Consider the following 57,671-nt stretch of genomic DNA (forward strand, 5'->3'; position numbering starts at 1 on the left):
TTGTCGATAACTTCTTGCCCATAAAGTACTGTCTCTGGTGTAAGGTCCTTCGCACCTTTCATTGTTTCTGTCATTTTTCGTACAGGATCTGTTAAATCTACAAACTTACTTTGGATATATACCTTTGTATTAAACTCTAATGTGGTTAACCATGATTCAATTTTGATATCAATCGCTTCTTGTTCCGCATTGGAAAGAAGGTAATAGTTTACTGGGTGTGCCTCTGCAATTAGGACAAACGTATCATCATGATAACGAATCATATGATTTTCAACTTCCTTAATGTCTTCTACAAAAGCACTAAAGAAGTCCACATTATCCTCATCAATTTCCTCTGTAGCAGGCGTATTCTTTTTATTTTTCTTTCCATTTTTTTCAGCAGTACGTTTCTCTACCCCGCCCTGACTTTTCCCCTTTTTCTTAAAGCCAAACATTGGTTTTCCATTCATTTTCCGATAAAAGAAAAACCCTACAATGGCTACCACCGCAAAATATATCATTTCTAACATCTATAAATTCTCCTTTACCCATGTAATTGGCTCGTATCCTTTTCTCCACTTACCTTTTTCAGAACGGCTTCGCATTTTGATAAGTAAATATTTATCTAAATACATGTGTTGTTTTTCTTTATAAATAAAAGCAAACGTTATTACAACTACTACTGTTGGTATTGCTAAAATTAAGCAAATAAAAAATGCTACTGCCGCATTAAAAGGTGCAAATAGCCGCCATAAGAATGGCACATATAAATAAAGGGATGCTCCTCCACCCAATAGATAAATCAATTGGCGTTTGCTCAGCACACCTAATAGTGTTTTTTGTTCCGAAGTCATATCAACAGGAACGGTTACTTTTCTCATTTTATTTCCTCCCTTGTATAAGAGAAGCTCTCCCCAAATAGAGGAGAGCTTTTGCAAACTCTTATGTTAAATTTTTGTAACCCAAGAAGCGATGTCGTATGCTTTGATCATGACAAAGCCTCCAATTGCCGCACAAGCTAAACCAATCATAGCTTGTGTACGGTTTTCAGGGTTTTTACCTTGTGCACCAGATAATTTAATAGCTGCAAATACCACGCAAGCTGCTACCCAAATACCCCCAAAACCAATTAGTGTTGTTACAAGGGTATTCATGCTTTTTTGTACAGTGGTAGCATCTGTACCACTGGTGTGCCCAGTAATACCTTTCTCAAAACTAGTTTTTGCCAGTAGAAAATCTCCTACTGATGTTGTCATAAGTTTTGCAGACAACCAATTCAACATAATTCCTGCACCTCCGGGTGTTTTTTGCTCGCAAAACGCAAAAAGACCCCAATACACGCACACGTCCCCTAAGGACATGGCGCATATTGAGGTCTTCTCTTATATGCGAACTGATTATTTTTTTATTTTATTGTTAAATCTTATTACATTTATATTATAGCAATACGATTTTAAAAAAACAAGCCTTATTTACACCCAAAAAATAAAATTGGACTTTTCGTGTTCCGTTTTATTTCATTTCTTTTTATCCTCTTTGTTTGGATCGTACCATACCATTTGAATTTGAAAAATATCACTGTCCTTAAGACCCAAAACATTCATTTCCTCTTTCAATGAGCGCCATGGTTCTATTTTTATAGATTTTGTACTTTTGTCTCTAAGCGTATACACATGTACATAATATGCTTCTTTTTTCTTTTTCATAATACAAATAACTTCCCCTTATATTCTTTATATTTTTTTAATAACAGAATAATTGAGTATGTAAAAATTACACACTTCAAATAGCATTTCCTCTTGTTACTTTCATAACTATTCCCCCTTCCTTCACATCTATTCACTTACTTTCATTAAATCAAAAAAACAGGTAATCGTGTGTACCCACAATTACCTGTTTTTTTATCATTTATATCTACCTTTTATTTCTTATAATTTCATTAACCTCTTCAACACTTAATTCTGCAACTTTTGCAATTTGTTCTATAGGTAATCCTATTTTAAACATATTTTCAATCATCTCTATCTTAGTTGCAATTTTAGTTTCTTCTGTAGCTATTTCTGCAGCTTTTTTCGCAGCCCTTTCTTCTGCTGTCTCTATTTCTGATATTCTATCTTTTATTGCTTTTTCTCTAGCCTCATATAAGCGTAAAAAATCCTTATCGCTACTTAAACGCTCCCAATCCTCTATTGCTTTTTTCAAAACTGGATCTTTTTCCATTGCTATCGCCTCCAGGATTGTTGTTAATCTCTCATCCTCATGCGCAGGAAATAATAGTAACCAACGCGCTAAAGAATCTTCCCACGGATCCATTCGTTTTCCTTGCCATTCTTGAATCACTTTTGGAATTTCAAGAAAATGCAACTGCATATTTTCGGTAATGATACGTTTAGATTTTTTGTTCATCACAGTATTAATACTATGAAACTCCTGTTCTTCTGGAAATAGAATGAAATCCACTATATTAATACAAATGGTTGGTCTTAATTCTGTATATTTCATCCCTTGAGTCATTTGAGAATAATACATACCTGACCAATAGAACAAAGAACGTTCTATCATATCTTTTTTGTCTCGAACTTGAATCTCTATATTAATTTTTATACCACTATTTAGCGTAGCTCGCAAATCTAAAATAGACAATTTATCATCCTTCTGCTCTCTTGGAAGATGCGGATCATCTAAGTGCAAAGATGTAATTTCTTCATCAATAGATGATTGTAGTACCGCGTTAAGAAACCCAATTAATATATCTTCATTTCCTTCTACTCCAAACAAACGCTTAAAAGCATAATCAACTCGTAAATTTACTAGATTCTTTTTTACATATACACTCATGTTTTCCCTCTACCTTTCTCGTTTTAAAATTGTATATAAGAGCATAAAAAAAGATAGAATTACAATTCTATCTTTTTCTCCTCTATTTTCCTACCAAATATGGCTACTAGTTACTTACTATATAAGAAATATCCTCTTCACACATATTTGTCGCATTTGCAATTGTCGTGATAGAAACTCCCTCATTATAAAATCGTTGAATGAGTTCCATTCTTTCTTGTTCCCTAGCTTTTTTATCTACGTCCATTAATTGTTGCATAATATCCATATACTTAATACACACCTTTCTTTTATATAAAGTCCCCTAGTTAAACTGTTACGTGTATTGTTAAAAGAAAGTTTTACACTAATACTGCTACTTTGTTGTAAAATGTACAACTTTCTTTTAACGTGTACAACTTTCTTTTAAGTTCACAACGTTTTTTTATATTGTGCGAAAAACTGGTTTGAAAGAAGCTTGCATCGCATCATCCAGACCTTTCCCTTGTGCTGGGTTCCATGCTGCAATAATTACGTTATAGCCCTCTTTCTTTAACTCTGTCGCAAAAGCAATTAAGGCAGCTCTTACTTTTTCATTCTCTACTAAGTCAGCATCGAATGCTAAGTACACATTTTCTACGCCCATATCTTTTAATACTGGCATAACGATTCTCCATGCATTTACACCTGGAATCGCAAGAACTGTTGTCCCTACTTTAGCTATTTCTTCTTTATTTAGTCTTTGAGGAAGTAAATCTGCAATCAAATCCGCCTTCATCGGCCCTTCTGTAATCATTACTGATTTTGTTTTGTGAAGCGTACCAGACTTCCAATGTTTCAAATGTGAGCTTGGTACCGCTACATGTACAGGAAGTGGATTTTCACTACCTCCCGCACCGGTTCCTTCATTTTTATTTGCTGAAGAGATCCATAAGTATTTTTGACCTTTATGTATCTTTACAACAACTTTTTCCCCGCCGATTAATAATTCTTTATTTTTCCCTATTTCTAGTTTTCCTTCATAGATACAATCACCGTTTTTCGTTATTTTCACAACATTAGGATGTTGTAGTAGTTCGGCTTGTATACCTGTAGGTCCAGATTTCACATGAACAGAGTTCTTTACTTCATCTACACGTACTTGCCAACCAACAATTTGATTATATTGGTTTCGGAATGGAATCATAATTCCTGGAAAACCTGCCATTAAACGAAGAGAAAGTTGTCCTTTCTTCATTTCATAAAATGTGACGCATCCCAAAGGATATTTCCCTCTGGGGTAGCGCCTACCCATTTCGGGTGCGATAGGTAAATCTTTGATGTTATCTCCAATTTTTCCCCCGCCCCACACCGTGCGTGCGACTTTCACCGCACACGGCGTTCCATCGACTGTTTAATGTCTTTGTGTTTCCTCAATCTAAAGGTTTATTACTTTTGTTAATGTTTTGTTTGTCAATTGATTTCTAACATTTCATTTTTCGCTTGTTTTCTAAGTTTATTTAGCTTAATGAGTTGTCCTTCGTTTAGCTTCAACTTCTCCATTAGACCTCCGATCACATCAGGCGATGTTGCATGGATTAATGTGTGTACATCTCTACATATTAGGATTAGGTTCTTATAACTATCATCTTGCGTATATTTCCAAGGTGTTTTATGGTGACATTGCATGTCTGATAGTATTAGTTCCTCGGAAGTAATTGCACATTTGCCATGTTGGGCTACAAATAGAGAGATTCGGTTGTCATTATATTCAACAGTTGCTCGTTGACTAATGACAGGGTGTTCTCTTAACCATTGTATTTTCCATTCAGGCACTGCAGATTGATTTTTATGTATCAATTCTCTACCTTGTGGTGTATACTTATTGATTTTTGTATCCTTATTTTTGGGGCTTTTGTGCTTGATATACGCTAGTGGTAGAATAGGAATATCATTTAGATATCGAACCATTGCTGATTTCATGTATCTTTTAATTCCTTTATCTTTCCCTTTGTACTTCCCTTTCCTATTAACATGTAATCTGTTGTAAATCCTTATATTTAGGTGTTTATGGATGCTTGCTAAATCCCTATTAACCTCGGTCGCAATCTCATAGTAATTATGTGTGCCAATTACCATAGAGTTGTAGCGAACAATAGCTTTATTCTTTAGTCCCTCATTTTTACTTCTTTGAATTACAGCGATTTGATCTTCAAATTGTTTTTGGATTTTCTTTTTGGTTTTGTTTGATATGTGTGTTCTTGCAATTAACTTACTTCCCTTTTTTACCATTTTGATTTCAAAACCAAGAAATTCACTACTTTCCTTACGGAGATTTGTGATTTTTGACTTTTCCTTCGAAATTGGTAGTTTTAGGCGTTCTTGCAACCACATCTCACATGCTTTAAAGATTTTTTGTGCATTCGATTTCGTAGCGGTGAAGATTTTGAAGTCATCTGCATATCGAACAATATACATTTCTTTCAAAGCCGTTGTTTTGCGCATTTTACTGTAATGTGGGTACTTGTCAACATGTCCGCCCTTTTTAATGGTTAATGACAATTCCTTTAACAACCTGTCTTCCCATTGATTTGTTATCCACCAATCGAATTCATTTAGATTGATATTGGCTAATAATGGACTTAATATTCCACCTTGTGGTGTACCTTTGTTTGGATATTGCATTTCACCATTGGGCAGTACTATTGGGGCTTTTAACATTTTTCGGATGATTACAAGAAGTTGTTTATCTCGTATTCCCATAGTCCATAGTTGACGCATGAGTTTTTTGTGATTAACTTCATCGAAAAATCCTTGTATGTCTACATTAACTACATATTGCATATGACTTCGATTCACCCTCAAGGTTGCATCTGCCATAGCTGTTTCAGGGCTTCGATTTGGACGGAAACCGTGACTGTGTTTGTTGAATTTTGCCTCGCATATAGGTTCAAGTACTTGTTTTATACATTGTTGCGCAATTCTATCCCACATTGATGGAATTCCGAGTGGTCTCGTTTTCCCATTAGGCTTTGGTATCTCTACGCGTCGCACTTTTCGTGGGGTATAGTTAGAAAATCTTTTTTGAACAATTTTGATGAAATCTTCTTGACTGAGTTTCTCAACATCCTTGATAGTAACTCCATCAATCCCCTCTGTGATACTTCCTGAATTGCGTTTAATATTTCTAAACGCTAAAAGAATATTACTTTCAGAGGTTATGACTTTCATTAACTGCTTGAAGTTTCCTCCATTTAGACTTTTGGCATATAACTCGTCTTGTGATTCCTGCATACCGTAGTATTCAGAATGTCTAAGCGAGTTATCCTTTAGTCCCTCTTTTCTAGACCTTTTCATGTTTTATCACGCTCCAATCTTGGCTCGTGACCTTTTAAGTCATACGAGAATTCCATGAGCGATTGAGGTTATATGACTTTTAAAGAGTCGACTTGTGGCTATTGCTCCAGTTCCATTACAGAACCTTCTTTGCTCCTACCACTACTCTCACTAATGTTAAAAGAAGTTCCCTCGGTATACCGTTTCCTCCTTACTGTTTCATAGAGTTTGCGCTCTCCACATCATTAGCTTTCGACGTTCCCTTAACTTTATCAATTTTAGACTTAGATGCTTCCTTTAAGCCGATGCCCTATCCAATGCCTGTAACATTGCATGGTGGTTTTTCCAGGCTATAACGTATCCACCACTGGACATAGAAACTTTCGTTTCCCATACCATTTCTGGTATGCGAATATTCGACCCGTACATTCGGAAGTTCGTCAGAATACCATTTTATTCATTCTCACCATATCTAATTTTTTGTGACCCCCACCCTATCAACTACGGGACTCACCTCTGAGATCCTTTTCGGTTGCCTGTTAAAATAGGTACTTCGGTAATTTTTCAGATGACTTCACCGAGCTTCAGACCCCTTCTTATGTCGCAAAACTAGAAGGCGCATGTCGGAGTATTAGGGGAAGCGTTTCAAGACGTTACTCTATCATTCCACTTCTCAAGTTAAGAGTTCTACAATCTTAATTCGTTGTGGGTGTTATTTACATTTCAACGTTTCAAGATGGTGCGTAATCTTTTCAATTACGAACGTCTCGCACAGCCAGGTATTCCCTTCCAACAATCTTTTTTGTCAATTTGTTTAAATAACTTTTCCCAAATAGTTGTGTACGTATTATCATCTTCCAACACAATTTGTTGCTTTAAAAAAGAACGATATTGACGTATCTGTACTTCTTCTTCAGTCATTTTTCTATCTTGCAGTAAATGTATATGGTGCTTCTCCTCTAACGGCAAAAATCCGATTAAATTACGATTAAATGCATCTAATTCTTCTTTACTACGCTTACTATGCCCCTTTACCACATCCACATCTGGTAATTGGTATTGCTTCTTACCATTTAGATAATGGATATAACTTGGATTACTTGAATTTTTACCGTATACCCACTTACTTTCCACACGGGTACACGCTACTTTCTCCTGTGAAACATGCAGCATACAGTTTCCAATACCATTACAGATTGGGCATGGAACACGATAAAATTCCCACCAACTTCCTCTTGGATGTGCAGTTGTTAAACGAAATTGTCCTTTTTGTATGTTATAATTCATCATTTCCCACTCCTTGTATACTATTTATTATATATGGAACAGCTACTTCCATTAAACTCTTTATACTTCTATTTAGATGTTCTCTTTGTTCTCCTAACGGATATACAAAAGAATGTGTATCACAAACTAAATAATCGTTTCTATGTTCTTGATCTAGCAAAGCTGATTCTACATATGCTTCAAATGCTCTAGCAAACATCTCATGATTTGTAGACCAATACTTTTTACTCCTCTTCTTATCTAACTTAATGGCTGTATCAAAATATATAGACCCTTTCACTAGATAGGGTATTTCACTAAGTTTTTCGCCTGTTTTTTTATAATGATATGCAGCTAACATTTGTGCGGTTTTCTCAAATTCTTTTTCAATTTTACGCTCCATACGTGTCTTTGTTGCTCCTGATAAAGTATCAAGCTTCCTACACAAACTAGCATGATGTGATTCTAAAATATTTGAAATATTTCCTTTAAACACATCATAACTATCGATAACACCACCATAGAAATACCACTTTCTACTGTAGGCATTTTCCACGTTGATTACTCTGGCCACTTTTCCTTGTTTACAAGCATCTAACACAGCTTGCAACTTTTCCTTGATAATAGCAGGCAAGATATTCCCAATACTCTTCCCACTTGATAAGAAAGCAAGACTACCATTTTGAAAATCATGACTACAATCATATAAAAAATGATCCAATGCATGTCCCCATTCATGACACAATGCCCCGACTCCATTATCACGAGTTAAATTAATAACTTTGGTAGAAGGTTCATAATGTGCTAATGCATTGCCGCTTCCTCTCGCTCCAATAGCAAGTCCTAAGCGTCCACCTAACCCTATATACTCAGGTGGAATTCCCAATATACGAGCTAAATCATGCAATGCTTCAGAAACATGCCCAATATGCTCTTTTGCATATTGTTCGGTGCAATAATGACCAAATTGCATTCCCTTCAACCCAAACATAGCAACTACGTCTTCAGGTTTGGTAGCAATTTCTACTCCTGGCCCTTTTCTTTGCAGGGTATCTGGCAGTTTCCTACTCCAAGCAGCTGCGGATTTCTTACGAGTCGTAACCTTTTTCGTAAGTAAATCATTCCATGTCAGTTCATGTGATACACGAAGGTACGTAGAATTAATACTTTTTGAATTTGTGCAAAGTGATATGAATTTCTTTCCTAATATTAATAACTCCATACCATCTGCATCAACAAACTCATCAAAATATTCCTCTACCATTCTTTTAAATGTAAATGTTACATTCTTATTCTTTCTAAATGCAGACCAACCATTGCTCATTTCCATACCATAAGAGACAACAAGATCTACCCATTGTTCTGAGGTATGTACCGACTGTATATCATGCCATATTCTTCTGCATGCTTGAACATATAGTTTCCTTGCAGTCGGTGTATCTACAATTGGCTTCTTATTAATTCTGCCCACTAGCAGTTGCTTTAACTTTGCAACACGTGGCGGGACATCATTTTCTTTTTCATGTTCAAAAGAGAATGGAATTAATGAGTTTCGATCCAATGCATTTAGCGCCTCTACTGGAGATTCTTTTTCAATTTCAGCTAAAATTTCTAAAGAAAATGATACTAAAAATGATTCTTTTAAAGCTCGTATCTCTTTCTTTGCTCCCACTAATTTCTCACCTACATCATAACTGTATCGATTGCGAACTTGTTTATCTGTTCTTACATCCTGTACCATTATGTCTTCTCCTACCTCTAAACCAAAAAGTTCAAATAAATTCATACTGAAATCCTCCTGAATAAAATAAAAGACAGAAATTCATAGTCATTTTTCACTACGGATTTCTGTCATTCCCTCTGTCTGTAGACTTCCATGTAGTTATGTAAATCACTCATTACGATACACTCACACCTGTTAAAGAGAATAGATCCTCTTTTGTCGGATTTAGTGCTTGTAACCAGCTATCTACCTCCAGAAAGTTTACTTTTTTTAATTGTTCGCCTTTTTCCGCACGCTTAACCACCTCTAAACCTCCATGCTGATGCACAATCATTACAAGATTATCTTTCTTGAAAATACAATCTACATCTGCAGAGTTTATGTGGTGGTTACGTAGAATTGGTTTCCATTTCTTAAGTGAATAACCTTCTACATCTAAAAAACCACGGATAGCAGTAAAGCGAAAACTCGTCCCTCTAAAACATCTTTCCAATAAAAAAAGGAAATCCCGTACACATCCATTAAAATGAACATGATACAAATAGATTTCCCCTGCTTGTTTTGCTGATCGCTGTGACAAGTTTGATGGTTTAATGGAAAACTGATAACAATCTCGTTCCCAAAATGCTCCTTCTTTTGTAATTCTCATTCGTAATGCACGTAAACTTGGAATAAGTTCATCTGGATGCGCAGAACAAAATAAAGATACTTCATAACTGATATTCATAAATAAATCCCCCTAAATAATAATTTTTGCCCAGTGTAATAATGGGTTCTAACAATCAAACAGACTTGAAAACAACACAAAAAGGGCTTCTTCAAGTCGATTAAAAATGTGCATAGCAAAATAAGCTATATATACACTAATCGGCTCAAAGAAGCCCTTTCATAAATGAAACAAGACGCAACTTGCTTCTACAACTCAACCACAACACAAAAAAGGTGTGGGAATAAACGGAATCAATTAAACAATAAATATAGTTATATATTAATTAATTTATTAAGTATTAGCAAGTATCATTATATATATTTATATTATTTTGACATATAATATATATAAAGGAGGTAGAATATTATGACAATGCAATATGATTCAAGTAATCCTAAATTAATCCCTTCAGTTGTGACTTTTATTGATGTATTAGGATTTTCGCAGTTGGGTATGAAAGCTTTTGCCAACGGTACAGGTAATGAATTTTTAGAACAGATACATGCTTCATTAAAAAAAGCTAGAAGTAATATTACCGAACAATTTCCATTAGCAAAAGTTAAAGTTTTCACTGATAACGTAGTAATTGGATGGCCGATTCATGAAGAAGGAGATGGAGAGGGAGAATTAGGAATCACTTTCCTTAACCTAGCAGAATATCAATTTTTGTTAACGCTTGATGGCTTCTTCACTCGAGGTGGAGTAAGTGTTGGTTATCATTTTATGGATGAAGAAACTGTTTTAGGCCCAGAATTAATTATGACATATAAACTAGAATCTCAAGTAGCTGTTTATCCAAGAATTATCCTAAGTGAAACAAGTAAAGATAAAGTACGTGAATATATAAATTATTCTCCTCAGCCTGATAATGCTTTTAATTCTGTATTACTTGAGGATATGGATGGAGAATGGTTTTTAAATTACTTAAACGCATTATTTACTTGGTACGAGGACGACGTTTCTAACAATGATTACACACCATTCTTCCCTCACTTAGAGGCACACCGCAATAATATTGAAAGAGCATTAGATACCTATGCAAATAATCATAAATTACTTAAAAAATATGCATGGATAGCAAATTATCATAATTATTTTTGTGATGAATTTGTACCTGATGCACCTGATGATCTTAAAATCGATTCTCCAATAAAAATGTCACAACCAAGAAGAATAATTACATAAATCATAAAAGCATTCTTACTAAGTAAGAATGCTTTTATATATCCACCATACTATTTTTAACAATTTAGCATTTCAAATATTTTATAGTTATATTGCGCATATTCTTTTTCATTTTCTTGAAATTATGTATAATTAAAGTATCCTACACGAGATATTGAGTCATATCTCATCGTCATTTTAAAAGACCCCCATTTTATATGGAGGTCTTTTTTTAGGGGATAAATAACTACTAATTTTACACGGCAGGAAATTCCCCCTACACATTCTCTATTAATATCCACCCATCTTAATTACTAACATAGTCATAAACATACTAAACATGAGGCTTTTTAAGTACTTATTTTCATCTTTTGCTACAAAAAGAGCTAAACAGCAAAATAAAGCCCATCCTAACCAAAATAGCATTCCTAAAATCATTGGTAAATCAGTCAATTAAATCTACTCCTTCGAATGTTTTATCTATTACACTATTTAATATATTCATTTTGACTTCATATTTTAAGACCAAAATAAAAAAGACAGAAGTTTTAATCCGTACCCTTTGTAAAGGACATTTTAAAAAAAGTTAGGCGGCATCAAGAAGATGATTTCTGTATTCAACAGGGGTCATCTTCTTTAAATTCCACTGATAGCGGTGTTGATTATAGTATTTCATATAGTCTTTAATTTCTTGTTTTAACTGAGTGAAAGATGTACAAGTTTTTATGTGTGCTTCATCTTTAAAGTGCCCAAAAAAGGATTCTTGAGGGGCATTATCCCAACAGTTTCCTCGTCTTGACATGGATTGTCCTAGCTTTAATTTTTTGACCAACTTTTGATAGGTAGGGCTTGTGTAATGAGCTCCTTGATCTGAATGAATATATGCATCTGGTGTTAATTCCACTTTCTTATTCCTCTTTAGTTTACGAAGAGTTGTCGTTGCGATATCTAGAGTAAGCCGTTCTGAAACATGATAAGCCAAAACTTCATTCGTAGACCCGTCTAGAATGGTAGATAAGTATCCTTTCTGATTTTTGCCATAAAACAGGTATGTGATATCTGTAAGAAGTACCTTTCCAGGTATACCTTGCCTGAATTCTCGTTTTAATTGATTAGGTACTACAAAGTGTTCTTTCGTCGCTTTCAACATTCTTTTATAGGGATTCGCTTTCCGAATGGGACAGACAATTCCATATTTTTTCATGATTCTTCGGATGCGTTTTAAATTGTAAACAACTTGAAATTGACCCGCCAATGTCATTTTAATTTGACGAGCCCCTTTCTTTCGGTTTTTAAATTGAAATGCCTTTACTATGAGCTCTTTCGCCATTTCATCTTGATGCATTCTTTTCTCTCGCTGACTTTGAGCAGTAGCGGAAAAATAATGATAGTATCCAGAGCGCGAAACACCAGCGATCTCACACAAATATCTCACCATATTTTTCAGGTTATACCTTTCAATAATAGTACGAATTAAGATGTATTTCTGACTGGGTTGTAACCTTATTTCTTTCCCATCCTCCCTTCCATAAGCTTGATCTTTTTTAATAATTCATTTTCAGCTTTTAATAAGTTTCGTTCCGCTTCTAAACGTGCATATTTCTCTTCTAATGTAAGTTCTTTCTCTGACTTTCTTCCGGAGTTATCCTTACGTGTATCTCTTAAACCAAATACCCCCCTTTCCTTATAGGAAGTACGCCATCGATTTCCTGATGATACAACACGTTGTAGACCGATGACATCTATATCAAATCCACATTCTTCAAAAATAATACGAGGTGGTTTTCCTTTTTCATTTTCTTCAATAAAAATACGTTTGAATTCATCTGTATAAGTAATCCCTTTCTAACTGACTGATTTTACGTATCGATTCTTTGATAGTGCTTGAACTTCTTTTTCTGTGAACAGTTTTTTCGTCATTTTGAAATTTCTCCGATTCTCATTTTTCTCTCATTATACAAGAAAGACCCTATAGAATAGACTTTTTTTTAAGTGTCTATTCTATAGGGTACATTTTATTTTTCTGTCTTTTTTATTTATCTTAAAGTAATCCATTCATAACTTGCCCACTCTTTTGGTTTTTTATCGTACTTAATACGACCAGTCGTACAGAATGAAGCAATCATCCATTGTATAATGTTCATCTTGGCATAAGGATCAATACAATCCTCTATTTTTTTTAATTGATAGCCTGTACTATTTTTCTGCCAAATTGTATATAAACGAAAATGAGTTGTCGTAACAAGCCTAGCTTTTGTTGTAACTTGCCATTTTGCAATTTTCGTTAAATCCTCTTTTACTTTTCTCTCATACTCTTGTTTTATCACTTTATAAGTCTTGTCTTTATTAATTAATCCATTAGAGAATGTAAAAGGCATTTGATGCACCTCATAAACTGTTCCTTCTTCATCTCCTAAAATATTTGATTCTACTAGGAATATGTTTTTTAGTTTTAACTGTTCCGTTAATTCTTTTCCGCTCCGATAAAACGTTTTTTTATCTTCTGAAGCAAGACAACCTGTACAATTAATCCAATTAGTAACGGATACGCTAGTATAAACACCATATTAATAAACATATTGGTAATAAGTACCCCTACTAATGCGAATATCGTGAAGTAAATATAAGTTTCTCTTTGATGAATGATTCTACTATTCAAGCTAAAATACCTCCGTTTTGATAAATAGTGAAAGCAACATATACAATTGCTCCTAATAAAATAGAACAAGCCCCCGGAAAGCTCTGTATCAGCTGTATTTCTTTCTTTGGTAGCTTTGCCCCAAATATAGAAGCAGCATGCTCCAATTGGTCTTTAAACGCCCCCACAAACCCCAAAATTTTAATTAATCGATACACACTAGCAATCCAAAAGAATAGTAAATGGAAAGCTGTTAATGTAATAGCAGTAAGGATTGCTGATTCTTCCACTAAATTACTAACATATATAGCTACCACCACAAGCATTTTTGTATCACCGGGTGAAGAAAATTTAAATGTCTCTAACAACAAACCACACGCTAATGCCATAGCTAGTACAATCACAATCTCTTTCCCTGTTCTTATTCCAGCAAAATACGTGATTCCTATACCTACAATTAAGAATAGCAAATGCCATATATTTTTCGTTTTTCTATATTTCAAATCAGTAAATACATTCAGGGCCATATATCCTAGTAGTATTCCTATTACATATATACTCATAATTTTTTCTCCTTATTTTTTCCTATTTTAATGAATTATTACGGTCCACTCACTAGAGACCAGGTGACCGTAGAAGTATAAGTAGCTTGCCGATTCTTCCCTACATAAGTTGTCCCTGGATCTAACTGCAGTTGTAATCCATTTTGTCCAAAATCGACTTGATATTCTCCAATTGCTACATCTTTTGAAGCCCGTATAATAGTGTGTGCCGCCCCAGTATCAATAGGTGTACTTGGAATTTGTATGATAGGTTTCCCTGTCTCTGGACCTTTTACTTTAGTTATACTTACCTGATTTTTTAAGGATAAAGAACCCTTTGGCAATTGTTTTGCAATATTCGGCTCTGTAAATGGAGAAATTGTCATATTCAATCTCCATCCATCCGCTTGATTTCGACTATCATGTATCATGAGTTTCCCTAATGTACCAAATGAATTTTGCTTTTCTCCATTTAGTTGAATAGGAGTAAACTCTACACTTTTAGGAACAGTAAGCATGTCTACTCGTCCTTTTTGTGTTGTAGATATATGCTTCGTCGTACTTTTATTCCCAGCTTTATCTACTGTACGGATATGTACATATTGTGGTTTCGCATAATCAGTTGGAAGCTGAATGCTAGTCTGATTTGTAAACTGAACACCACCCACTTTATCAAGTGAAGTGTCGGATTTATCATTCACTACATATTCATATCCCTTTACACCACTTGTTACAGTTGCAGGAACTTCCTTAGAAAAATCCGAAACGCCATTCCTACCAACTCCACGAATTTTATAATGATAGGTACTCCCTTCATCTTTAGCAGGGGCAAACGTTACTTTAGTTTCTTTCAGTTCTCTATTTTCAAATTGGAAGCTTTCAGGTGTTGTTGGCACTGCCTGATCTTTTGCTTCTTTATCTACATAGTCAGAGAGTCTACCCTTATATATTTGCTGATTTCCCCTGTATACTTCCGCTTCCGATGCATATCCCACTTTTAACTCATCCACATAGGTAATCCCTTCTGAATAAGCAAGCATATAAAAAGTTACACCTCGTTGCTCGGTAATATAAAACGGATTATTTGCAACTTGAGTATTCATACTAAACGTAGACCATCCATTTATATCTTTATTAGAATCATTCTTTGTGATCGTACGATTATTTGGTAATTGGATAGGTGCTGCCCATTTTCTTGTTTTTAGGCGATCACCTTGTTTCATCGGGGTCACAATAGGACTATTTAATATTACCTTTCCCTTTCCAGAACCATCCTGATACGGTATTACCTTTTCAATCATAGGGGAATCTTGATACACATCTTTGTTTATATCCGAAGTTATATGTCTTCTATCCCTTGGTATGTTGGTACCCGGTTCCTTCTCTGGAAACAAAGAGATATTACTAATTTCTATTTCTTTTGAACCGCCTGGAACATCTTTCAAAACAGTAGCATTATAATAGTCAAATTCTCTCCCTGTTTCCCAGCCTCCATCACCATAGAAACTAATTCTTCCTAATCCTTGTGACTTTGCTTTAAACGTTGCTGAAATATAAGCATTATTAGGTACGTTTAATCGCTTAAAAACAGCAATGGAACTCTCTCTTACAGTATAAGGATATAAGACTCGATTCCCTCCCGATTTTGTATCAAATACTTTGTATCCGCTAGTATCTGTACCATTTGGATAAAAGACTTCAGATTGTAAACTTTGATTCCCGTTACCGTAAAACTCTCCCCAACCACTCATCAAATTAACGTCTTTTGGGTTATTAAAATCAATTTTCCATAAGACGTCCTGCTCTAAGATATCAATCGCCCATTCTAGCTTCACTTCATTTTCTTTTCCATTTGCAGTGAGTGTTGGAATACCATTTTGCTGTTTTCCTATTTGATCAGCTAATATAGAGTTATCTTTTGAATCAATAATTAAGCACGATACACCCAAAAGTATGATTGAAGTAAGAACCTTCCCCCATTTCACTGTTTCCTCCCCCATTTCATTTTTATGCTATCTATGCTGCCTTATTTTGCTCCTTCTGATTTTCATGTTTCTTTCTCCACCATACAAATACAAACATTGAAATAACTAATATGAAAACACCAGCGGCTATTATATATATTTGATTAGAATATCCAGGCAACACTTTTATTGCACCTGTTTGTTCCGCATAATCTGTCACATTAGAAGCAGTTATGCGTATCTGTTCTGTATATGTTTTTGGTATACCATTCTCTTTTATAGTGACTTTTAGTGTATACTTTCCATCTTTGTATTCTTTCGCTTTCCATGGGATTGCTAATCCTACCTTAGATTTTGGCGCTACATTGAATGCTGGAATATTACCATGAAACAGAACGTTATCCTGGGATAAAACTTCATAGTAAACTGCTACATCCCTTACAATATTTGCATTTGTATTTTGAATAAGTGCATGGACTTGTGGTTGTGTTGGATAAGATTCAACAGTTGTGCCATTTAGTTTAAGAGGTGTTTTATTAACTGAATTTTCAGTCTCTTCACTATTCAATTGTATTGCTACCGCATATTCAATGCTATTATGTACAGAAAAGTTCAATCCGTCCTTTTCAAGCTTCTGTCCTTGGGTATCGTGCGCTAACTCAAATAATAATCCACCCAAAAACACTCCATCTTGATTTGGTGTCGTTAAATGTACCTCTATAGTTTTCGTTTGATTCCCCTCTAAGTTAACAGCGTCAGGCGCTTGAACATACTGATCCATATAGAAATCTGTATCTGTTAATATACTTTGTGAGACTTCACGATTTGTTACATACATAATACCTCCGTTTGTAGAGGTGAGAGCGTTAGCGACTTTTACATTGACTTTGATTGGAGTATTAGCTTTATTGTGTACATCCATTTTTACTGTTTGATTCTGTTTCTTTTTCACCTGTAAATTAAAATAATTTTTTATATCACCTAGTTGATTATCCGGGACATGAATGCTTACATCAAATGGTAAACTATCTTGTTTTTCTTGTGCATAAACTACTTTAAAAGGTTTTAAGCTTATACTTAAAATGAATATAATCACAACCAAAATACTAATTAAAATTTTATATACATAGCTTTTCATTCTGCCCCTTCTTTCTATGTATAGAAGAGAATCATACATACGTGATTCCCTTCTATATGATAAATTTCTTTTAAGGTCCTGTTACAATAGAATATGTCAGTTTTGACTCATATGAGGTAGCACCAGCCTTATTCTCAACATACGTACTATGTGGATTTAACGTTAAAGCTAGAGATTTATCATTGAAACTAACATTATATTTCCCCATACCTTCATCTTTTTTCGCACTTAAAATCGTAACTTGATTATCAGTATCTATAATAAAGTTAGTCGTTTTAAACTCCGGATTTGGTGAACTTGTCCCTCCAACTTTCGTTATAGCAGCACCACCACTATTCAAAACTAAGGAACCCTTTGGAAGTGTCCGATTTGACTTTGCATCTCCACTCACTTTAAATTGATCTGCTTTTACATTGATTCTCCAACCATTCCCAGAACCAGTTGCATCTGTCACTGTTAGTACACCAGGATTTGCATGTGTCACTTGTGTTTCTCCACTTAGTGTTACCGCGTTAAAGTTACTAACTGGTGTAACAGCAATATTATGTTCCCCACCTGTTATACTTTGATTTAGTTTTGTATCAGCTGTTGTTGCTGCACTTGCAGGTGTACCCATTAGTGACATACTAAGGGCTAATGTTGCTAATGTGGGAATCATCACTTTACTAAATCTCATCATAGTACCTCCTTATGTTTTAAAAGGAGGGAGCTATATAAAACACGCCCCCTCTTATTTTCAAACAAAATTTATTTTTTGTTCCAAGAATCTACATCTGCATTGCTTGATGCTTTTGTGAATCGAGCTAGAATTGTATCATAACCACCTTGGATTGCTTTCCATACAAATGGCCCAATTACTAATACGATAATGACCGCCAAGGCAATTAACATACCGTTTTCTGATGATAACTGTGAATCCTCATTTTTTAACCAATTTTTCATTTTTGCTAACATTGCATTTCGTCTCCTTTATATATCAATTTTAAGAATTTACTAAAATAAGAACTTAACTATTAAAATCTTTTATTACTTATTCCAAGAATTCACGTCCGCATTGCTTGATGCTTTTGTGAATCTTGCCAGGATCGTATCATAACCACCTTGGATTGCTTTCCATACAAACGGTCCAATTACTAATACGATAATGACCGCCAAGGCAATTAACATACCGTTTTCTGATGATAACTGTGAATCCTCATTTTTTAACCAATTCTTCATTTTTCCTAACATGATTGAATCTCCCTTATCCATTTATTTGATCTATACGTAATAAGCATCATTCATCTAAAACTTCTATTACTTGTTCCATGTATTCACATCTGCATTGCTTGATGCTTTTGTGAATCGAGCTAGAATTGTATCATAGCCACCTTGGATTGCTTTCCATACAAATGGTCCAATTACTAGCACAATAATTACCGCCAAGGCGATTAACATACCATTTTCTGATGATAATTGTGAGTCTTCATTTTTTAACCAATTCTTCATTTTCGTTAACATATATTTTGCTCCTTTACCTATTCCATTTTGAATAATGTTTTTCTATATACTTGCAAATCCTTGCATTAAGGATTGAATAACAATAACCATTGGATAAATCACAATACATCCAATAACCGCTACGTTAAATTTATTCATTTCCATTGGCTTATTTTGAATGAGACGGTTATAGTTCTCATGTTTTAACTCACGCATCATTTTAATCTGTGCATCCATAATACGAAGACTCTGTACCTTGTCCGTTTTTTGTGCTTGTTGCAATGCAATGGTAAAGGTATTTACTTCTGGACTATTTAGGGCTGCTGCAAAGTTTCGAAATGGTTGATCCGAACCCGCATACATTTCTAATTCCGCTGTAAGTGTAGATACATACGGTCGAAGATGTCTCCCGGCATATATCTGCGCCTTTTTTACTGCTTCTAATGTTGTATGTGTTTTTAACAACTGCAGCATAGGAATTAAATACTCCGGTAATTCGAACTTCCTTGCTTCTATAGCCTGCTTGATTCTTCTCTTTAATAGATAATCAGGATAGAAATAAAGTAGCGGTGAAATTAAAACGCCCACTTTAAATAAGTAGTAATCATGAAACACCGTACATATCAAGAAAACAGAGGTGAAAATGATGGGATAGGCAACCTTCATTTTCAAATATTCTTCTGGTTTCGTATCCAAACCAGCTTCTTCTAATTTTTTTTGGATCTGCTCTTTCTTTTCTTCTGTCAGATACTTATGTGATAACGACTGGAAGGGAGCAAGCATCATTTGATTTAAATTCTTTTTTTCAATTCGTTTTGCATTTTCTACATAGTTTGTAAGTAGGCTACCGCTGTCTTTTTTACTTTGTAGAAAGGTAGAGAATACCCAGTACATGACAACGAATACCACTAAAGCTAAAATCGTAGCCACTTTATTCCCCTCTTTCTGTTGGATTATAATTTGCAATCTTTTCTACACGGGTTGCTAAGAAAAAGACAATTAACATATTTACCGTTAATGCAATTTTCCCCATCATAGAACCTGCTAAAAATCCATATGCTTCTTTTGACATCAACATAATCACAATCGGCATGGCAATCACGATTAAGCAGTTCTGTACAAACGCACGTTGTGCTTGCGACAAACTAGAACGTAATCTTGCCAGATATAGCTTTTGTTTTTCGAAATCTTCTGCAATATCTAATAAGACTTGTACTGAATTCGCCCCGCCTTCTCGACTACACACTTCCAACATTTCATGGAAGAAAACCAATTCTCTAAAATTAAAAGTTTCATTGAATCCTTTAAATGCACGGTGCATTGTAGTTCCACCTTCTAATAAAAGAGAAACTTTTTCTATTTCTTCTTGAATACTCTCATGCATCATTGGCTTTACTTGTACTAACACGCGTTTAGCGTTATTACTAATTTGAAGCGCATTCGCTACTGCCTTCATATAAATAGAGAGACGGTCAATGACAACCAAGTAGTAACGTTTTTTTCTTCGATAGAGAAGAAATCTCGGAACTAAAAATCCACATAAAGCAGAAATCAGGGTAAAAGGATCTCTTCCAAATGAGAAGTAGAATATTGCTGCTATACTCATTCCCGAAAGAATCGTATATACCCAGTACATGCTTTTCGTCAATTTCCACTCGTACTTTTGGGCTTCTTGGATAACAGATTGTGGAAGATACATTCGTATGCCTTTAATATTCCTTAATTCCAAGCGCCTTTCTTCTTTCTCATTTTCTTGTACAAATTGGGAAAGTGCAGAACCTTTAGATTTTGCAAAAAGTAAAACAAGTAATACTACACTAATAAAGATTAATAATATACATCCATAGGCGAACAAACTATGCATACTGCACCTCCTGTTGTGATAGGAACGGTGCATAAAGAGCTGGATTTACAGAAGTAGCAGAACGGAATTTTTTCTCCATTTTAGCTGACATTTTCCCTGTAATAATGTGCTGTCCATGAATTTTTCCTATGCTTTCATTTATCTCATCCTGTTCCTCGTATGTCGGGATAAACTGAGAAAGTTCATTAAACTGTATATCACCTCGATAATCTAATAATTCAATCATCTCTGTAATATAACGATTCCCATCATCTTTCTTTTCTAAAAAGACAATCACATCGAATGTCTGTGAAATTAATTCATATAAATACTGGGCATCAATATTCGCACCACTTTGCAGACACATGAGCATTAAACGTCTGACTGCTTCTATGGCACTTCTTGCATGGACAGAGGTAAAGCCAGGGTGGCCTGTTTGGAAAAAGTTAATCATTTTTAATGCTTCTTTACCCCTCGATTCCCCTACAATTAATCGCTTTGGTCCTTGACGTAGTGCATTCGTTAACAATCTATCAAAATCAATTGCATTTTCTTCTACTTCCGATGCCCTACATTGCATCGGAACAAAGTGATGTTCTGGAAAAATTCGATGCAAATATAATTCAGGGTTATCTTCTACTACAAGAGTACGTTCTTTTTTCTTTCCTTTCGGAATATGAGAAGCAAGAAATTTCATAAACTCTGATTTCCCTGTCCCTGTTGCTCCAGCGACTAGAATATTCATTTTGGCTTTCACGGCTGCAGCCAAAAAGTCCAACATCTCTTTTGACGCTTGATTAGTAGATAACATTCGCTCTTCAGAAGCACGAAGATGATCTGCATTCTTACGAATCGTTATTGTTGTCCCGAGTCCCCCAAGTTCATCTAAAGCAATATTGATACGGATATAGGGAAACACGCAGTCCACATATGGTTTTGCTGTATTTAATGACTCTGACGTACTATTTACCATCTTATAGGCTAAAGCCTTTACCTCTTCTTCCGTCTCAAATCGGTAAGGGAATGTTAACTCTCCCTCTCCAATTTTTTCGTAAATAATTTCTTTTGTACCATTGATATAAATATCGGTTACATCCTGATCTTCTTTTAAAGGTTCTATAATTCCAAATCCCACAATATCATCACATACCATATTTAATAATTGTTCAGAAGGTACATCTGAAATGACGACTTGATTACTTAATAGAAAGCTTTTAATGATTTGTTCTACAGCTGCTCTCTTTTCTTTATTCATAAAAGATTCGCTTAAAATATCACGATGGTCTTTTACTAAAAATGCACGAATTTCATCCGTGATATCTTTAATTTGTTGAGCTGTAGTTGTTCCTAACTTTCGAGCTGATTTGGAACGAATCATATAACCAAAATGATATAAATCAACTCGATTTCGCTTTAAGGCGACTTGTTTTCCCTGTAAATAGCCCCACATACTACTGCCTCCCTTTTAATTTCGTAAACCAAAGAGACCCTTTTTCATAGAGGATGTATGCTGGGTTGGAATATCAAGACCAGCTGCTTCCATAATGTGATGGACCTTTGTATTAATTTGCGGGGAACCAAACTGCATCCCCCATTCATAACTCGTACGATCCCTGTCATACGGAATTGTCACCGCAATTTTTTGGGAAGAAAGCTTTTCAATATCTTCTACATAATCCTCATCTGCCATATTTAAAACATGAATCATACGAGGCAATGTTAGCTTTGCTTCTTCTAGTAGTTGTAATTCTCTTTTAATTGCTATTGCACCACGAGGGTTGCCGTTTAACACATGAATTACAAGGTCTGATTGGTATAGGATTGGATAACTCAGAACCTCAGATAATTCAGTTGGTACTGATAGAATGATAGAATCGTATTCTGTATCTACAAGTGATTCTATAAATGTCGTTACAAACAGTTCTTTGTTTTGAATCTCTGGGAATTGAGCTAAGTTATAACCTGATGGAAACACTAGAAAATCCATCTTATCGTGCAATTTTTGCATCAACCTTGGATTCATTTTTCTCTCTAATAAATCTTGCTTGGTACAAATATATTGCGAGAGATTGTATTCATTTTCTTTTCTTACAAGTTCTAAGATGTTTTTACTATCGTGGCTAAGACCAGTTCCAACCGCAAAGCTAGGTCTTACTTGGTCTGCTTCAACATAAAGCACCTTTTTCCCTAAATGAGCTAATTCATTTGCCATCGCAATACTTAATGTGCTTTTCCCTACATTTTCGTTTGTTGCATAAAAGGCAATGATTCTTGCTTGCCGCTCCATCTTAATAACCCCTTTCTTACTTAGATTCATTCAGATACTGTGCTACATACTCTTTTACATTTTTAGAAATTGGATTAGTCGAATGCTTCTCTACATAGTCTAAAATGTTCTTTTGATCAGATATTTGTGAGAATCCTTCAGCTGGTTCTAATTCTTTCCCTGTTTGCTCCACCTTTTGTCCAACTGCAACAGGAATGACATCTCCAAGTGTTTTTGCACGATTTAAGTATTGAAGTTGTTCAGGGGAAACAGCCAGTGTGTATAATCGCGTTACTTTAGGCTTTTGTTTTCCTTCTTGTTCCTCTTTTGATTCTTTCTTTTCTAGCACAAATGCATCTTCTGTATTGCTATCTTTTGCAGCCGTCACACGTACACGTTGGAACAGACCACCAAAGACAACCTTCTCATTGTCTCCTTCTTTCACAACTTGTTTGAAATACAAGTCCACATACGTGTTTGGGATAATACTATTCCCTGAACTTGTTTCCAAATCAACGAGTAACGGGAAAGCAACTTCTCCATCTTTCAAATTTAAAATAGCAGAGTCCGGTAACTCCTCTTTCTTTACTACTTTGTTTTTAAAGAGATAGCTATTTTCTGTAATGGGTTGCCCATCATTTGTCCACTTACCTACAACCTCTTTTTTATTTACACGTAATGCATTTGGGGGAATCGCATCACCAGGTAAAGTTCGTTCCACTAGCATGTCTTCTTTAATTTCTGTATGTGCAGGTATATCCTTTGCGGCTACAACAATCTTTGTTGGTTTTACAGCATTTTCTACTGCGAAATGATTGTATCCATAGATACCCGCTACTGTTGCAGCGGCTAGACCTACCGCAACAATCTGCTTCTTTTGAAACTTAGATGGCTTCAATTTTTGTATTCCTCCTTATGTAGCCTTTAAACGCAAAAAAAGGACACACCTATGGCATAATGCGCCTTAGGTGTGTCCTTTTAGCTAATCTAAAGTCTATATGAAAATGTTGGATTTGGTTTCTTTAATATTACAATTTCAATATTATGATATATAGAGTTATATGTCAATCATTTCTAAAAAAAATATTATTTTTACCATTTCAAACCTCTGATTTCAAAACTCAAAAACCCTTAAAAACATTGTCATATCAAGGTTTTTAAGCTATTAACCCACCCGTAAATATGGTATAATGAATATAACGTAACTGAATATTTCAGGGTGGTTGGTTGCTATCCTTTCTCTTTCATTTTATGGAGAAAGGAGGTGATCGCATGGAAATACTTTTCATAATAGCAATTGAAATTTTAAAAGTAATTGCTAGAGAAGTCGCTGTGTTTTTTGCAAAACGAGTAGGTAAATACCTCTCAATGTCTTGGAAGAAAACACAAAAAAAGCGACGAAAAACGAAAAGAACCACCCACAATGCCTGCAAGCGTGTGTGAACCGCACCCAATTTGTTAGACAAATAACTAACAATTGGAGGTGCGGTTTTATTATGTCTAGAAAATATAAATTCGAATTAAAAAAAAATGCCGTTGAACATTATTTAAATACAAATGATTCTTTTAAAGTGACTGCCAAAAAATATCAAGTCAGTATATCGTTATTAAAAGAGTGGGTGGCACGTACTAGAGAACAAGGAATAGAGTCCTTAAACTCTAAATGTACAAGGTATGACATTCAGTTTAAAATGGAAGTATTGAATTTTATGAACAATACAGGAGCTTCGCCCCTACAAGCGGCCGCTATGTTCAACGTTCCATCTCCTCGTACCGTTAGGAAGTGGCGATCAATGCTAGAATCACAGGGGATAGATGCTCTTCGTAAAACAAGTAAGGGGTACTCCACTGTGAAGAAGAAACAGGCTATTGCACCTAAGAAAAAACAAAATATTAACTCTCAAAATGATTTACAAAAAGAAATTGAATACTTACGCATGGAAAATGCTTATTTAAAAAAGTTACACGCCTTAATTCAACAAAAACAACAATCTCTGAAAAAGACAAAGCACACATAATATATGAGTTAAGGCATGAATATAAAATTATCGACTTGATTAAAGCGGCTGAAATGGCTCGTAGTACATATTATTACTGGGTGAAACAAATGAGTCGTGAAGATAAATATAACGAGGTTAAAGAAAGTATTAAGCAGATTTTTCAGGAACACCAAGGGCGATATGGCTATAGGCGTATCACACTTGAATTACGTAATCAGGGCTATACCATTAACCACAAAACCGTCCTTCGCTTAATGAATCAATTAGGGTTAAAATCGTTGGTAAGAATCACTAAATACCGCTCTTATCGCGGGAAGGTTGGGAAGGTAGCGCCAAATGTCTTGAAGCGTGATTTCAAGGCCTCTAAGCCTAATGAAAAGTGGGTTACAGATGTTACTGAAGTTCATTTGTTTGGTGAAAAACTCTACCTATCTCCTATTCTAGACTTGTTTAATGGTGAGATTATTTCCTATAATATTGAGAAACGCCCTACATTCCTTCTAGTCGAAAGGATGTTAGATAAGGCTTTAAAATGCTTGGATAAAGAAGATACTCCTATCCTTCATTCAGATCAAGGTTGGCACTATCAAATGGATAGATATCAATATATTTTAAGAGAAAATAATATAACTCAAAGTATGTCCCGTAAGGGAAATTGCTTAGATAATGCAGTCATTGAAAATTTCTTTGGCTTATTAAAATCTGAATTACTTTATCTTAAAGATTTTGAAAGTATGGAACACTTTAGGGAAGAACTAGAGAATTATATTTATTATTACAATAATAAAAGGATTAAGGCAAAATTAAAAGGATTGCCTCCTGTAAAATACAGAATTCAATCCTTATTAGCTGCTTAAATATATGTCTAACTTTTCGGGTCCAGTTCAGTGAAGGGCGGTTCTAAGAAAAAATAAACTTTTTTTAGCAACTAGCCACCTTGCGGTAACAGTTACATAAGGCGAGATGTTGGAGCATCTCGTCTTCTTTAGTTTATGCAAAAACTATTATTATAATACTTCTACACTTATTATAACATCAACTATTGTACATGTCATGTATTCTATTCTCCATTATTCATTCCTTTTTAATATACATTGTAAATCGAATTATATATAGTTATAATACTAATAACCATATATAAAGAAAGTAGGATATTAATTTGCGGAAAAATGTTTTTATTGTTCTAATATCAATGATTTTAATGTTAATTTCTGGGTGTTCAAATGATAATGAAACAACTCAAAAGAAGGAAACTCAAAGTGGACCGGAAAGTAAATCAAGCAATCAAAATAATGAGTCTTATAAAATGATAAAATACAATAAATCTATAACTATGGAAGATATTGAATTTCAAATTTCAGATGTTGAAAAGTCACTGGAATACAAATACAATCCCTCTCCTGATTTTAATATGACACTTAGACCTGCTAAAGATTATCTTGTTATTATTAGTTTTACAGCTACAAATAAAGGGAATATAGAGAAAGAAGCTCCATTTACTGATTTTAGATTGAACGATAAAAACTTATCAGGATTTCCGGTGAGAGAGGCATTTGAAACTGGAGATGTTAAATTAAAGCCTGGAGAATCTAAAACGCGTGCTTATATTTATAATTTTGATAAAACAGAAGATGCCGATAGATTCTACTATAAAGGAATTTTGGGTTCAACAGGTACTGAAAAGAAAGAGTTTGCATGGGATTTAAAACCCATCTTCAAAAAGAAAGGGATAGGTAATTTCTCCTGATCCCATTCTCCTAAAAAGAGACAGCATTATATAACTGCTGTCTCTTTTTTCTTTTTATTATTTATTAGACTTTTAGAATGAAACAAGCTTTGTTCCCGTCTCAAAATATCTTGCAGGAGCATAACTTGTCCCATTTCGATCTTGAAATTCATTTCCAATATATATTGATACTATCATTGCGATTACTCCAAGAAAAATCACTCGTCTCACACGCTGCTTTTTCTTTTTATCCACTCAAATTTCCCCTTTCTATGAAAAAAGGCACACCCCATTAAGGGGTGTGCCTTTGGTTTATCCATTCAGCTACTAGTTCAAGAAGGATTATATACTTTTGTCGATTCAAGTCATTATACAATACTATTAATCTAATTTCTATTCTTCATATAGTACCAATTTGATAAATCAGTAATAATTTTTTCCTTTCCAACCCAATTCCAACCTGGTGTTTGCACAGGGAATGGAAGATCCGCAAGCACCCTTCTCTTTTTAAAATCATCGTACGCAACACCTTTAATTTCCACTTCATCTGTCAGGCACAAACTCATTTCATTCACACCTGCTGGGTTTGTTTCAACATTGAACGAATATTTTCTATCTTTTGTTTTTAATGGCGCATACCATTTTCGTTGGCCATCAATAATTTTTTCCTTACCATCCCAATATAAAGACTTAGTTGGTCTTTTACTATCAAAGACATGTCCTGTTACTTCAGACAAATACATATTTTTAGGTAGGAATTTAGATGTTAAGCCATTATTAGAAACACTCTCTAAATCATATGCTGTTTTTAGTCCTTCATCTGCAAATGGATACTGTGCCGTTGCTTTTGTAAATACACCTGGATAATTAGTATTCCAATCATTTTTGTATTTCCCATTAACTTCATAAGAATAACCATACCCCGCATGGAGCTTAGATGGTTCTAAATTATCAATACTTCCACTTAATGTTTCATAGAACATTTCTCCCACTGTGTCCTCTTTTGACACACGTTCACTTACTGTTTCTACCACACCTTTTACACTCGTTACTCCGCACATTCCTTTTTCATGAGATGGTGAATAGATAGCTGTTTTAATAGGATTATTTTTGTATGTGGTTTCTTCTATATCTAATCGGTTACCAGCAGGGTTAATTTCTGCCTGAATTGTTCCTTTCCCCTTATGTTGCCAGCCAAGGTTCAATGTTTTCTTTTCTCCTTCAGTTAACCTTACCTTTTGTGTCGCTACTTGTTGTCCGTTATGCTTGAGCACAACTACCGTTTCAGGATTTGCATACTTCGCTTCTAGCTCATCTAACTTTTTAATTTTATTTTTCTCTTTTTCTAACTTCTGCCTTGCTGTATCTAACCTACTTGCTGCACTATCTAATCTATTTTCTTCCCAAGAGCAGTCTCTATCGTAATAGTGATGGTTCCCTTCTGCATCTACCTCATGAATTGGATTACGACGGCAATAACTAAGACTAGACTGCGCACTATCTCTATCGGATTCAGAACTATTTACCGCTTGCTCGGACTTATTAATATTGTTATTTACCTTTGCTCTATATTGGTCACGTTCTGGTTTAAAATTATCACGTGATACATCTATTCTTGTTTTTATATTCTTTCCTTCTCTTGCTGTTTCTCCTTCTATTCGGTCAGCAGAGAAATCGATTTTATATTTAAAATCATCTTCAGCACCTGGATCTGGATTAGGTGTTACTTCTGTACCACAGTTACCATTTATGGTGAAATCAACAGTTTTCTCATTTGACTCCCTTTGAACAGCATCAATGACTTTAATTTTTGCAGTATATCGGCCACACATTTGTGGCTGCCACTTTAGTTCTTCTGACTTAAATTGCCCTGCATCACCTTCATTTGGTTTTTGATTATCTTTTTGCGGAGTTGAACGTAGATAATTTTCTTGATGATACACGGTTTCGCCATCTTTTGTAATATCTAACATCCATTTAACTCGGTTCCGTTCTCCAGCAGCTTTTTGATAAGGGTTTATTGTTGTTCCATTAGGATCTCGGTCATTGTATCCTTTATTTTTACTTACATATTCAAAACCGTTAAATGTAAATTTTACGGGTATATCTTTTGGCCCACTAGTAGCTTTAAAATCTTTTATTTGAGGTTTACTTGTGCGCACATACCACAAGCTATACCTATTCACATCATTTACACCACCAGCCCCTGCATATCCACCAGAAAGATATGCAATGTCCCTAATCCAATAGAAATGTCCATAAGATTCAAAGGATTCTTTATTTGTAATCTTATGTGGAATTAAATTTTTTAAAACAAACTGAGGGTTGCCCCAATATTTATCTGTAATTATGCTATTTGTAATTCTCTCCACTTCAGTTACCATTCTATCTCCCACTACAACTGAAGGGTTAATATAGCCGTCATTTGATATACGCACATAAGGATCTGAATGGTCTTCATTTTGGATAAGGTTTTCCCTTGGATTCCCCCAATTAAAAGAACCATTATAAACAGCAGGAAAATGTATATCGGCTTTATAGTCGAACTCTTTTGGCTTATATCTACTTCCAGACCTAAGTAGTTTTCCTTTCAATTGTAATTCGTCTGACGCTAAAATCGTAGTTTCATTTCCATCATAAAATGGTACATCACTATTTCCTGCACTTGCTACTGACGGTAATAACAAAACTAAAGAAGTACAGGTTAATAATACTTTTTTACTCAGTTTCATAAAATCCCTCCTTTAAACATAAAAAAGGACACACCTGTACCTTGGGAGGTACGTAAGGTGTGTCCTTTACGTAAATAAATCAAATTTATTTATTAATTGTTATATTACATATTTCAATATATCAAATGAAACATTGAATTGCAATGATATTATACACGTACTTGAATGTACATCATGTGGTCAGCTGTAGAATGCCCTACACGAATTTTATATTTTCCTTTTTCAAAGTTATTAATTTCTTGAGCATCTACAGTTTCTTGAATTTCTTTATCTAGAACTAAATCAGAATTTAACATCGTAGTCCACTTTTTAGCTAATTCAATAGTTGCTTCGTTATTATCTAAGAAAATAATTTTAAAATCATTCTCACTAGTTGCATTAACGTAGACTTGTGCCCCAATTGTACCTTCTGGTAAGTACATATTTTTATCAACCAGTCTAATTGTTCCATTTATATCTGCATACTTAAGGTTAGTACCATATTTACTATTCACACTCTTAATAAGATTTTGCGCTTCTGTAGAAATGGATTTTTGAGCAATCGGGTTTTTCATAGCGTTTGGATTATACGTAACTTCCTCTGTAACTAAACCTTTATCTATACTTGATGGTAAATTTGTATCTGGTTTTTCTTCTGGTTTTGTTTCAGGTTTTGGGTCTGGCTTCACTTCTGGTTTTTCTTCTGGTTTCGTTTCAGGTTTTGGATCTGGCTTCACTTCTGGTTTTTCTTCTGGTTTTGTTTCAGGTTTTGGGTCTGGCTTCACTTCTGGTTTTTCTTCTAGTTTCGTTTCAGGTTTTGGATCTGGCTTCACTTCTGGCTTTTCTTCTGGTTTTGTTTCAGGTTTTGGGTCTGGCTTCACTTCTGGTTTTTCTTCTGGTTTCGTTTCAGGTTTTGGATCTGGCTTCACTTCTGGCTTTTCTTCTGGTTTTGTTTCAGATTTTGGATCTGGCTTCACTTCTGGTTTAGTCTCTTTTTCTACTGCATTAATAGAGTTATATAAGAACTGGCTATATTGTTCACGAGTTACATGTGCATATGGTGAATACATTTTACCTCCTGTACCAATAGTAACGCCATTTTCTTCTAATGCACTAATTGCTTTTAATGCCCATGAGTTTTTATCAACATCAGTAAAGGAAGTTGTCTTAGTAGCTTTGAACTTGAAAGCATTTGTAAGTACTTGCGCCATTTGTTCACGAGTTAAGACATCATCTGGACCGAATTTCCCTTCACCATAACCATTTACTAGACCTGCTTTAGCAAGTGCTCTAATTTCTTTTTCAAACATGTGTCCTCTAATATCTGTAAATGGATTTTTGAAGCTAGCATCTGCATCTGCTGGTTTAACGTACATATAAATCATACGAGCAACTTGCCCACGAGTTACATTGTCACCAAAACCAAAGATATTATTTCCGTATCCTTGTACTACTTTACGATTTGTTAAATCATAAATTGCTTTTGTAGACCAGTGATTTGCTGGAACATCACTGAATTTTAATGAGTCTGTGTTATCAGCCTTAGCAGTAAATGCTCCTGCTCCTAGTAATGATGTACCCATAATTGTTAATGCTGTTGCTGTTTTTAAAAATTTGTTAGCCATTGTTTGTTCCTCCAAGTATATTAGTTTTTTAATAGATTCCTTTATTGTATCGAATTTAAATATAAAATCCAGATACTTTAACATATAAATTTATAAATTAGCGTTTTTTTATAACCGCTGTTCTATATGGAAAATATTACCATATAGAAATAGGCTTGTAAAGTATTTTTATATATTTATTTATAAATATTTATTTCTAGTAAAAAAACTACACTTTTCAGTATAGTTTTTAACTCTTTATATATATTGATATTCTCAACGGAAATAGATTTGTCCCATTCCATCTTTGTTAGCCCATATTGGTGCTTTCACACTATCAATCCCTATCATTTTAAAAATAAAGAAGTGATGTTCAGCTTTTATCTTAAAATTTAACGGCTGATTATGATCCACGCGCCCTTTAGTATATTCATATTTCCATCCATCCATATTCTGCTCTTTCATTTTCTTCTCTATATCAGGAATTAGATTTACGTTTTTTCCTTCATATGTGTACTGAAAACCACCTGTTTGTTCTGCTAACTCTACTGTACTAGAAGCAAAATCATGTGCTTTTACTAACTGCATTCCATACAGTACACCTTCTGGTATAAGAGTTATCAATAATAAAGAAAGCGTTAGAAAAAGCGCTGTTGTTACTGTATTTTGCATTTCTTACACACCTACTTTTTCTTATTTATTTCACGTTTCCTCCAGCTTTCTTGTTGTCAGAATCTGCTTCATAAATAAATATGTGTCTTGCGTTACTCTTAATGTTACCTTTCTTTTCATCAAATTGTTTCGTATAACTAGCAGCTTCCGCTTCTCCTTCAACCGCAATCATTGCAGGTTGCTCTTGTACAGCATGTACAGAAAACTCTCGTTTTGATGCAGGATCCTTAAATGTTGCATTTTGTTTATAAGACTTTTCAAATTCTTTCTTTGCGATACCTGGTTCAATAGCAATTTCTTCTTGCGCTCGTAAAACACCTACTTTTACGGCTTTATCCATTGCTGTACTTCCAGCGCGTTCTGATGCAGACTTATTATCTGTGTGTGTTGTATCTCCAATAATCATATCTGTCATTAAGAATAAACAGCCAACAAATAATAATATTGAGGCGGCCCCTATAATAAATTTTTGCATCTTTCTTCACCCCTCCTTAATTTTCAGACTTCCGAAATCGAAATCCACTTAAAATGGAACTTTTCTTTTGATTCAACAATTGGTTTGGCAGTAATAACTCTGCTATTTCCTTCATTATTCCTTCAAGCTCTTTATAATAGTTCCGACTAGATAGTAACGTACTACTTTTTAATTGAGATTCAAATACATCCTCTATCTCATATGGTGCTAAAGCAGTTAATACCTTATCGCCAAAACATTCTTCTACTACTTCATGCTTTAAAAGTGCAGTAGAAAACTTATTCCCAATAATTCTCGTTTTCTCTAAAACTAAGTAAGAAACAAGTTTTCTCTCCTTTTGTGTAAGAGGATGCGCTATCTTTAACAATTGATGCAGATCTGGTTCTGCTACAAAGAAAATAAAATCTGCCATTTCACATATTTCATGGTATAAATCTTTATCCCAATCGTACCCCGCATCAATAATAGATATAGGCGCTTCTTGGTTAGCCAATAATACCTTAATAAAATGGTCAAAGTCCTGCTCTGTTTCGTTTTTCAGCTCTTGGTCCACTATAGGATTCTTTACGATATAATTTATTCTTCCTTGCTTCCATTTTGGAATTGATAATATATCAGATTCCTTCTGTAGCATCTCCTTATATCGCTGTAACATAAATTCACTACGATAGTTTTCTGGTGCTTCTGTATATCCCTTTAATAAAGGATACGTATATCCATCATCATATAGATTCTCTATATAGTTCACATCAATCTGTAGTTCATTTAAGTAAGCAGCTAAAAGATGTGAAACAAAAGTTGCACCACTTCTTTTGTTCATGCTGGCCACAACAATTGTTCTTCTCGGAATAGCAATACCTATTTGTTTTTCATATACCGGCTCAAAAGCCAATTTATATTGTTTTTTTATAATAGGTGCTTTTTGTGACTCACCTGGAACAGACTTACGCTTTTGATTGTTTTTAAATAGTTTCTTGGAGTTAGAGGAAGCTTCATTGTTGCCACCTTCCTCTAATTCACTTGATACTTCCTCTTCTTCCTCATCAACAGGAACTTCGGGTAACTTTGTTTGTTGTGGTGCCTGACTTGCGCCTACAATTTCTGCTACATTTTTAATATCCGACTCCTGTAGCAGCTGCGGGATAACTTTATTATCAATATCAATTCTACGAGAGTTAAAAATGTCATAGATACCTAGATAAATCAGTTTCGCCAAAAACTCATCATCATTTTCACGCTCTGTAAATACCACAATACGAATATCTCGATTAAAGCGAATATCTCTTAGTTTCTGTAAGATAATCAATTCACGTTTCTCTTCATGTCCCGCATCAATATTTAATCGTTTGTCATTAATACATAGAATATCGGGCTGTTCTGTATCTAGAATTTCATCTAGATACTTGATATGCATCACATCACTATCAGCTACTTCAAATCCCGCACCAATAAAATCCTCACGTAAATATGCCGTATATACAGTATCACTAATAGCTAAAACGATTTTTTTCACCATAGTTAACCTCCTACAAAATCTAACGTTGGATTAAAATCATGTTTTCAATTGGAATTTGTGCCTCAAGATGAACCTTCCCAATAATCTCATTCAAAATATACTCAATTTCAACTTGTTCCATTGTACGTGGAGCTCCAAAATCAGAATTTAGCTTTACTCGTATTTCTAATCGATCTTGTATCTCATGTAAAGGTGTACCAAGATAAAGAATGCTGTAGTATAAAACACCATCTTCAATATTTTTTTGAATCATATCTTTTGTTTGATGAATAAACGTAACCTCAGCAAGCTCAATAAAAGGATCATTAATTGTTACTTTGCTATTCCAATTTAAATTCCAAATCTCGCAATGTTCTTCCGCATGTACAACAACTCCATTAACAGAAGGCGTAATCGCGAAAAGACGATCTACAGGAACTTTGGTTAACGAGGTACTATTACCTTTCTTTAATTCAATTCCTTTTTCCATTCGCTCATGTTCAAAAGCATATTCAGCACCAGTGAATGCAACTTCGCAAAATACTTGTTCTAACAATGGACGAATCCCTTCATATGTTCGTATAGCAAATACACTAAATTCCTGTGTTTCATCTGTACGAATGATTTCGTACAATTCATATTCAGATGCATTTGCTAAGGCAAAAGGAATATCTTTTATAAAATTCGGATCAGTATATAGATTCTCAGGAATTTGCGTTTCAGGATGATTTATAAACTCAAGGCATAATTGATATCCTTTTAAAAATGCATTTTTAACAGCTGCAGGGAATAGAGTTTCAAAACGTTTCACATTATTTTTAAACGTTTTTTCTTCAATTTCGTTATTAAATTCTCTTTCCTGTAAGATATTTGCCTTATTCCCTAGTAATAAAAAGTAGTGATTAATAATGCGACTAATATCCTCTTCAAATGCTGCATTCTCCTCACAATACTTTGTAAATCGTTCTTTACTCATGTTCACAATTTCGTTCATAGCTTCAAATTCTCCCTTTTTATTGTTATTTATACAAAAAAAAGACACACCGATGGCAGGTTATGTGCCTTCGGTGTGTCCGTTTAGCTAGAAATTAAATCTATTAATTTGTATATTTCTCTTAATTAATTGTAGTTCACGTATAAGAATACCTCTATGAATTTTAAAAGTCAATAGATTAATTACCTCCTTGTAAACTTATATTTATTCCTTCTTTCTATTTTTCTATGTATTTAATTTAAAAAAATACAAGTAATTAAATATAAATAATCCAAGTATTTTATATAAAAACAACAAGAAATATATATAACTAAACTCAATCATTAATTATAAAGAGATTCAGCAAACACCTCTAAAGCCTTGTATTACATACGTTCCTGGATATTAAGCTAAATTCACTATCGTAATATCCCCATTACATACAAGCTCTACATCATAGAAATCACAAATTAAGAAGTTAAATACCATATTACTAAGAATTCACAAGGTTAGAATCATATTACTAAGATAACCACAAGTATTGAATCGAATTATGAACATACTGAGTCGTAACCAAACATAACGTAAATCAATTATATGCTTCCGTAAAAATGCTAATAGATATATTTTCCTAAATAAAAAAGCATGTCTTCAAATTAAAGAACATGCCAAATAACCCTTGCTTTTAAGTAACTTTTTAACAAGGGTTTCCATATATATTTTTTTAAAATCACATAAATTCCGGATAAACACCATTCTTCTTATGATAATTTATCATTGCATCGTGTTTTTCCCCTGTAGACAAGTTTTTTTCCTTAAAACCTATCCAGGACTCTCTAAACTTTACACGCATAAATGCTGGAATAGAGAATATTTCTTGCTCTTTCAAACAACTTTCCACTTGATCTAATGCATAAGTCATTGCGTAAATTAATAATTCACTTTGTTTTTGTTTCGTCGGTAAATAGATTGCGATATCAACAATTTCTTGTCTAAATGCAGTCATTATATTTTCTTTATCTTTTTTACGTAACACCTGTCCCATATGTTTCAAACGAGACACCGCTTCTTTTCTGCACTTCGCTACTGGTCTATGTAATTCTTTTTTATCATTCTCAATTACGCAGTTTGAAGAAAATACAACGTTGAACTTCTCAATGATGATTTGTTTTACCTGTTTCCTTGCACTAGTAATTCTTGTTTCATTAGATTTCTTCTCTTTAGAATCGATTGCAGTAAATTGCACGATGGGGTTAATAATTTCTATGTAGTGTCTTACTTTCTTTGCATTACGATTTAATCTCCTTTTTAAGGAAGACATCTTTCTTGTAATCTGAAACTCCTCAATTTTATGTTTATAATGTTCCATACCTACTTTTCTTGAAAAAGTATTGATTAAATCTAAAAGGAATATAATCCCTCTATTATCACGAGCCTTTACTAGACTACTCATTATCGTTGTTTGAATTAGGTGAAATGGAATACGGAAATACGATAGCGATATGCCTGTCATCTTTGCAGTTTCTGCAGTAGTGTGGTTATACAACGCATAATCTACAATTTCATATACAGTACGATTTCCAACAGGTGTTTCTTTTACGAGTCTACGCTCCAAACAAACTTGAAACCCTGTATAAATTGTTGTGTAGGGAATCCCACTTTTCTTAGCAAGATCCATTATTTGAAATTCACGTGGTAGCATTCCTATATCATTGCATTCAAAGTGAAGCAAGATGTAAGTAGCTAAAGCTGAAGATGGTAACTCTTTTCTTTCATTTTCTAGTTTTACGATGTTTAATAGTCCATCAAAAAATTTAACCCCATGAACTTTAAAGTTCTGTTGGGAAAAAGCCATTTGCGTATGCATAATGTTGCTAACTCCTTTCGAAAGAGCAGAAAAAGGCACTGTCATACCACGGATACAAAAATACTACTCTCTTAAAAGAGTAATACTTGTATAACAACGGTAAACAATGCCTAAAATTACGCAAGAAATCCCCTTTTTAAGTTGCACAAATACATAAGATACAGTAAAATTATCTTATAATTTCATGCAAAATAAAAAGGTTTATTGGCTTTGTTTACCGCGGTCGATTGAAAATTTCTTTTGGGATTTTTGTGCGGTGTACCACAATGAAGTAGTTGGCGCTATTTCATTGGGCTGATGAACCTTTTTTTGCTTTTTTATATTTTATTTTTTATTATATAAATATTTTATTATTAATAAATTTGTATCTAAAAAAATACAAAAATATAAAGTAACTACATCATATATAGTTTTTCCCATGGTTGCAAGGTGATTTTTTCAAAAGTATGACCTTTGCTAAATGACTATGTATAAATAACCACCACTCAAACACCTCGTTGAGCACCGCTCAATCAAAAGTCAATTCACAATAAGTAAGAACAACTTAAACAGCCTCTGATCAACCGCCTGATTGTCGCTCAATTAACAAAATATCATCGATAAAGCGCATTAATGGCACATTTTTCATTATCCACACCTTAAATCACCCAACTAATCACCAGTCACTCGTGTGTAAATACTGTTATTTCGTATGTAGGTTGAGTGGTGATTGAACGGTTGATTTCATTGCATTAAACCTAATTGTAATCAGTCAATTAATCACCGGTCAATCATATTACTATTTTAGAATGAATGATTAGCGAATGGTTGAGTGATCGAGTGAAGGTGTAAGTTTTGAATAAGAATAAACTGTTTTTTTATGATTAATATAAAAATAGTTTCATACTACTAATTAAGTAGTATGAAACTATTGAAAGAGATGTTTTGGTCAAGAGGTTTTTGCTTACTAACTACTGGTGGTTCATCAATAGACGTAGTAAAAAAATATATTGAAAATCAAAGTGAAAAGTGAGGTGAAATGATATGACAAAGCATAATAAAGCATATAAATTCCGTTTGTATCCAACAGGAGACCAAGCACATCTTATGCGTAAAACCTTCGGTTGTGTACGTTTCGTGTATAACAGAATGTTAGCCGAACGGAAAGAAGCGTATGAAAAACACAAAGATGATAAGGAACAACTAAAGAAACAAAAGCTTCCCACTCCTGCGAAATACAAAGCAGAATTTGAGTGGTTAAAAGAAGTTGATTCATTAGCACTGGCAAATGCTCAACTAAACTTGCAAACTGCCTATAAGAATTTCTTTCGTGGTCAAAATGACTTCCCAACATTCAAAAGCAAAAAAGACAGAAAGTCTTATACAACGAATGTAGTGAACGGAAATATTATGTTGCTTAACGGTCATATTAAATTGCCAAAACTGAAAATGGTACGTATCAAGCAGCATAGAGAAATACCACAAGACCATGTAATCAAGTCATGTACGATTTCTATGACACCTACTGGTAAATACTATGTGTCTATCTTGACTGAATACGAAAAAGAGATTGTACAAAATGAAGTAGAAACAGTTGTTGGATTAGACTTTGCGATGGATCGATTATACGTTAGTTCTGAGGATGAGAGAGCCAATTATCCTAAGTTCTATCGTGAAATGTTAGACCGATTAGCAAAGGCACAACGAGTATTATCAAGAAGAACAAAAGGTTCTATTCGTTGGAATAAACAACGTATCCGTGTAGCTAAGTTACATGAAAAAGTAGCGAACCAACGTAAGAACTTCCTTCATCATAAGTCTAAAGAGTTAGCTACTCATTTTGATGTTGTAGCTATTGAAGATCTAAATATGAAAGGCATGTCGCAAGCACTTCATTTTGGAAAAAGCGTCGCTGATAATGCTTGGGGTATGTTCACTTCTTTTTTAGCTTATAAACTACACGAACAAGGCAAACAACTTATGAAAATAGACAAATGGTTTCCTTCCACAAAAACATGTAGCAGTTGTGGAAATGTGAAAAACATGTCATTGTCTGAGCGAGTATATTCTTGTATATGTGGTGTAAATCTTGATAGAGATTATAACGCAGCTATCAATATCAAAAATGAAGCAATACGCCTATTAGCGTTGGCATAGATAGCAATAAAATAACCCTTGGAACGAGGGGGTTAGCTCGGTTGTCTTAGGACAAATTCGTTAGCTATCAAAAGTAACGACTAACCGAGAAGCCACCACTTCAAACAGTCCATTAGGACGTTAAGTGGCGGGTAGTTCACAGATTGGAAGAAATAGAATTAGAAAACTCTTTGTATAGCAAAATAAACCTAAGTTCTATGATTATTATAAGTGTAAAACAATAGCTGTGAATGAATCATATTGATAATCAATGAACTAAGCTTTTGAAATGATATTAAGAATAAGCAAAATAAAAAGGCTATCAAATGATAGCCTTTTTATTTTTTTCCAAAAAGCTTAGAGAAAAAGCCGCCTTTTTGTTCAGTATTCTCTTGTCGCTGAGCATTAGCACTTTTTTGTTCTTGAATTAATCGTATAGTACTCATTAACTTTTCGTCACGTTCCTCTAATCGCTTATTGATTCTATCGAAATTATCCTGACTTTGTTTAGCCACCGCAGCGAAGAATTCCATATTTTGTTTTGTTAATTCTTCAGTCACTTTAGCTGTAACTTCCTCAGTAATTTTTTCCGTCAAAGCTTCTATAAAGTCTGGATTGACCTGTTGTGCTTTAACTAGTGATGTTTCTTTTGGTTCACCATCACCGTCAACATCTTCAGCATAAACATTGCGAATAACCGTCGGATCCATATCTAAAAGCCCAACAATTTCGTGCTTTTTCTTTGACTCAGAATAATAATGTTTAATCTTTTTTACTGTATCAATACTATCCTCATGAACATATTTAAGTTGGCGTTCTTTTTTTATGTTCAAGTACTCATCGAAATCATTCAACCATCTACGAAGAGTACTTTCAGGAATATCAAGCATGGTTGCTACTTCAGATACGCGATAATAACCATCGCTTAACTGTTCATCAATCATTTGCTCACCACCTAACTATATGATGCCTGTCCTATAATACATTATATAAAAATTCTATAGAAACTAAAAGAACCCCTTTGTAGATTACATAAAATATCATGGACTTTTATACCTGATCACTCAATCATTCACTGCTCATTTATTTAGCTGCATACCAATAATACCTATGTTATCGAGCGGTGATTAGTCGGGTGAGCGTGATTAACACTTGATTATGTACAAAATCACCTTAAAATTCTGTGAACTGAACTAAAAATTTTACATGGATTTTCACTTATTAAAATGCATCTTTTATAATCATTACGTATTCATTACAGTGTTTATTACCGTAATAAATGCGTAACAATTAAAATATTAATTACGGTAATTATTACGGAAGTATTTAAAGTATTGATTTAATAAGATTCTTGATTATCATCCGTAGATGTATTATAGTTAGTACATACAATACTTCGGAAATATATACCGAAGTATTTACGGCTTTTATAACGGTATTAAATTCCGTATAATTATCTTGTCTTTTTGTACCTATAGATAAAATTTATTATTTATTAAAGGTGGTGTGAAATTATTGTCTAATATATCAATGAGTAGTAGTGAAATTATTGATGTGCTTTGTGAGAATTTAAATGATGGGATTTGGGCTTTACGTGTGCTATACGCCGAGGGCGCAATGAACAAAGAAAAGTTATGGGATTATATCAACCAATATCATAAAGACTATCAAATTGAGAATGAAAAAGATTATGAGGGTAAAAAAATACTTCCATCGCGATATGCTTTAGATATTATGACTGCAAGACTTGAAGGAGCAGGGTTAATATCTTTCAAAGCAATAGGACGTGTTCGAATTTATGACGTAACAGATCTAGGAAATGTTTTAATTAAGGAACTGGAAAAACGAGTTGAGAAAAACAACTAAAATATATATTTGAGGAGGATATACATATGGCAGGCAATTTTTCAGAAATCGAAAGCCAAGGAAATATTAGTTTGAAATTTGGATTCTTAGGACTAGGTATGGGTGGATGTGCAATCGCAGCAGAGTGCGCAAATAAAGAAACACAAATTAAAAATAACAAATACCCATATCGTGCGATTCTTGTTAATACAAATAGTCAAGATTTTAATAAAATTGAGATTAAAAACACAGGGAACGTCCGTAAAATACAGTTAGAAGGATATGAACAAGGTGCAGCTCGTAATCCACAGGTTGGAGAGGAAGCATTTGTAAAGCATGAAACAAAGATTTTCGAAGCGGTAAAACAGGAATTTGAAGATCGTGATTTTATTTGGATTACGTGTGGTCTAGGTGGAGGAACAGGAACTGGTGCTCTATTAAAGGCTATTGAAATGCTCTATGAACATGATTACAATTTTGGATTGTTACTGACTTTACCACGTGATGCTGAGGCTTTAAAAGTATTAGAAAACGCAACTTCACGCATTCGTAGTATTGCTATGAACCAAGAAGCTTTTGGCTCAATTGTATTAATAGATAACGCTAAACTATATAGAAAATTTGAAGAGGAAAATCCAAGTGCTTTAGCAAACGAATATACTAGCTATAGTAACAAATATATTGCTGATGCATTACATGAGATTAACCTAGTTACTTCATCATTTACACCGTTTTCAGATACACATTTTGATGCGAGTGAATTTGCTCAAGTAATTAATACACCAGGCGTTTTATCATTAGCAAAATTAGAACTAAAATCAAATCAATTAGACACTGAAAACCCGCTAGGTTACTTGACTCAATTAGGTAACGCACTAGAAAAAGGCGTTTTATACGATACAGAAAGAGAAGAGCTAGAAAGTGCTAAAAAAAGCGCGCTATCTATCGTTACATCACCGCTGCGAGCAGGGCGATTATACAACTTCTCATTCCTTAATCAAATGGAAAACTTCTTAAAAGAAAGAACTCCATATGTAGATGAACGTCCTATAGCTCCATACGTTAATAAACATACAACAAAAAAAGAAGAGGATATAGTAAAATTCTATTCAGTTGTTGCAGGACTACCATTGCCAAAACGTGTGAGTGATATTATTGATGAGATTACGAGAATTAAAGAAGAACGTGAGCAAGCTAATTCTAAGAAATCCAATGCTGTTTTAAATAAACTTTTTGCATTCGATGATTCAGTACAAGAAGAAAAACCTAAAAAGAAAAAATTGAATTTTGGTGCTGAACCTGAAGTAGAAGTTGCTGACGATTCACAACCAGCAAAGAAGAAATTATCATTCTAAACAAAAGACCGACAAATATAATTTTGTCGGTCTTTTTCTATTTCAATAGCAAAAAGAAACTACAATGCACAAGTGATTAATCTATTATATTTTCTGTATGTGTAACATGTCTTTATATAATGTAATTGTTTAAATAAATTGTTAGGCCGTCCTAACGATTTTAATCCAATACTTGAACCTTAAAAAAATTGTTCGGTTAAAACATGTCTTCCGTCCGAACAATTTTAAAAGAACCGAAAGACTATATAAATCAATGTTTCTAGCGAAATTTTAGGAAGAGAAGTAATCCAAACTTCAGCGTACGAGTTTTAGTATCTAGATTAACGCAAATTCAGCTTAAACTTTTAATAATTTACAACTAAATTTTGCTGTAATAAGATATATAGAAATGGTTGTTATTTATTGAAAATAAATTCGAGTTATGGAGTTGCATATAATGAAAAGTACAACGTATAAATATACAAGCAAAGGTACACAGAAATCCTTTCGTTTAAAAGAGGTCGATATATTTGTATTTACATTTTTATATTACAAAAGGCATCTTACTACACGACAAATTACTCAGCTTTATAGTGCATTTGAGGGTAGAGATTTTTCTGAGGATAGTGTGTTTACGAAACTTAATCGTTTTTCAAAATATGGTGCTATCCTGACTAAAAAAATTGATAAAAGAGATGACAGCATAACCAGACGTGCGACATTCTCCTTAAAAGATAGAATGGTTGATTACCTTCAAGAATTAGGAAGGATTCCTGCAGGATCTTCAAAACGTAGATATTCTTCGTCAATCTCACTACATACACTCTGCTCACGAGAAATATTAGTACGCACACTTTTAGAAGTGTCGAAAAAGACCAATACGAATAAGATATTATGTGAGTTAGATATTCGCTCATATCATCAAAAACAAAAGAAAACAGAAATTGAAGATGCAGGTTTACTTCTAATTCCTGATGAACACATTTCATATAAAGACAAAAATATTTACATTGAAATGGATATGTGTAAAGAAACCAATGCTACCTTAGTTGAAAAGGTTGGGAAGTATATTGAATATGCACAAAAAAACACTAAGAATATAACTGTTGTTTTTGTTATGTATGACAAGTCGATGTTCCTTGCAGAAGATGCAGAACCTCCATACGTACGTATGAAAAATCTCTTATTTTCTATGCGAGAATATCATGAACATTTAATGAATCTACCAAACCTAAATATGCACATCTGCTCTTTGAAAGAAGCTGGGGATGTTATTTCAGATATTCTTCTAGGAATAGATGATAATCAAAACTTTGAACAAGATATTCTCTTACCTTTATCTAAACGTACAGTAGGAGATGCCGATTGGCGCTATGCATTTGTTGAAACAGTTCAAACATTTAAAGAGAAAATTGATGGTGGTCTTAGACGAACGTATAAGAGAGATAAAGATGTAATGCAAGATTTCTTCTTTATTTTTGGGAATGAAAATGATTACCGAATGATTGCTAGATTAGACGATGTTGTGTTTTCAAGAAGAGAAGGTGATGAAGGGGTGCCACTTGTTGTAATTTATCCAAAGCGCAAAAAGACTAGAGATATACTTTTAATGGACACGTATGACAACGTATTACTGCTATCCCTCCAAAATGAAGATGTTACTATCGACGCAGATGAACAGATCATGGCACGTACTGCAAATAACATACATCCGAAAAGACGTAAGCTTGTTGAATTATATTAATCGTTAATTTTTTATATACTTTTATACAATTTTATTGATTTTTATTGTTTAAGGTGATAGAATTACGTTTGAACTAAACACAAAAAACTACAATCAAATCAGAACATATGAAATTAAGGCAAGCGACACACGCTGTTTTTACAGTGGGTGTCGCTTGCCTTTTTTTATATGGAGAAAGGTGGAAAATCAAAATGGATTTACAATATGCAACTACTACTACTGGGGGAGTGCTCTCTGCTAGAGAAGCATTTAAAAACCCGGAACTAGTCCTTAATCATATTACAGAAGAGGGGGCAACGTTTAGTGTTTCTCTACAAGATATCCAAATTCCAGGGAAACCAAATTTCTATTGGTACGATGTCATAATTGAAACGGCAACAGATAAAAAAATTGAGATAAATATCGCGGTACTTTCTCAAGAAGAATACAATCAACTCTGTGAAAGAGAGAGTATTGATTTATATTTAAAACAAACTGAAGATGCAGCAAAATTCTTTCTCGAAAAATCAAAGGAACTATTCCCACCAAAATTTAATAATCGATTCCAATTTAAACATAAAGCTCAACTGTATCTGTAAGAAGTAGGTGAGCCTATATGGAGACATTTAAACAACGATTACCGTTATTTACTACTATCGGTTTAATTAGCGGATTCATTCTTTCGTTTGGATTCGGTTTAGTAAACTACATCAAGTTACTCTACTATGCATTTGAACCACCGTCTTATCCTATAGAAATTACATATGTACCGCTTATTTTAATGTTCTTCTCTTTGCTACTAGGAGAATTTAGCTTTAGGTTTTATAGTCGTATTCCAGCTTTGCATGTAGAGAATGGTAAATTAATAATTTTGATTGCTTCTCATATTGCGGTTGATATTCAATTTTTATGGTTTGCAACTGCTCCGATCCATGCAAAGGTTATTCCTTATCTTACCGATAAATCAAAACATCTTAATTTTGGTGAGTATGAAGCCTTAGGTCATGTCTTAACAGGCAATTTTCACACACTCACTATGATTTTTGTATTTTTACCAACAGTATTTATGATTTTGTTTACACTTTGGTATAGTGGGCATATTGTTCGTTACCGAGAAGAGATATTACAGTGGGTACAAAAATACGAATATAAAAATCACAAATTACAAAAATGGTTTAATAGCCAAGAAGAACAAATATATCCTGATGTAGAAATTGGACCGCATATTGAACATAAAGAAATGGTCCGAATTAAAGGGAAAGATAGAACGTTAAATGGAATTATTATTGGGCCAATTGGTTCTGGTAAAACATCAAGTTTAATTATTCCTATGATAAATCAAGATTTACACTGGATGGTGCGTTTCATAAATAAGTTTGAAACTGCTTATAAAAAGAATGATTATGATACAGAAGAAGTAAAAGGAACATTTTTAAATGGTGTCACTGTTATTGAACCCAGTAATGATTTATGTCAAAAAGTATTTAAATTGGTACAAGCACATAAGATCCCAGCAAGCTCAGTTTATTACATTGATCCAACTAATCCCGATACCAAGAATATAAACATTCTGCGGGGACCAGTTGATAAAGTTGCAGAGGTTTTCGCAATGGTTATTCAAGGTTTGTCTGAATCTAATAATGCATTCTTTGAACAAGCGCAACGTAACCACCTTAAACAACATATCTATTTATTAAAGCTTCACAATCCACAAAAAGATGTCACCTTCGATGATTTAATTGAGATGTACGACGATGTAGAACGTGTTCACCGTATGCATAAACTATTAAAGGTACAGGTCGAAAAGTTATATGATTTTGTTCAAAGTGGAGCTGCTTCACGTGACCAAAAAAATGAATATAAAATTATAAAAGGTATTGACGAGTGGTTTGATAATACCATTCGTGAAAAAATGGATTTTCAAGGTGAACCAGCCGTTTATAAATCAGGAAAATACCGCGGACAACCAATGCATTATGACAGAGAAGAAGAATATGTAAAAGGTTTACGCAACATATTAAAAGATTTGGCGTCAAACGTCTTAATACGACGTGTTTTATTTGGAAAATCCGATTTTGATTTCGATGTCCATTTAGAGCAGGGTGGCATTCTACTTGTTAACACTGCAAAAGGGGAATTAGCAGACCTTTCTAACGTATTGGGAAAATTTGTATTATTAAGTATGCAGAATGCGGTATTCCGTAGAGAACCAAACGTCTCACCTTACCATCACATAATTGTCGATGAGTTCCCGGATTATGTTGTGCGGCCGTTTAAAGAATTCCCTGCACAATCTCGTAAATATAAAGTGATTTTAACAATCGCTAGCCAAACGCTATCACAATTAGCTCTCGACTTCACAGAACAATACATGTTTACTTTATTAGGTTCATTCCGTAACAAAATGATATTTGGAGATGTAACACCATATGATGCAAAAATTTTCTCTGACATGTTTGGTGAGAAAGAGGAATTTAAAGAGGCAGAATCCGAACAGGGCATTTCCCCTATGCAAGAGAATCCAGTTAGTCGACTAGGATCAACTTATCAAAAAACGAAAGAAGTTGTTATGTCACCAGGAGATATCATGGCACAAGGTGCATTCATCTGTGCTGCTCGTATCGTACAAGATAATCATGTGCAACCTGTACAACAAATCACAAGTAACTTTGTACCAAAAGAAGAATTCGCCCAAGCGATCATTCAAGTAGATACAAAAACAGGGGAATATTGGGAAAATGAGCGTCTTCGTCTTATTAATGAATCTATAGAAAAAGCTAATCCTATGAAGCATGTGGATGCAGAAAACATGAAGAAAATACAACCATTACCATCTATCCAAGAAGGTGAGATTGAACAGAATAACTCCATGGAAACAAACAGGGAGCATCAACACATTGTATCATTGGAGGATTATAAGGGACACAAGTCTCAAAATGAAACCTTACCAAATGATCCCGCAGCAATGAGCCAGCAGGAAAATGTTGATGATGAAGTTGAAAATAAGTTGTATGAAGATATTAAAGAATTTATTATCGAATCACAACAAGTCTCGCCATCTCTTCTGCAAAGAAAATTCAAGATTAGCTATATGAAATCTATGCAATATATTGAGAAGTTAGAACAAAATCTAGTTGTAAGTTCATACACAGGGGATGGACCTCGTAAAGTATTAATTTCAAATAATAGTAGTATGCCAGAAACAACAAGTGTTACTACTACCCATTCACCTGATAATACTATTCCACAGGAAGTAGCAATTCCAATTGAAGGCGAAGGAATCGAACAAGAGGAAACTAGCTCCTTTAAGGATATTCTATACGACGATATTTTAAGTTTTGTGAAGGAATCGGAAAGTATCTCTGTATCTGTACTACAAGACACATTTAAAATTAGTTATACACGTGCATCGAGATTAATAGATGCCCTACAACGAAATGGTGAACTGCCTGTTATAGCAGAAGAAACACATGTAGAAAGTATAAGCTCTGAAATAAAAGAACCGGCCGTGAAAGAAGATATTAAAGAAACCATAGATATAGCATTACCTCCTATGGAAGAATGCTATGAAATAAACATGGAGGTAGCAGAACTAAACAAAGAATTATCTATTACTATGTTAGAGCAAGATTGGAATAAAGATTCCATTATTCATTCCGTGATTCCTGTTGAGACCGAACCATTGTTTGAAGAATTCCCATCTGATGGACTTCCCGTTACAATGATAGGAACTGCAGAAACAAGTATAGAATCTACTTCACTTCCCGTTACAATAACAGAGCTAGAAGAAACACATGTAGAAATCAACACGGTTCCAATTGAAGAAACGCTTAATCATATCGAAGAAAACAAGCTAGATGAAGATGTAGCAAAAGTTTACGAATCTATTAGTATTACGGTACAAGAAAACTTAGAAAAAAATAGAGAAGAGCATTCGAAAAATGATGAGAAGCAACCAGAATATAAACCTATGAGTTATAAAGAACGCCAAGAGCACTTAAAATCTCATCAAAAAAATAAGAATAATACTACGCAGTCGCTGCTTAATAAAAATGAGAAACCAAAGCCCAGAACATCGAACGTAATGAGTAAGGAATTGAATAATTTCTTTGATTAATAGTTTGTAAATCTTAAATTAAATCTAGTATTGGTATAGCCAGCATTTCGGAAAAAACCACGCTAAGCCAAAAATAAAATAAGCTGCCCATATAGGCAGCTTATTTACATAATTCTCGATATAGGAAGTTCTATTTTAGTAAACTCATAGCAACTACAATACATCCAACTATAAATAATTCTTTTTTAAATATGTATTTTTATCTTTACTTAGGATATGCTATAGTCTTTTCCTTAAAAATGTTTCCATAATATCTCTCTTAAATCTTTCATAATTGAACTGAAAAGCGATATTATGTGTTTTATAACCTGGATTTGTCACAAAACGAAAGTCTGCGATACTTTGACCAAATCCTTCTCCTTGATCGGGAATTACTTTGATGGGCACTTTTGACAGACGAACTGCATCTGGATTCAACAAATACCATATTGTTACAAAATCATGCATAGGGCTTCCTCCTATGCCAGGATTCGATTTAGAGTAGAAATTATAGTAGTAGTCTAACATAGGTTTGATGATGAGTCCTGCAAGGTCTTGTGTATTCCGGTGAAATGCATCAATTTGTTGAACCATTTCAGGTGTAACAATCGCGTGTTGGGTGACGTTTAATGGAATAATTGTCAAATTCTTCGCATGCTGCAGAATTAAGTTTGCTGCATAAGGGTCTGCGTAAAAGTTAGCTTCAGCCACAGCAGTCACGTTTCCGGGGTAAAAAAAGGCTCCACCCATGCAAATGTATTCTTTCACATTCCGCATTGCTTCTAAATTCAAAATAAATGACGTAGCCAATGAGGAAAGTCTTCCCAAATTGATAATTGTAAGATCGTCTAAATTTGAGTTTATAATTTTGTAAATATCATTCATGGGATAAATTGGATAAGGGATTTCAGGTGGAATGATAGGTCCTAGTCCTACTTTTCCATGTACTTCAGGAAAATATTGAACCAATATACCTGTTAAAGGTACAGAAGCACCGAGAAATACGGGTATCTCTTTTCTTCCCGAAATATACTTCAAATAGTTAATATTTTTTATAGCATTCTCTCTCGATACATTTCCATAATCAGCTACAATCCCCACAAGTTGGATATCATTACGAAAAAAGGTGTACAGAATAGCAAACGCATCATCAATTCCCAAATCTGTAAACAAGAGAACTTTTTTGGGCATATATTTTCCTCCAAAAGCCATAAAATTTTATTTTTACTAAGGATGTAATGAATAGGCTTGTACTATATTTGATATATATTTTATATATTCTTTATATATTCTTCAATAGTACATTCTGTTCATCTATAACTTTAGATATCTTATATGTGTTTGCATCTAAAAAAGTATTTTTGTTTTGTATATTGTATACAAGTACAGTTAACATAACGCATCATTATTGGTAGAGAGGAAAAAAGCGGGCCCTTACTCTCACAGGGAGTCCGCTTTTTTTTGTTCTATGGATCTATTCAATTTTTTATACATTCCTATCTTGGCGCGGTTTTAGGGTTCTCGTTTGTTACTGAATTACTCGAAAAATTGTATAAAATTATGCATACTCTTAGCGTGTTTTTTCCGAAATACTAGCGGTCCCCCTAGTAAGGCTGCATTCTAGATTTTGATTTAACCTATAGCAAACTTATGATTTTAAAATTATTCTTGCATTTGAGTAGAAATACCATTATATTTGTATTAACAACTATATAAATAAACCATAATTTACGTGAAGGACACACCTTACGTACCATCCCAACGGTACAGGTGTGTCCTTTTTTACGTTCTAGGAGGAAAATATAATGGCAGAAGATAAGACAAACACTCAAACTGTAGAAGAACTTGGAATGGCTTTTGAAGCAGAGAACCTACAAGGTGACACAGTGCTAGAAACAAACTTTAATCAATTTGAGCGAGTACGTGATCATGAACTAGAGGAATTAGCCCGTATGAAACGTGAGCGTACTGTAGGAAAAGGCTTGATTACAGTCGTATCTGAAAAGCTATTCCCAACTAAAAACGGAAAGTCTGAGCGTATACAAGTACTTACAATGCAAATTGGTACTCATACAACAGCATATTGCCCAATTACAGAGGCAGGAATAAATGTTCCTAAAAATCCTCAATGGCTAGTGGGTAGAACAAAGCCTGTTATCATTGAACACTTCCAGAAAACAGAAGAAGGAAACTTTGCTGTTGTATCTATCACAGCAGGGGAATTGGCACTTCAAAAAAGATTATATGAAGAAGTGACAGCGCAAGAGGGCAACAAGGTATACACAGGAACCGTTTCAGGACATATCCCATCTGCACAAACGGTCTTAGTTGAAGTGCATGGTGTAACAATAGGTGTAAGGTACTCACACTGGTCCTATACATTCGTTCGTCCGGAGGATATTGTCATTGGTGATGTTGTAGAACTTATCATCGATAAAGTAGGAGAAAAGAATGGCCGTTATGAATTTAGAGGAAATAAAAAGAAACTAGAAACAGATCCAATTGAAAAGTTGTTAGAACTAAAGAAACGCCGTGACCGATTTGTAGGTAAAATTGTAGGGGTAGACGCTATTGCGGGTATTTTCGTAGAGGTTGCTCCAGGAATTCAGTTTAAAGGACTTAAGAGCCGTAATCTGGCCAATCCAACTGTAGAAGATGCGAAAAATCAAACGATTGTTACATGTGAGCTGCTTAATATCGACGCCAAAAATAGAAAAGGTACAGTGCGTATCCTAAATTATCCGCAGGGACAAAGTAAAAAAACTAATTCGTCAATTTTCCAATTTTAATGGATGACTATGCGTACAATAGAGAAACAATTGCCTACTTATGTCCCTTCTATTCCTCATTTATCAAGTGAGGATGTACAGGGACTTAAAATATATCGAATACATGAACTAGATAAAACCTATGTATTCCATTCTTTTGACGAATTGGTTAAGTTTAAGCAGCGTTTAACAGAAGAACAGTATGCCGTACTCGCTTTCATTGGTGTTCATACATCTGTTCGATTTAATCATTTGTTATATTTATTTAAGGATAAATATTCACGTAAGAAAATAAATGATGCACTTCAAGGATTACTTTACTACCGTCTAATTGAAAAATGGCAAGTGGAGAGTTTTGATATGGAGATCTTTGAAGAAACATATACGTTATCCGACAATGGTTACAAATTTTTAAAATACTGGCAAGGAAATATGTTCTTCTTTGCTCCAGAACGAATTGATAATCACGGTAAATACGTTCACCTACGTTATTGGCACGATATAGATTTAATCTGCCATCTGCGTTATGCTCCATCGTTTTTAGGTCATATTATGCATCCATCTATTAGTAAAGGGGTTTTTACCCCTCCTTTAAGTTTTGCAGTGCAAGGCGGAGTAAATCACATATTTAATTTCGTTGTATACTCCACTCTACTAACAGATAAAAAAGATCGTTTAAAACGAATTATTGCTCGATGGAAAGATTTCGTAGAATCAGGAAAAGATGTTATTATGCAAGATTTAGGAAACAACCCTACAGTGTTAGTTATATATGTTTCTACTGAAAATCAAGCAAAGCAAATAAATAATGAACTATTACTCGACCTGCTCCCTGGTAAAGTATTGTTATGTATAGGAGAAACCTTACATATACAAGGTTTACAACATGCTTTTTACCAGCCCCTTGCAGAAGGGGAGATTAAACAATTAAATACAAAGCTATTCGCAACAAACTAAGCCACCCTTACAAGCTATTGAATTATTTTAAAGGGTGGCTTGTTTGTTATATAAAAAGCGTAGAATAATTAAAAATAATTTAAGAAAACTAATTATCCTGTATCTCCCTCTATACAAATTACGGATTTTACGAAATAATATTCTTTGACACCTTTATGCAGAAAAACAATATATACAAATATAAACATTCGTGTAAAGGAATATATTTGAAAGGAGTAACAAATTGCTACGTATACAACGAGGGTACATGTATGATCCAGATGATAATGAGGTCATTGTGAACGAAATTTTCTACAACGCTGCATCCGAACAAAAGTTAGGAAGCAAAATGGGGGTGTTTGCTGCAGACAAACTCCCTACTTCTATTTTTAAAAAAGTTCAAGAAAACGAAAGTATGTCTTATATGGAAAGTATGGAAGTAGAAGAACAAACCATTCCAGAAATACTATGTCATTTAGACCAAAATCAAAAACCAGAAAAACTTTATTTTGAAATGCAGTACATGATGTAACAACAAGAACTGAAATAAGAGGGGATTTATAAACGTTGAAACAGGGGCATTATTATATGATACATAAAACAACTATATATAAATTCCCTTCTTATTTTTGTTCCCTTAAAACAATTTAATATGATATAAAAATAGATTAATATATAACTATATTTATTGTTTAATTGATTCCGTTTATTCCCACACCTTTTTTGTGTTGTGGTTGAGTTGTAGAAGCAAGTTGCGTCTTGTTTCATTTGTGAAAGGGCTTCTTTGAGCCGATTAGTGTATATATAGCTTATTTTGCTATACACATTTTTAATCGACTTAAAGAAGCCCTTTTTGTGTTGTCTTTAAGTTTGGAAATACTTGTATTAGACCATTTAGGCTAAACGAATAACAAGAGTGATTAAAGCACAATTTTAAGGTGCTTTTTTCTATTTGGAGAGGGGAACTATTAATGAAATTTTATGAGGTTAGTTACGGGGAAAATCAAACTATAGTACTTATTGCAGCCAACAGTGCATATGAAGCTGTAGGATTTTATTTAATAGAAGTGCAAAATGACTATCCTGATGTAGAGAACGTTAAAATTCAATTATTACATTTGCATGAGCGAGTAAAGGTAGATTATGGGCATATAGCAATCTATGACACCGTAGAAGAAATTTATCATCGTCAAAAGATTGTAGATTTCCCATGTGTTATAGCAAATTTACTACCACAAATTTAATAAAGTAGGTGTATATTATGAATGTTGAAAAAGAATTAAGAGAGATTTTATTTTGTAAACAACTTATGAGGGATATGTTCTCTTTGTCAATTGAGAGAATTGAATATTTAGGAAAAGGGACAGTCTATATGTATTTTGCAGTAGTTTCAGAGCATGCACCGAATGTTTTTTATCGTATAGATAAAGATCTTGATACATTCAGGTTTGAAAAAGGCTCCTGGGTCTATGCAATTACACTGTAAAAAAGCAAATTTAGAAAATGTCGAATATTAAAAGCGGTAAGAAATTACAACCAAATCCAGGGCTTTATCATATCCTACTTTTGTTAAGAATTTCTGAACTCTCCGTTTTTAAGAACAATTTATAAAAGAGACATAGTACAGTAGTTATAGAATGGAATGCAACTATAGAAAATATGGGATTTATATATAGGTAAGGTACTTGTTGCAATGCTAAAAGCACAAGGAATAAGAAAATGTAAACCTGAGAGGAGCACTACAATATGATTACAGTTAACCGAGGATATATGTATGATCCAGATGATAATGAGGTCTTAATTACCGAAATTTATTATGAAGCTGCTACAGATACTAAATTAGGAAGTAAAATGGATAGCTTATCTTATTCAGCCATTCCTAATGAGATTAAAGAAAAAATAGAAGCAGCTGCTTCATTATCCTATATGGAAAGCATTGAGATGCCTCAGCCATTAGCTGTCGTATATCAAAATGAAATTAGCATGTATGGAAAACCAGAAAAATTATACTTTGAGTTAACTAGTATATAAGAGGGAAAAAGACATTGGACGTATTTGTTCAATGTCTTTTTTATTAATTTATAGAGGAGAATATAAAATGAATAATGTAACTGAAATAGAAACAAGTCTTTGGACAATTTGTGTAGGGGATATTTTTAGTAATGGTCGTATGCCGTACCATCTAAAAGTTGTAAAAATTGAAGTAGAAGATATGATGAAACCAGACGATGCGAAGATATATAGTATACCTGTTCACCCTAAAAATCATAGAAGACGTATGAAAATAATGGATGTATCAGAACATATTTCTTATCGAGCTTGGTATTATAATGAATTTTGGAGCAAATAATATACTATGGATGAAAGAGTGATACGGTTGTTTCACTCTTTTTTACTTGCATTAAAAATAAAGATAGTTTAATATACAGATATATTTATTGTTTAATTGATTCCGTTTATTCCCACACCTTTTTTTGTGTTGTGGTTGAGTTGTAGAAGCAAGTTGCGTCTTGTTTCATTTATGAAAGGGCTTCTTTGAGCCGATTAGTGTATATATAGCTTATTTTGCTATACACATTTTTAATCGACTTGAAGAAGCCCTTTTTGTGTTGTCTTCAAGTTTGGAGTTATTGTATAGCCAGCACTTTAGGCAATTATTTTATTAATTAGGGGGAAACATCATGAATTTAGTCATGGAAAAATCACAAAGGAAATTACAAAATGATGCTCATTTACATGACATTATTAAAGAAATTAAAGAACTAGCTAATCCTTTATGGATCAGTTCTGTATCAATGTTGCAAGCGCACAATCAAAACTTCAATACGAAAGCTACGACATTTAAGGATATTACCATTTCTGATTTAAGAGATTTGAAAGTAAGTTTAAGTCTCATTTATGCAGCAAGGAATATCAGTTGTAAAAGTATAGAGGATTTGAATAAGCATCTATCCATTCAATCAGGGAAAGATATTACTTCCTATGAGGATTGGTTGCTTCATGAAAACAGAGGAATTATATGTGAAATGATTGATGAATTTCGAAAGAAAGAGTGGAAACACCCAGATTCGAAATAACAAGTAATACAGGAGGATTATTATGACAAATATAATGGAAAGTTTACAAGCTGAATTTCCTGTCGAACAATTAGGATGGAAAATTATAAATACATTTGAAAGCCACGGTCGTTTTTTTGCGTTTGTAGCTCCATTTGTTGACGCACGTGCCATTCAGGACCGATTCGATGAAGTCTTTGGTATTGATAACTGGCAGGTATCGTATGAAAAATGGGGTGAGAAAGCAACGAAATGTACCATATCAGTGTTTTTGAATGAACGTTGGATATCAAAAGAGGATGGAAGTGAAGAATCTGACTATAGTTCTGTAAAAGGTGGCTTTTCAAATAGTTTAAAAAGAGCTGCTGTGCTTTGGGGCGTAGGAAGATACCTTGTGTGAACTGTTCTCGCACAAAAAGTTGTGGAAACACACTATATAAAAGCGAGGGAACTATAAAATGTTCTAACTGCATGTTTGACTATCAAGACTCGGAAGTAAGTCTTGCAAGAACATCGTAAACTCTTGAAAAGGTCTAATACTACGGATAGCAATAATAGAGAACCCTATCATTGTTATGAGCCCGTTGAAGGCGGTGAAAATCGAACCTAAATTCCTCAGGGAACATGGTAAGAAAAGTAATCGGGACGCCATAAAATAGCTATGGATAGAATGAATCATAGATTCTGGCGAATCACTGAATGTACGTGTCGATACTATCCGTTCCTTAGAAATATGGAGGAGGTAAAACCATACCTTTTCAGTTGTGGAAATGATAATAAGGTATATCAAATCTGCGGATAGGGACTATACCCTATTCATCTAATGAATCAAATTACGATTAGTTCATTAGTAACTGACGGCATAAAGGTGAGTCCTAAGGCTATATGTAAGGCTAAAACATGTGGAACAGTTGAAGTTGGTGAGAACGTCATACGATGGTTAATTATCGGTTCGTGGATATAAGGTATTACACATACAATACTGAAGTTCCTTAACACCAATGGCAGTAGGGTCATAGTACCAAAGAAGGTTATGTAATATAACTAGAGGGAAGGGCCCAAGTCTAATAATCATGCAAAGGCAAAATTATTCTAGGAATGTGTAACAGTAACCGACTAAACCTTAGAGCAAAATCTCAGCAAAAGAGGTGATGCAATTTGGTGCGAAAACTAGAAAATACTCTTGAATCAGAAACAGAATTAAAGAGAACATTAGACAAGCTGTACTCAAAAACAAAAGAGCATATGGAAAAAAAGACGAGAATCAAACACACATCTCTCCTTGAAATTGCGATGTCAAAACCTAATATTGTCACTGCGATACACTCGCTAAAAAGCAATAAAGGCTCCATGACTCCAGGGGTAGACGGAAAAACAATCCAAGACTACCTCAGACTATCCGAAGAAAAACTTATCGAGTTAATTCGTGGTAGACTCACAAATTTCAAGGCGCACCTAATAAAACGTGTGTTTATTCCAAAGGCTAATGGCGGACAACGACCTCTCGGTATTCCAACCATAGAAGACCGGATAATTCAACAAATGATGAAGCAAGTCTTAGAGCCTGTACTCGAAGCACAATTCTTCAAATACAGCTTTGGGTTTCGACCAGAAAGAACTACCTATCATGCGTTGGAAAGAGTAAAAGTCCTTGTTCATAACACTGGGTATCACTGGATCGTAGAAGGTGATATTCGTCAATTCTTCGACAAAGTAAACCATAGGATTCTTATAAAAAAACTATGGAGCATGGGAATCAAAGATAGACGAATATTGTGCCTAATAACGGAATTCCTCAAAGCTGGAATCTTCAAAAATATCATTAGAAATGACAATGGTACACCCCAAGGTGGCATATTAAGCCCCCTCTTAGCAAATGTATACTTACATTCCTTCGACAAATGGGTTGCCAAGCAATTTGAAGAATTTACAACCAGACATGAGTATTCGAAACACGATCATAAATTACGAGGTTTAAAATCTTCTAACCTTAAGCCAGGCTATCTAATCAGATATGCTGATGACTGGGTTCTAGTCACTAATAACAAATCCCATGCTTATAGATGGAAGACTGTTATCAAGAATTTTCTTCAGAAAGAACTTAAACTTGAACTATCCGAAGAGAAAACAAGAATAACCAACATCAGGCATAAGCCAATAGAATTTCTTGGCTTCAAATACAAGGTAGTCTTAAAAGGTGTAAAAGGAAAAAAAGAAGAAGGATAAAAAGACAAGATATATCAGCCAAATAACTCCTTCTGATAAGAAGATTAAAAGAAAAGTAAAAGAACTCAGAGCCACACTCACTTCTCTCGGCAAAAGATTAAGCCACGATAAACTGAGTAATGCACAGCTAATCTTAGCCTATAACTCAAAGGTTAGAGGATTAATAAATTATTATTCATATGCCACCGAATCTCCCATAATGGATAGAGAAGGTTATAAGTTAAGAAAAAAGACTTTTAATCTTCTATCTAGGCGTGGTGGGGTCTTACATCCTATCAACAAGTGTATTAACCTTGCGGACAAATACCCTAAACGGACACAAAAGACTTTAGCTATTAAAACCGAAGTTGGCTACATTGGCATTATGCATTTAAACCTAACCAAGATGAACGAAAACCTATATAAACAAAAGGTTCAAAATGAAACTCCATACTCTCCTTCGGGACGTAAATTAATCGAGCGAAGAAAGGGAACAAAGGAGTTCAGTGTCAGACTAGATGAAATTACAAGCCTCTCTCTCCTTGAGAAAGTCAGGAAAAAACTTGTGAATTCACCCCGATACAATTTTGAGTACTTTATGAATAGAGGATATGCGTTCAACAGAGATAGAGGAAAATGTAGAATTACAGGAGTCCCACTTGGGAAGCACAACCTGCATGTTCATCACATTAATCCTAATCTCCCGTTAGAAGAAGTCAATAAGCTGCCAAATCTAGCCTGTGTAGATAAGGAAATTCACAAGGCAATACACAATGAAGTTGATATGAGCAGCATCTTGAATAATAAGGAAATTAATAAACTGAAACGATTCAGGAACAAAATTCATGCTATTTGATTATTAGATGGAGCGCCGTATGAGGTGAAAGTCTCACGTACGGTGTGGACCGGGGGAAAAGCCACTCTTAACAGGTAATGCTGAAGAATTGGCTTACCTATCGGTATTATAATGTAAAACCTACTAAAGTAGAACTTTCTACATGTAGTAATGGCCCAAATAGTATCTATATTTCTTATCAAAAGAAAGGATATTATTTTATACCACCTACTATGTTACAGCAAAAACATAAACAAGGAAGTTCAAAGAAGGAACCATCGAATGGCCAAGTAAGTCTAGGTGTACTAATTCAAAACATACAAGAGCTTGCAAAACCATTAAGTATTACATCCAAGGAAATTCTACTTGCCTATAATCACAATTATAATGCG

At 34.1% G+C, this 57,671-nt stretch carries 53 protein-coding genes and 6 pseudogenes (2 of these 59 cut by a window edge); 23 read left to right on the top strand and 36 right to left on the bottom strand.

Annotated elements, in window-relative coordinates:
- From J0835_RS27335 to J0835_RS27385, 11 genes and pseudogenes are all read right to left on the bottom strand, one after another.
- Positions 1–509, bottom strand: the 5' portion of a protein-coding gene (locus J0835_RS27335) for a hypothetical protein (RefSeq protein WP_000892014.1). 406 nt of this gene lie to the left of the window's left edge; 509 of the gene's 915 nt are visible here — the first part of the coding sequence; the start codon lies at positions 507–509; the stop codon falls past the left edge of the window.
- Positions 510–860 (bottom strand): PrgI family protein, encoded by a 351-nt coding sequence (locus J0835_RS27340; RefSeq protein ID WP_001233525.1) that lies wholly within the window; start codon positions 858–860, stop codon positions 510–512.
- A 66-nt stretch (positions 861–926) separates the two neighbouring features.
- Positions 927–1,262 (bottom strand): hypothetical protein, encoded by a 336-nt coding sequence (locus J0835_RS27345; protein ID WP_011167244.1) that lies wholly within the window; start codon positions 1,260–1,262, stop codon positions 927–929.
- A 234-nt stretch (positions 1,263–1,496) separates the two neighbouring features.
- Positions 1,497–1,685: a hypothetical protein gene (locus J0835_RS27350; protein ID WP_000727317.1), complete on the bottom strand. Its 189-nt coding sequence runs from the start codon at positions 1,683–1,685 to the stop codon at positions 1,497–1,499.
- Positions 1,686–1,893: 208 nt separating this feature from the next.
- A complete protein-coding gene (locus J0835_RS27355; RefSeq protein ID WP_000118206.1) occupies positions 1,894–2,817 on the bottom strand; it encodes an Rpn family recombination-promoting nuclease/putative transposase in 924 nt (307 codons plus the stop codon).
- Positions 2,818–2,923: 106 nt separating this feature from the next.
- Positions 2,924–3,085, bottom strand: a complete 162-nt coding sequence (locus J0835_RS27360) for a hypothetical protein (RefSeq protein ID WP_000353863.1) — start codon at positions 3,083–3,085, stop codon at positions 2,924–2,926.
- 156 nt (positions 3,086–3,241) lie between these two features.
- Positions 3,242–4,054 (bottom strand): annotated as a pseudogene (locus J0835_RS27365) (DUF3854 domain-containing protein); the annotation flags it as partial.
- Between the two features lie 194 nt (positions 4,055–4,248).
- Positions 4,249–6,132: a group II intron reverse transcriptase/maturase gene (gene ltrA, locus J0835_RS27370; RefSeq protein WP_000830948.1), complete on the bottom strand. Its 1,884-nt coding sequence runs from the start codon at positions 6,130–6,132 to the stop codon at positions 4,249–4,251.
- Between the two features lie 753 nt (positions 6,133–6,885).
- A pseudogene (locus J0835_RS27375) lies at positions 6,886–7,398 on the bottom strand (hypothetical protein); the annotation flags it as partial.
- Complete coding sequence (locus J0835_RS27380) at positions 7,388–9,163, bottom strand: LPD1 domain-containing protein (protein ID WP_076856198.1); 1,776 nt, start codon at positions 9,161–9,163, stop codon at positions 7,388–7,390. The gene J0835_RS27380 and the pseudogene J0835_RS27375, both read right to left, overlap by 11 nt.
- Before the next feature lie 112 nt (positions 9,164–9,275).
- Positions 9,276–9,827, bottom strand: coding sequence for a hypothetical protein (locus J0835_RS27385; protein WP_076856197.1), 552 nt, complete (start codon positions 9,825–9,827; stop codon positions 9,276–9,278).
- Between the two features lie 348 nt (positions 9,828–10,175).
- Here J0835_RS27385 and J0835_RS27390 point away from each other — a divergent pair, with 348 nt between their 5' ends.
- Entirely contained in the window at positions 10,176–10,994 is an 819-nt protein-coding gene (locus J0835_RS27390) for a hypothetical protein (RefSeq protein WP_076856611.1), read from the top strand.
- Between the two features lie 270 nt (positions 10,995–11,264).
- Here J0835_RS27390 and J0835_RS27395 read toward each other — a convergent pair whose 3' ends face one another.
- From J0835_RS27395 to cpaB, 15 genes and pseudogenes are all read right to left on the bottom strand, one after another.
- The gene (locus J0835_RS27395) at positions 11,265–11,426 is read right to left on the bottom strand and encodes a hypothetical protein (RefSeq protein WP_155016830.1); all 162 of its coding nucleotides are present in this window, start codon (positions 11,424–11,426) and stop codon (positions 11,265–11,267) included.
- Between the two features lie 133 nt (positions 11,427–11,559).
- Positions 11,560–12,893: pseudogene (locus tag J0835_RS27400) on the bottom strand (IS3 family transposase).
- Between the two features lie 116 nt (positions 12,894–13,009).
- Positions 13,010–13,632 (bottom strand): annotated as a pseudogene (locus J0835_RS27405) (hypothetical protein).
- Positions 13,629–14,174 (bottom strand): hypothetical protein, encoded by a 546-nt coding sequence (locus tag J0835_RS27410; RefSeq protein WP_061185026.1) that lies wholly within the window; start codon positions 14,172–14,174, stop codon positions 13,629–13,631. Before J0835_RS27410 ends, J0835_RS27405 begins: the two are co-directional and overlap by 4 nt.
- Before the next feature lie 38 nt (positions 14,175–14,212).
- A complete protein-coding gene (locus J0835_RS27415; RefSeq protein WP_076855981.1) occupies positions 14,213–16,153 on the bottom strand; it encodes a WxL domain-containing protein in 1,941 nt (646 codons plus the stop codon).
- A gap of 16 nt (positions 16,154–16,169) precedes the next feature.
- The gene (locus tag J0835_RS27420) at positions 16,170–17,255 is read right to left on the bottom strand and encodes a DUF916 domain-containing protein (RefSeq protein WP_000844613.1); all 1,086 of its coding nucleotides are present in this window, start codon (positions 17,253–17,255) and stop codon (positions 16,170–16,172) included.
- A gap of 70 nt (positions 17,256–17,325) precedes the next feature.
- Positions 17,326–17,931, bottom strand: coding sequence for a WxL domain-containing protein (locus tag J0835_RS27425; protein ID WP_076855982.1), 606 nt, complete (start codon positions 17,929–17,931; stop codon positions 17,326–17,328).
- Positions 17,932–18,002: 71 nt separating this feature from the next.
- A complete protein-coding gene (locus J0835_RS27430) occupies positions 18,003–18,209 on the bottom strand; it encodes a hypothetical protein (protein WP_000879954.1) in 207 nt (68 codons plus the stop codon).
- A gap of 72 nt (positions 18,210–18,281) precedes the next feature.
- Positions 18,282–18,485 carry a hypothetical protein gene (locus J0835_RS27435; protein WP_000900859.1) on the bottom strand — a complete coding sequence of 68 codons (204 nt, stop codon included), beginning with the start codon at positions 18,483–18,485 and terminating at the stop codon, positions 18,282–18,284.
- A 66-nt stretch (positions 18,486–18,551) separates the two neighbouring features.
- On the bottom strand, positions 18,552–18,755 hold the full coding sequence (locus J0835_RS27440; protein WP_000956355.1) for a hypothetical protein: 204 nt from the start codon (positions 18,753–18,755) through the stop codon (positions 18,552–18,554).
- Between the two features lie 42 nt (positions 18,756–18,797).
- Positions 18,798–19,664: a hypothetical protein gene (locus J0835_RS27445; RefSeq protein ID WP_000201162.1), complete on the bottom strand. Its 867-nt coding sequence runs from the start codon at positions 19,662–19,664 to the stop codon at positions 18,798–18,800.
- Between the two features lies 1 nt (position 19,665).
- The gene (locus J0835_RS27450; RefSeq protein WP_076855983.1) at positions 19,666–20,598 is read right to left on the bottom strand and encodes a hypothetical protein; all 933 of its coding nucleotides are present in this window, start codon (positions 20,596–20,598) and stop codon (positions 19,666–19,668) included.
- Positions 20,591–22,027, bottom strand: coding sequence for a CpaF family protein (locus J0835_RS27455; protein ID WP_000264620.1), 1,437 nt, complete (start codon positions 22,025–22,027; stop codon positions 20,591–20,593). The genes J0835_RS27450 and J0835_RS27455 overlap by 8 nt, the downstream gene beginning before the upstream one ends.
- A 15-nt stretch (positions 22,028–22,042) precedes the next feature.
- Positions 22,043–22,864, bottom strand: coding sequence for an AAA family ATPase (locus tag J0835_RS27460; protein ID WP_000441033.1), 822 nt, complete (start codon positions 22,862–22,864; stop codon positions 22,043–22,045).
- 16 nt (positions 22,865–22,880) lie between these two features.
- Positions 22,881–23,741: a Flp pilus assembly protein CpaB gene (gene cpaB, locus J0835_RS27465; RefSeq protein WP_000804792.1), complete on the bottom strand. Its 861-nt coding sequence runs from the start codon at positions 23,739–23,741 to the stop codon at positions 22,881–22,883.
- Positions 23,742–24,115: 374 nt separating this feature from the next.
- Here cpaB and J0835_RS27470 point away from each other — a divergent pair, with 374 nt between their 5' ends.
- From J0835_RS27470 to J0835_RS27480, 3 genes are all read left to right on the top strand, one after another.
- Positions 24,116–24,286, top strand: coding sequence for a hypothetical protein (locus tag J0835_RS27470; protein ID WP_179099179.1), 171 nt, complete (start codon positions 24,116–24,118; stop codon positions 24,284–24,286).
- 53 nt (positions 24,287–24,339) lie between these two features.
- A protein-coding gene (locus tag J0835_RS27475) for an IS3-like element ISBce15 family transposase (RefSeq protein ID WP_123805311.1) occupies positions 24,340–25,700 on the top strand; the annotation gives its coding sequence in 2 pieces (ribosomal slippage) (positions 24,340–24,796 and positions 24,796–25,700; 1,362 coding nt in all).
- A gap of 302 nt (positions 25,701–26,002) precedes the next feature.
- Positions 26,003–26,590: a hypothetical protein gene (locus tag J0835_RS27480; protein WP_076855984.1), complete on the top strand. Its 588-nt coding sequence runs from the start codon at positions 26,003–26,005 to the stop codon at positions 26,588–26,590.
- Positions 26,591–26,662: 72 nt separating this feature from the next.
- Here J0835_RS27480 and J0835_RS27485 read toward each other — a convergent pair whose 3' ends face one another.
- The 8 genes from J0835_RS27485 to J0835_RS27520 form a co-directional block, all read right to left on the bottom strand.
- Positions 26,663–26,824, bottom strand: coding sequence for a hypothetical protein (locus J0835_RS27485; protein ID WP_042512131.1), 162 nt, complete (start codon positions 26,822–26,824; stop codon positions 26,663–26,665).
- 131 nt (positions 26,825–26,955) lie between these two features.
- The gene (locus J0835_RS27490) at positions 26,956–29,301 is read right to left on the bottom strand and encodes a hypothetical protein (RefSeq protein WP_076855985.1); all 2,346 of its coding nucleotides are present in this window, start codon (positions 29,299–29,301) and stop codon (positions 26,956–26,958) included.
- 149 nt (positions 29,302–29,450) lie between these two features.
- Positions 29,451–30,905, bottom strand: coding sequence for an S-layer homology domain-containing protein (locus tag J0835_RS27495; RefSeq protein ID WP_123805312.1), 1,455 nt, complete (start codon positions 30,903–30,905; stop codon positions 29,451–29,453).
- 255 nt (positions 30,906–31,160) lie between these two features.
- Complete coding sequence (locus J0835_RS27500) at positions 31,161–31,556, bottom strand: DUF4320 family protein (RefSeq protein WP_001181745.1); 396 nt, start codon at positions 31,554–31,556, stop codon at positions 31,161–31,163.
- A gap of 25 nt (positions 31,557–31,581) precedes the next feature.
- The gene (locus tag J0835_RS27505) at positions 31,582–32,031 is read right to left on the bottom strand and encodes a hypothetical protein (protein WP_001168864.1); all 450 of its coding nucleotides are present in this window, start codon (positions 32,029–32,031) and stop codon (positions 31,582–31,584) included.
- Positions 32,032–32,047: 16 nt separating this feature from the next.
- Positions 32,048–33,547 (bottom strand): hypothetical protein, encoded by a 1,500-nt coding sequence (locus tag J0835_RS27510; protein ID WP_000239320.1) that lies wholly within the window; start codon positions 33,545–33,547, stop codon positions 32,048–32,050.
- Positions 33,548–33,566: 19 nt separating this feature from the next.
- Positions 33,567–34,520: a hypothetical protein gene (locus J0835_RS27515; protein ID WP_001002940.1), complete on the bottom strand. Its 954-nt coding sequence runs from the start codon at positions 34,518–34,520 to the stop codon at positions 33,567–33,569.
- Positions 34,521–35,229: 709 nt separating this feature from the next.
- The gene (locus tag J0835_RS27520; RefSeq protein WP_046199611.1) at positions 35,230–36,366 is read right to left on the bottom strand and encodes a hypothetical protein; all 1,137 of its coding nucleotides are present in this window, start codon (positions 36,364–36,366) and stop codon (positions 35,230–35,232) included.
- 904 nt (positions 36,367–37,270) lie between these two features.
- Between J0835_RS27520 and J0835_RS27525 the strand changes: the two are divergent.
- Both J0835_RS27525 and J0835_RS27530 read left to right on the top strand, forming a co-directional pair.
- Positions 37,271–37,378: pseudogene (locus J0835_RS27525) on the top strand (transposase); the annotation flags it as partial.
- A gap of 11 nt (positions 37,379–37,389) precedes the next feature.
- Positions 37,390–38,502, top strand: a complete 1,113-nt coding sequence (locus J0835_RS27530; protein WP_000160678.1) for an RNA-guided endonuclease TnpB family protein — start codon at positions 37,390–37,392, stop codon at positions 38,500–38,502.
- 317 nt (positions 38,503–38,819) lie between these two features.
- Here J0835_RS27530 and J0835_RS27535 read toward each other — a convergent pair whose 3' ends face one another.
- Positions 38,820–39,425 carry a DUF3967 domain-containing protein gene (locus tag J0835_RS27535; protein ID WP_000564666.1) on the bottom strand — a complete coding sequence of 202 codons (606 nt, stop codon included), beginning with the start codon at positions 39,423–39,425 and terminating at the stop codon, positions 38,820–38,822.
- Between the two features lie 586 nt (positions 39,426–40,011).
- On the opposite strand from J0835_RS27535, the gene J0835_RS27540 reads away from it, so the two are divergent.
- From J0835_RS27540 to J0835_RS27560, 5 genes are all read left to right on the top strand, one after another.
- Positions 40,012–40,347, top strand: coding sequence for a hypothetical protein (locus J0835_RS27540; RefSeq protein WP_000098927.1), 336 nt, complete (start codon positions 40,012–40,014; stop codon positions 40,345–40,347).
- A gap of 26 nt (positions 40,348–40,373) precedes the next feature.
- Positions 40,374–41,681, top strand: a complete 1,308-nt coding sequence (repX, locus tag J0835_RS27545; RefSeq protein ID WP_000918313.1) for a plasmid replication protein RepX — start codon at positions 40,374–40,376, stop codon at positions 41,679–41,681.
- 436 nt (positions 41,682–42,117) lie between these two features.
- Positions 42,118–43,404, top strand: a complete 1,287-nt coding sequence (locus J0835_RS27550; protein ID WP_046199612.1) for a replication-relaxation family protein — start codon at positions 42,118–42,120, stop codon at positions 43,402–43,404.
- 107 nt (positions 43,405–43,511) lie between these two features.
- Positions 43,512–43,982, top strand: a complete 471-nt coding sequence (locus tag J0835_RS27555; RefSeq protein ID WP_080450312.1) for a hypothetical protein — start codon at positions 43,512–43,514, stop codon at positions 43,980–43,982.
- A 17-nt stretch (positions 43,983–43,999) separates the two neighbouring features.
- Positions 44,000–47,500, top strand: a complete 3,501-nt coding sequence (locus tag J0835_RS27560; protein ID WP_046199614.1) for a DNA translocase FtsK — start codon at positions 44,000–44,002, stop codon at positions 47,498–47,500.
- A 219-nt stretch (positions 47,501–47,719) separates the two neighbouring features.
- Here the strand turns inward: J0835_RS27560 and J0835_RS27565 are convergent, their stop codons facing one another.
- Positions 47,720–48,670: a nucleoside hydrolase gene (locus tag J0835_RS27565; protein WP_046199663.1), complete on the bottom strand. Its 951-nt coding sequence runs from the start codon at positions 48,668–48,670 to the stop codon at positions 47,720–47,722.
- Between the two features lie 614 nt (positions 48,671–49,284).
- Between J0835_RS27565 and J0835_RS27570 the strand changes: the two genes are divergently transcribed.
- From J0835_RS27570 to J0835_RS27625, 12 genes and pseudogenes are all read left to right on the top strand, one after another.
- Positions 49,285–50,268 carry a hypothetical protein gene (locus J0835_RS27570; protein WP_000796698.1) on the top strand — a complete coding sequence of 328 codons (984 nt, stop codon included), beginning with the start codon at positions 49,285–49,287 and terminating at the stop codon, positions 50,266–50,268.
- A gap of 9 nt (positions 50,269–50,277) precedes the next feature.
- Complete coding sequence (locus J0835_RS27575; RefSeq protein WP_001259098.1) at positions 50,278–51,204, top strand: hypothetical protein; 927 nt, start codon at positions 50,278–50,280, stop codon at positions 51,202–51,204.
- A 247-nt stretch (positions 51,205–51,451) separates the two neighbouring features.
- Positions 51,452–51,715, top strand: coding sequence for a hypothetical protein (locus tag J0835_RS27580; RefSeq protein WP_012477839.1), 264 nt, complete (start codon positions 51,452–51,454; stop codon positions 51,713–51,715).
- A 439-nt stretch (positions 51,716–52,154) separates the two neighbouring features.
- Positions 52,155–52,427: a hypothetical protein gene (locus J0835_RS27585; protein ID WP_046199368.1), complete on the top strand. Its 273-nt coding sequence runs from the start codon at positions 52,155–52,157 to the stop codon at positions 52,425–52,427.
- A 17-nt stretch (positions 52,428–52,444) separates the two neighbouring features.
- Positions 52,445–52,669: a hypothetical protein gene (locus J0835_RS27590; RefSeq protein ID WP_046199367.1), complete on the top strand. Its 225-nt coding sequence runs from the start codon at positions 52,445–52,447 to the stop codon at positions 52,667–52,669.
- A gap of 260 nt (positions 52,670–52,929) precedes the next feature.
- Positions 52,930–53,214 (top strand): hypothetical protein, encoded by a 285-nt coding sequence (locus J0835_RS27595; protein WP_000633810.1) that lies wholly within the window; start codon positions 52,930–52,932, stop codon positions 53,212–53,214.
- Positions 53,215–53,281: 67 nt separating this feature from the next.
- The gene (locus tag J0835_RS27600) at positions 53,282–53,533 is read left to right on the top strand and encodes a hypothetical protein (protein WP_001067122.1); all 252 of its coding nucleotides are present in this window, start codon (positions 53,282–53,284) and stop codon (positions 53,531–53,533) included.
- A gap of 331 nt (positions 53,534–53,864) precedes the next feature.
- Positions 53,865–54,260, top strand: coding sequence for a hypothetical protein (locus tag J0835_RS27605; RefSeq protein ID WP_001055069.1), 396 nt, complete (start codon positions 53,865–53,867; stop codon positions 54,258–54,260).
- A gap of 22 nt (positions 54,261–54,282) precedes the next feature.
- Positions 54,283–54,633: pseudogene (locus J0835_RS27610) on the top strand (Rad52/Rad22 family DNA repair protein); the annotation flags it as partial.
- A gap of 767 nt (positions 54,634–55,400) precedes the next feature.
- Entirely contained in the window at positions 55,401–56,465 is a 1,065-nt protein-coding gene (locus J0835_RS27615; RefSeq protein ID WP_259653077.1) for a reverse transcriptase domain-containing protein, read from the top strand.
- 199 nt (positions 56,466–56,664) lie between these two features.
- Positions 56,665–57,300 carry an HNH endonuclease gene (locus J0835_RS27620; protein ID WP_002073838.1) on the top strand — a complete coding sequence of 212 codons (636 nt, stop codon included), beginning with the start codon at positions 56,665–56,667 and terminating at the stop codon, positions 57,298–57,300.
- Between the two features lie 77 nt (positions 57,301–57,377).
- On the top strand, positions 57,378–57,671 hold the 5' portion of the coding sequence (locus tag J0835_RS27625; protein ID WP_000917103.1) for a hypothetical protein. The gene runs 234 nt beyond the window's last position; 294 of the gene's 528 nt are visible here — the first part of the coding sequence; the start codon lies at positions 57,378–57,380; its stop codon lies beyond the right edge, outside the window.

The sequence above is a fragment of the Bacillus cereus group sp. Sample62 genome, assembly GCF_036851315.1.
Classification (GTDB): Bacteria; Bacillota; Bacilli; order Bacillales; family Bacillaceae_G; genus Bacillus_A; species Bacillus_A wiedmannii.

Bases quoted from the DNA above. Each gene is read 5' to 3' on its own strand.
- J0835_RS27340 (WP_001233525.1), bottom strand. From the start codon at position 860: ATGAGAAAAGTAACCGTTCCTGTTGATATGACTTCGGAACAAAAAACA.
- J0835_RS27345 (WP_011167244.1), bottom strand. From the start codon at position 1,262: ATGTTGAATTGGTTGTCTGCAAAACTTATGACAACATCAGTAGGAGAT.
- J0835_RS27350 (WP_000727317.1), bottom strand. From the start codon at position 1,685: ATGAAAAAGAAAAAAGAAGCATATTATGTACATGTGTATACGCTTAGA.
- J0835_RS27355 (WP_000118206.1), bottom strand. From the start codon at position 2,817: ATGAGTGTATATGTAAAAAAGAATCTAGTAAATTTACGAGTTGATTAT.
- J0835_RS27360 (WP_000353863.1), bottom strand. From the start codon at position 3,085: ATGGATATTATGCAACAATTAATGGACGTAGATAAAAAAGCTAGGGAA.
- ltrA (WP_000830948.1), bottom strand. From the start codon at position 6,132: ATGAAAAGGTCTAGAAAAGAGGGACTAAAGGATAACTCGCTTAGACAT.
- J0835_RS27380 (WP_076856198.1), bottom strand. From the start codon at position 9,163: ATGAATTTATTTGAACTTTTTGGTTTAGAGGTAGGAGAAGACATAATG.
- J0835_RS27385 (WP_076856197.1), bottom strand. From the start codon at position 9,827: ATGAATATCAGTTATGAAGTATCTTTATTTTGTTCTGCGCATCCAGAT.
- J0835_RS27390 (WP_076856611.1), top strand. From the start codon at position 10,176: ATGACAATGCAATATGATTCAAGTAATCCTAAATTAATCCCTTCAGTT.
- J0835_RS27410 (WP_061185026.1), bottom strand. From the start codon at position 14,174: ATGAGTATATATGTAATAGGAATACTACTAGGATATATGGCCCTGAAT.
- J0835_RS27415 (WP_076855981.1), bottom strand. From the start codon at position 16,153: ATGGGGGAGGAAACAGTGAAATGGGGGAAGGTTCTTACTTCAATCATA.
- J0835_RS27420 (WP_000844613.1), bottom strand. From the start codon at position 17,255: ATGAAAAGCTATGTATATAAAATTTTAATTAGTATTTTGGTTGTGATT.
- J0835_RS27425 (WP_076855982.1), bottom strand. From the start codon at position 17,931: ATGAGATTTAGTAAAGTGATGATTCCCACATTAGCAACATTAGCCCTT.
- J0835_RS27430 (WP_000879954.1), bottom strand. From the start codon at position 18,209: ATGTTAGCAAAAATGAAAAATTGGTTAAAAAATGAGGATTCACAGTTA.
- J0835_RS27435 (WP_000900859.1), bottom strand. From the start codon at position 18,485: ATGTTAGGAAAAATGAAGAATTGGTTAAAAAATGAGGATTCACAGTTA.
- J0835_RS27440 (WP_000956355.1), bottom strand. From the start codon at position 18,755: ATGTTAACGAAAATGAAGAATTGGTTAAAAAATGAAGACTCACAATTA.
- J0835_RS27450 (WP_076855983.1), bottom strand. From the start codon at position 20,598: ATGCATAGTTTGTTCGCCTATGGATGTATATTATTAATCTTTATTAGT.
- J0835_RS27455 (WP_000264620.1), bottom strand. From the start codon at position 22,027: ATGTGGGGCTATTTACAGGGAAAACAAGTCGCCTTAAAGCGAAATCGA.
- J0835_RS27460 (WP_000441033.1), bottom strand. From the start codon at position 22,864: ATGGAGCGGCAAGCAAGAATCATTGCCTTTTATGCAACAAACGAAAAT.
- J0835_RS27470 (WP_179099179.1), top strand. From the start codon at position 24,116: ATGGAAATACTTTTCATAATAGCAATTGAAATTTTAAAAGTAATTGCT.
- J0835_RS27490 (WP_076855985.1), bottom strand. From the start codon at position 29,301: ATGAAACTGAGTAAAAAAGTATTATTAACCTGTACTTCTTTAGTTTTG.
- J0835_RS27495 (WP_123805312.1), bottom strand. From the start codon at position 30,905: ATGGCTAACAAATTTTTAAAAACAGCAACAGCATTAACAATTATGGGT.
- J0835_RS27500 (WP_001181745.1), bottom strand. From the start codon at position 31,556: ATGCAAAATACAGTAACAACAGCGCTTTTTCTAACGCTTTCTTTATTA.
- J0835_RS27505 (WP_001168864.1), bottom strand. From the start codon at position 32,031: ATGCAAAAATTTATTATAGGGGCCGCCTCAATATTATTATTTGTTGGC.
- J0835_RS27510 (WP_000239320.1), bottom strand. From the start codon at position 33,547: ATGGTGAAAAAAATCGTTTTAGCTATTAGTGATACTGTATATACGGCA.
- J0835_RS27515 (WP_001002940.1), bottom strand. From the start codon at position 34,520: ATGAACGAAATTGTGAACATGAGTAAAGAACGATTTACAAAGTATTGT.
- J0835_RS27520 (WP_046199611.1), bottom strand. From the start codon at position 36,366: ATGCATACGCAAATGGCTTTTTCCCAACAGAACTTTAAAGTTCATGGG.
- J0835_RS27530 (WP_000160678.1), top strand. From the start codon at position 37,390: ATGACAAAGCATAATAAAGCATATAAATTCCGTTTGTATCCAACAGGA.
- J0835_RS27535 (WP_000564666.1), bottom strand. From the start codon at position 39,425: ATGATTGATGAACAGTTAAGCGATGGTTATTATCGCGTATCTGAAGTA.
- J0835_RS27540 (WP_000098927.1), top strand. From the start codon at position 40,012: ATGAGTAGTAGTGAAATTATTGATGTGCTTTGTGAGAATTTAAATGAT.
- repX (WP_000918313.1), top strand. From the start codon at position 40,374: ATGGCAGGCAATTTTTCAGAAATCGAAAGCCAAGGAAATATTAGTTTG.
- J0835_RS27550 (WP_046199612.1), top strand. From the start codon at position 42,118: ATGAAAAGTACAACGTATAAATATACAAGCAAAGGTACACAGAAATCC.
- J0835_RS27555 (WP_080450312.1), top strand. From the start codon at position 43,512: ATGAAATTAAGGCAAGCGACACACGCTGTTTTTACAGTGGGTGTCGCT.
- J0835_RS27560 (WP_046199614.1), top strand. From the start codon at position 44,000: ATGGAGACATTTAAACAACGATTACCGTTATTTACTACTATCGGTTTA.
- J0835_RS27565 (WP_046199663.1), bottom strand. From the start codon at position 48,670: ATGCCCAAAAAAGTTCTCTTGTTTACAGATTTGGGAATTGATGATGCG.
- J0835_RS27570 (WP_000796698.1), top strand. From the start codon at position 49,285: ATGGCAGAAGATAAGACAAACACTCAAACTGTAGAAGAACTTGGAATG.
- J0835_RS27575 (WP_001259098.1), top strand. From the start codon at position 50,278: ATGCGTACAATAGAGAAACAATTGCCTACTTATGTCCCTTCTATTCCT.
- J0835_RS27580 (WP_012477839.1), top strand. From the start codon at position 51,452: ATGTATGATCCAGATGATAATGAGGTCATTGTGAACGAAATTTTCTAC.
- J0835_RS27585 (WP_046199368.1), top strand. From the start codon at position 52,155: ATGAAATTTTATGAGGTTAGTTACGGGGAAAATCAAACTATAGTACTT.
- J0835_RS27590 (WP_046199367.1), top strand. From the start codon at position 52,445: ATGAATGTTGAAAAAGAATTAAGAGAGATTTTATTTTGTAAACAACTT.
- J0835_RS27595 (WP_000633810.1), top strand. From the start codon at position 52,930: ATGATTACAGTTAACCGAGGATATATGTATGATCCAGATGATAATGAG.
- J0835_RS27600 (WP_001067122.1), top strand. From the start codon at position 53,282: ATGAATAATGTAACTGAAATAGAAACAAGTCTTTGGACAATTTGTGTA.
- J0835_RS27605 (WP_001055069.1), top strand. From the start codon at position 53,865: ATGAATTTAGTCATGGAAAAATCACAAAGGAAATTACAAAATGATGCT.
- J0835_RS27620 (WP_002073838.1), top strand. From the start codon at position 56,665: ATGGATAGAGAAGGTTATAAGTTAAGAAAAAAGACTTTTAATCTTCTA.